Genomic DNA, 57,671 nt, shown 5'->3' with positions numbered 1-57,671 from the left:
GTTGCCGTCGGCCTGCATGGCCAGCCGCGTGCTGCGGGAGACCAGCGAGCTGCCGGAGGCGAGCACGCCGCCGGCGGTGAGCCTGCGGTCGGGCGTGGTGTCGCGCACCACCGAGGAGGTGGTCTGGCCCTTGGCGTTGGTGTAGACCGTGCCGGCCTTGCCGCCGGGGGCCGGGTTGCTGTCGGTGCGGTCCACGCCCCGGTAGGACGTCGAGGACTGCCGGACGGTGGTCGCGAACGACACCAGGCTGGTGGTCACCGGGCGGCCCTGGCCGTCGTAGCCGGTCCGGGTCACCGACGGGCCGGTGTTGTTGGTCTCGGCCCACATCGAGGTGCCGGGGTCGCGGGCCGCGTCGGTGTACGCGGCGATGGTGGCGACGTTCCAGCCGTGCGAGTCGTAGTAGTCGGAGGAGACGATCCGGCCGGCCGAGTTGTCGGCCGTGGTCGACTGGGTCTGGCGCTGCTGGAGCGTGCCGTCGTAGAAGGTGACCAGGGTGCCGTAGGAGCCGTCCTCACGCAGGCTCCTGGTGGTGACGGTGGACGGGTCGGGGTTGTCGCCGGCTCCGTGGACGGAGTAGGAGAAGATCTGCTGCGGGCTCCGGGTCGCCTTGTCGCGCCCGGGCGACCACACCTTCTCCCGCCGGCCCAGGGCGTCGTAGGTCGCGTCGGTGACGCGCTTGTTGACGTCCACGGCGTGGGTCACCGAACCGCGGCCGGGCGAGACGGTGCTACTGGCGGTCCACTGCAGCGGGTTCTTGGTGGCGACCGTGGTGGGCAGCAGTCCGGTGTCGGGGGTGTAGGTGGTGACGGTGGAGCGGCCGGCCGCGTCCGTGTTCACGGTGACCCGGCCGTACTTGTCGTACGACATCGCGCCGAGCGTCTGGTACCGGGGCTTGCCGGCGCCGTCGTAGGAGGTGACGGACTGGGTCGCGGTGACCAGGCCGAGCGAGTCGCCGCTCCCACCGATCCGGCCGAGCGTGCCCGGGTCGGTGACCGTGCCGTCGCCGTCGTAGAACACCCGCTTGTCGGAGAGGGTGGTGTCCTTGCCGGGGGCGGTGCCGCACGGGCCGGCCACGCTGATCGTCTCCTTCGGGAGGACCAGCATCATCGGGTTGGCGGCCGGGGCGTCCGCGTAGGTGGTGGTGGTGCAGGTGCGCTGCTTGGGGTCGGCGGTGTCGCCCTCGTCGTCCAGCTGCCAGATCCGGCCGAGCGCGTCGAAGACGGTGCTGGACCTGGTGGTCCGCCAGCTGTTGTCGGCCAGCAGGCCCATCGAGCGTGAGGAGCTCTTCTCCACCTGGCGCGAGGTCAGGTCGGGCAGCGTGGAGAGCTTGTCCGGGGCCGGGTCCTCGGAGGTCCAGGCCTTGCGGGAGCTGCTCGCGGTGACCTTGGAGACGGGGGGGTCGGTCAGCGTCCTGGTGACCAGGCTGCCGCCGGCCTGGGTGAAGCCCTGCGACTCGTACGGGGTGCCGGCCAGCCAGGCGCTGTCGGTGATCTTCTCGTCGAGCGAGTTCTTCCGCTCGACGGCGCGCCGGGAGCCGTCGGCCTTGTAGTCGCCGTCCATGCCCTGCAGGTAGGAGACCCGGGACTGGGTGATCGGGTCCGGCGCGGCGCCGGTGGTGGTGGTGACGGTGGCGAAGCCGCGGAAGTCGTTCCAGGTCCGGTGCTTGTCGTCGGTGAGCTCGGAGTCGTCCCGGTGCCAGGCCGCGCCGTCGCCGTAGGTGTAGTTGGTGACCTTGGCGGGCGAGCCGGCCTTGGTGCGGTCGCTGTCGGTGACCTGGGCGACCAGGGTCTTGTGGAACCAGTCCTCGATCGGCTCCACCCCGCCCGGGGTGTTCCAGAAGACGGGGTAGCAGGCCATCGTGTTGGAGTCCGCCGAGGCCGGCATGGTCTTCTTCTCGCGCGAGCACTCCGGGGCCCGGTAGGTGACCGCGACCGACTCACCGGTCTCGGTCTGCACGCTGGAGATCCGCGGGTGGTAGAGCGGCGGGGCGGCCGGACTCAGGCCGTCGACCCGGTTGTCCATCTCGATCCCGGTGAAGGTGACCGGGTCCAGGGTGATCGCCCCGCTGCCGCCGGCCGAGGTGTCCTTGCCGGTGTGCCGGACCTCGGAGAGCCACATCACCGACTGCACGGCGCCAGTGCTCTTCGGGTCCTGGGTCTTGCCGGTGACCGGGTCGTAGGTGCCGCCCGCGTCGGAGAACACCTGCTTGAGGTCGTAGCTGTCCACGTCCTGCCAGCCGGTGGCGGTACGGACCTTGGTGTCGATCGACTTCAGCCGGAAGGTCTGCCAGAAGGTGGGACCGCTGATCAGGCAGACGCCCTTGGTGTCGTCGTCCTCGACCTTGGTCTTCCAGCCGGCCGGGCAGTTCAGGTCGTAGGGCGTGTCGGGCCAGTTGGCCGCGGTGTCCGAGGAGAGGTTCGACTCCTTGCAGACGCTGTCCGACGTGGTGCAGCGCTGCGCGGTGGTGAACAGCACCTCGGCGGCCGGCTCGCGGCCGGCCCGGGCGTCCGCGAGCTGGTAGCCGTAGGAGATCCGGGTGAGGTGGCCACCACGGGTGTACTTGGTGAGGGTGCCGCCCTTGTCGTCCTTGGCGACCTGCCCGTAGCCCATGTTGTAGTAGTTGGACTCGGTCGCCCAGTCGTAGCGCTGCACGTTGCCGTGCGGGTCGACCACGAAGTCCAGGTTGAACCGGTAGCCGACCTGCTGGTCGCACTGCGAGTCGTCGCCCTTGTCGGCGTCGTGGCAGGGATCGCCCGACTTGGGGTGGTAGATCGGCACGCCCCAGGCGCTGTTGGTGGCCTCGTCGGCGGTGGTCCCCGGCGTGTGGTTCAGTCCCAGGTAGTAGGCGGTGCCGTCGGTCGTGGTGACCTTGAAGTACTCGCCCTGCCACAGGCCGTTGGTGGCACCGGTGAGCCGCTCGATCTTCGTGCCGTCGTCCGTCCCGAGGTGGTACGAGCCGTCGGAGTCGCGCAGCAGCTGGCCGTTGTGGGTGCCCAGCGAGATGGTGGCGTTCCAGCCGGCCCAGCACTCGTCGCCGGAGTCCTTGATGCCCTGGTCCTTGCAGCTCTTGTAGGAGCGCTCGACGAAGCCGGGGCTGTAGGACCAGCCGTCACCGATCCACGAGGACTGGGAGTTGCGGGCGGAGGTCTCGCCGTCCACCGACTGCGAGTCGTAGGCGAGTCCGACGGTGGGTGGGGCGCCGCCCAGCGAAGGCGGGATCACCACCGGGTACTGGTAGGTGAAGGCGCCGGAGGCCGAGGAGGACCAGGCGCCGGAGGCGGACAGCGAGGTCGCGCCGAAGTCGCCCTGCGAGCCGCTCGAACCGGCGACGGCCGCCACCGCGACGCCCGCCGTGGCCTGCACGGCGCGGGCCGCGGGAGCGGCGAACGGGTTCGCCGTCCGCGCGGGCCGGGTGAGCGCGACCGTGCCGGTGAGCTTCCTGGCCACCGGGTCGTTGCTGGACTCCACCGGGGTCCTGGTCCGGCAGGCGGCGAGCTGGGGCGTGGTCAGCGCGCAGGCCGGCATCGCCACCAGGCTCAGCCGCGAGGCCCAACCACCGCCGTACGCCTGCTCGATCGCGCCGTAGTCCAGCGAGACGGCGACCCCGCCGGCGCCCGGCCGGTCGTCGGTGCGGGCGAGGCCGACCAGCAGCCCGTCGACACCGGCGGCCTTGGTCCGGGCCCGGTCCGCCAGCTGGGCCCGCACCGCGGTGACCTGGGCGACCGGGGCCAGCGGGCTGACCAGCGAGCGCGCCCGCTCGCCGAGGGCGGCGGGCGACGCGGGGGCGAGCGAGAGCGGGGCCGAGCCGGCCCTGACCTGCCCGCCGCCCGGGGCCGCGGCCAGGCTCGCGACCACCGGGGCGGCGCCCAGGTCGACGGTCGCGGTGGAACCGGCCGGCCAGGCGGCGGGCGCGAGCACATGCGGCCGCAGTGCGCGGGCCCCCGGCGGCGGGGCCGAAGTCACCTTCGCCGCAGGGCTGTTCGCGGGGTGTCCGGGAACGGCCGGCTGCTCGGGCAGCGGATCGGCCGCCCAGATCTTCCCCGTGTAGTGATAACCGCCGACGATCGCGTCGGCGACGGCGAGCGGCGCCGTCAGTGCGAGGGCGGCGGCCGTCGCGACCGCGACCGTCCCCCGCCTCGTCCAGGCCCGTTTCCGGGCACCTTGCCACCTGCGCAGGTGTGCGCGCATGTTCATCCCCCATGAAAGTCCGGACAGGCCGAGCTGGCACAGCGTCAGCTGACGGCACATCTGACCAGCACGGAACCGTATTGCCATGGACGGTTCACAGCAATACCCTTCCCCGGCAGTCACTCTGTTCACATCTGTCACACGGGGACCGTCGAAGCTCCACAGCTGGGACGAAGGCGAACAAAAGTGGCTCGAATCCGACACGGGGCAGCACCGGGCACAACCGGCTGTGAGATGAAGCACAGCCGCGCCTGGGCGGTCCCACCTGTCCCTGAAGGGGTCATTCCATGGGGGAAGCAACCCGCGCCCGAAGCCGTCGGGCGCGAACTCTGACGCGCCGTCTGGCGCTCACCGCGGCGGTCGCGAGCCTGGTACTCGGCACCGCCGGACCGGCTCTGGCGGACGATCATCCCGTCGCACCCGCCGGCGCCACCGACACGCCGCTGCTGGCGGCCAAGGCCGAGGCCGCCCGGACCGGCCGGCCGGTGACCGTCGACGCGCTCACCACCGAGACCACCGAGACCGTCGCCAACGCCGACGGCACCTTCGCCGTCACCGAGCACCTCCAGCCCGCCCGGGTACGCAAGGACGGCGGCTGGGCGGCCGTCGACGCCGCGCTGGCCGCCAACACCGACGGCACGCTCTCGCCGCGGGCCACCCCCGCGCGGCTGGTGCTGTCCGGCGGCGGCACCGGTCCGCTGGCCACGCTCACCGATCCGGCGGGCCACCGGCTCTCGTACACCCTGCCGTTCGCCCTGCCGGCTCCCGAGGTCAGCGGCAGCACCGCCCGTTACCGGGCCGTGCTGCCGGGCGTGGACCTCCAGGTGACCAGCACCGACCAGGGCGGTTTCCACGAGGTCCTGGTGGTGCACGACGCCCGGGCCGCCGCCGACCCGGCGCTGAAGTCCCTGCGGCTGACCACCGCGACCAGTGACGGGCTGACCCTCTCGGCCGACCAGGACGGCCGGGTCACCGCGGCCACCGCGGACGGCGCCGCCGCCTTCACCTCGCCCACCCCGCTGATGTGGGACTCCGCCGGCGCCAAGGCCCCGGCCGCCGCGCCGCAGGGCAAGGCGGCCCGCGCGGCCGCCCGGGCCGCCGACGCCCCCGGCAGCACCGACGCTCCCGACACCCCCGGCACCCCGTCCACCGCGTCCCAGCCCGGCTCCGCCGCGCAGGTCCGGCGGATCGCCGTGAGCACCGAGCCGGGCGCGCTCACGCTGACCCCGGACACCGGTCTGCTGACCGGCTCCGGCACCGTCTGGCCGCTGTACATCGACCCGTACACCAGCCCGATCACCAGCAAGAAGAGCCACTTCGTCACCGTCAAGGAGGGCTGCGCCGGGCAGAGTTCGTACGACGACGCGCAGGACAACGGCGAAGGCGTCGGCTACCAGCACTGGCAGGACTGCTTCGGCCTGAACCGGGCCTACTACGAGATCAACATCGGCAACCTCACCAAGTCGATGGTGATCTCCAAGTCCGTCGTCCACCTCACCTCGACCTACGGCGCCTCCTTCGACTGCGACAACGAGACGCCCGTCAAGCTGGCCACGGTCACCGGCATCAGCGGTTCGACCACCTGGAACCACCAGCCCTCGGTCACCGGTGACGGCTACATCGGCGGCACCCAGCAGGTGAAGAGCTCCAACCCGTCCCAGGGCTGCGGCAACCACGACGCCAACTGGGACGTGACCGGGCAGATCAGGAAGCTGGCCGGCAAGGACGACAGCTGGACCTTCGGCCTGTTCGGCAACGAGTCGAAGTCCTCCGGCAACAACGACTTCATCCGGTTCGCCACCAACCCGTACCTGACCACGGTGTTCGACATCCCGCCGGCCGTGCCGGACAACCTCGGCACCACCCCGGCCAGCCAGAGTCCGGCCGGCAACGGCTGCAACGGCGCGGCGGACGGCTGGATCGGCCAGTCCGGCCTGACCGGCGGAGCCTCCGACATCACCCTCAACGCGCGGCTGAACACCGACATGAGCGGGGTCAACCTGCGTGCCCGCTACGAGGTCTGGGACACCAAGACGGCCGCGGCCGACGGCGGTTCGACCGACCGGACCAAGCCGGTCAGCGGCTGGGTCTCCGACGGCGGCACCGTCCGGACCAACATCGGCTTCGCGGTGGCGGACGGCCACCAGTACGGCTGGCACGTGAAGGCCGAGGACGCGACCCTGGCCGGTGGCTGGTCGCCGAACTGCTACTTCAAGATCGACCTGAGCGCCCCGAGCATCCCCGCCTTCACCGACTCACCGGTCTTCCCGCCGCTCGGCGGCGACCGCGCCCCCACCGGCCACGCCGGCGACACCGGGGTGAAGATCACCGTCAGCGCCAACGACCCGACCCCCACCGGCTGCACCAGGGGCGCCTGCGTCAGCAGCGGGATCGACCGGTTCGAGTACTCGCTCGACACCGGGATACCCGGCAGCGGCGCCGCCAAGGTGGACGCCACCTCGACCGGTGCGGGCAACGCCACCGCCGACGTGCCGATCACCCTGAGCGCCGCGCAGTGGGGTGCCCACACCCTGTTCGTGCGCGCCGTCGACAACGCCGGCAACACCCAGGGCACGGTCGGCCAGTACAGCTTCTTCGCCCCCTGGAACCCGAACACCAAGGTGACCGCGGGCGACCTGGACGGCGACGCGGTGCCCGATCTGGTCTCCCCCACCACCGGCGGCGACCTGGTGCTGATCCGCGGCAACGCCGACCCGGCCGGCGCCCCCGTCACCGTCTCGACCAAGGACCGCAGCCCCGACGGCACCGGCTGGGACAACTACCTGGTGGCCCACCGCGGGACGCTCACCGGCACCAACGTGGACGACCTGTTCGCGTACCAGAAGGCCACCCACGAGCTGTACCTCTACACCAACGACGCCAACACCCCCGGCGGCAGCGCCGGCCGCTTCACCCTCACCCAGAACGTGCTGCCGATCCGCAACTCGGCGAGCTGCCCGGCCAAGGGCTCCGACGGCACCTGGAACCACGTGACCTCGATCCTCGCCCCGGGCAAGCTGGCCCAGTTCGCGGACGTGCCGGATCTGATCACGGTGGACGACCAGGAGCTCTGGTACTACCCGGGCACCTTCCAGGCCGGCTGCAACCTCGGCGCCGGCGTGCGGATCGGCACCGGTGACTGGTCCGGCGTGACCCTGCTCGCCCCCGGCACCGTCGGCGGCGTACCGACCCTGTGGGCCCGCGACAACACCACCGGCGCGGTCGGCAGCTACCCGCTGACCTTCGCGAACGGCGTGCCCACCAGCCGCCTCACCGCCCCCGCCCACGCGCCGCTGGTCTCCGGCGTGCTGGACGCGAACAACAAGAACCTGTGCCTGGACATCGCCGGTTCCCACACCGCCAACGGCACGGCCGCCCAGGTCTACACCTGCAACGGCACCGACGCCCAGCAGTTCACGCTCGGCGCCGACGGCACCGTGCACGTGCTCGGCAAGTGCCTGGACGTGGCCAAGGGCGGCACCGCCAACAACACCCTGGTCCAGCTCTACCAGTGCAACAACACCGCCTCCCAGCAGTGGGTCGCCGGCCCGTACCCGGGGTCGCTGAAGAACCCGCAGTCCGGCCGCTGCCTGGCCGACCCGGCCGGCAACCGCAACCCGCGCACCCAGGTGATCATCTACGACTGCCTGAACATCGCCGACCAGAAGTGGGCCGCCACCAGCGGCAACGTGCTGCCCGCCGGGCAGCCCGTGCTGCCGGTCGGCCTGGGCGGCCGGGACTACCCGACCGTCGCCTCGCCGGGCGACGTGCAGGGCACCGGCCAGCCCGCGCTCTACGCGAGCACCGGCGCCGGCCGCACCGTCGAGTACCCGGGCGCGGCGCCGGCCGGGGGCCTGGCCCAGTTCACCGCCCCGGTGGCGATCGGCTACGTCCACCGGCCCACCGACCGGTGGCGGCTGGAGGACACCTCCGACAGCGTCCGACCGGCCAACGACCTGACGCTCTCCGGCGGCGCGGCCATCGGCACCGACCCGGCCCGGGGCAAAGCCCTGGTGTTCAACGGCAGCACGGCCTACGCCGCCACCGCCGGCCCGGTGCTGGACACCGGTGCCGGGTACACCGTGTCGGCCTGGGTCAACCTCAGCAGCCTGGCGGAGAACTCCACCTTCGTCTCGCAGTCCGGCACCAACGCCAACGGGCTCCAGCTGTACTACTCCAACTGGGCCAAGGCGTTCGCCGTCGGCCACGCCCACGAGGACGCCAAGGACGCCACGTTCAGCAGCGCCTACGGGCCGAGCACCGGCCCGCTCGCCCCCAAGGTGAACACCTGGTACCACCTGGTCGGCGTGTACGACGCGACCGCCCAGGAGCTGCGGCTGTACGTCGACGACCAGGCGGCGGGCACCGCGGACTACACCGGTACCAGCTGGAACGCGGCCGGGCCGCTGCAACTCGGCCGCCGGATCTACCAGGGCGCGTACGGCGAGTACGCGGCCGGCCGGATCGACGACGTACAGGTCTTCGCCGAGGCGCTCACCCCCGGTGCGGTCGCCTCGCTCGGCCACGACCGGCCGGTGCCGACCCAGCTCGCCTGACGTCTCCCGCCCCGGCGCGACGGCCCGCCCACCTCGCACCGGGGCGGGCGGGCCGTCGCCGTCCGGCCCTGGGCCGGCCGGGTGACTTGGTCCCGAACGTCCGGGCCGCCCGGACCGCTCCGGGGCGAGACTGACCGCAACCGACGAGGAGGTGCACGATCATGACCGACCAGACCCCCGCACCGCAGGTGTGGCCCTCGCTGCGGGCGAACGACGCCCGGGCGCTGATCCGGTTCCTGGTGGAGGCGTTCGGCTTCGAGGAGACCGTCGTCTACGGCGAGGGCGAGCGGGTGCACCACGCCCAGCTCTCCTGGCCGGAGGGCGGCGGCCTGATGCTCGGCTCGGCCCGCCCCGAGGACGAGGAGGACACGTGGCCGCTGCGCCCCGGCCACTTCGGCGCGTACGTGGTGACCGCCGACCCGGACGCGGTGCACGCCCGCGCGGTCGCCGCCGGGGCCGACATCATCACCGGGCTGCACGTGACCGACTACGGCTCCCGGGACTTCGCGGCCCGCGACCCGGAGGGCAACCACTGGTCCTTCGGCACCTACCGCGGCGAGCCCCGCAAGACACCGCCCCCGACCGGCTGAGCGGCCGTGCCCGCCACCCCGGCCGAGCGGCTGCGCGCGCTGTGCCTGGCGCTGCCCGGCTGCGAGGAGCGCCCCAGCCACGGCGAGCCGGCCTGGTTCGCCGGCGGCAGGCGGATGTTCGCCACCGTCGCCGACCACCACCACGACGACCGCACGGCCTGCTGGCTCGCCGCTCCCCCGGGCCTGCAGGAGCACCTGGTGGCCACCGATCCGGAGCGGTTCTTCCGGCCCCCCTACGTCGGCCACCGCGGCTGGCTTGGGGTCTACCTGGACGTCGCGGTGGACTGGCCGCACCTGGCGGACCTGGTCACGGCCGGCTACCGCCTGGTCGCGCCGGCCGCCCTGCGGGCGGAGCTCGACCGACGCTGACGGACCGTCCGCGCCCCGGACGGTCCGTCGGTGTTCGGTACGTGCCTCAGCCGGAGAGCGCGAAGGCCAGCAGGGCGGAGGCCGTCATGTCGAGCGCGGGCTCGCTGCTCTGCCAGGAGCGGACGTCGTCCACGTACGTGCTGCCGTGCCCGGTGAAGGCCGAGAAGGCGTCGGTACCGCCGGGCGGGCAGGCCCGCATGCCGTCCAGGTAGTCGTCCAGCCCACCGCTGAACTGCCCGCTGCCGTTGGGCCCGTTGACGATCGCGCCGAGCTGGACGCTCGACCCGCCGTTCAGGCCGCCGGCCAGGTTGGGCAGCTGCCCCGCGGTGCAGTGCGGGAAGGTGGTGCCCTCGCCGACCATCATCGAGGTGCCCCAGGCGTTGGCGCCCAGGATCCAGTCGGTCTGCTGCGCGCCGAAGCGGTTGAGCGAGGTGTCGCCGGTGAGGTTGCGGTAGAGCCGGGTGGTGGCGGCCAGGCCGAGCGCGTGCGAGTCGGCGTCGAAGTCGTTGTAGACCGCGCCCATGTGGAACGGGTCCTTGTCCGCGCGGGCCTTGGCCCCGGTGATCTGCGCCTTGAGGTCGGCCACCAGGGCGTCGTAGCCGATCGCCAGCCCACCCGGGTTCCCGGCCGCCCTGACGGCCCGGGCCAGCTCGGCCTGGGCCAGCGCGCTCGTGTTGTACATGTTGAGGGTGTCGGTGCTGCCGGTCGCCTCGTACGCCTTGGCCCAGCTCGCCGCCTGGGTGAGCCAGCCGGAGGTCCGGCCGTCGGCCAGCGCCTGCCCGGCCAGGGCGAGTTCGGCGCCGCCGAAGGCCAGGTCGTCCTTCCAGCTGTCCTCGGGGTAGTAGGCGTGCGGGACGGTGGTCACCAGGGTGCCGGGGGCGGTGTCGGCCAGGGCGTAGATCTGTGCGGCGGTGTCCAGGTACCGCTTGGCCCGCACCGGGTCGCCCACCGCGGACAGCTGGGCGCCGAGGGCGAAGTCGGCGGCGAGCCGGCCGGCCTGGTTGGGGCTGATCCGGGCCCCGGGGGCGGCGGCCCGGAACACCGGGCGGCTCTTGAGGAAGGGGTGCGCGCCGTCGGCGTCGTCCTTCTCGGGCAACCGCCAGACGTCGTGGTCGCCGACCACGCTGCCGCTGGAGGTGCCCGAGCCGAGGCCGACCTGGATGTAGAGGGTCGCGGTGTTCTCGTCCCACATCTTGTCGAGCCAGTCCAGGCCGAACCGGGCCTCGGCCCGCAGCGCGGAGCCGGGGGCCGCCCCGCTCTCTCGGGCGGCCAGTTGCAGGGTGGCGTCGGCGTAGGAGGCGGTCTCGGTGAACTTCAGGTAGTCGCCGGCGTCGAACCAGCCGCCCTCGACGTCGACCGTGCCGCCGATCTTCGTCGGGGCGGCCTTGATGGTGTCGCCGTCCGAGGAGGTGAAGGCCGGCCAGTTGTAGACGGTGGCGGCGGAGTCGGTGAGGTGGGCCGGCTTGCGGTTCAGCCGGCCCGGGATGGTGGCGCGCCCGTCGCGCTGGGATTGGAAGAAGGCGGTGGCGTCGTCGGTGAGGGCGCCGAAGAGCGGGGTGGCGCCGCCGATGGTGAAGCTGGGCGAGGAGCCGGTGGCGGCCCCGCTCACCTCGATCCGGTAGCTCCCACCGGTCTTCACCCCGGTGAAGTCGATCAGATAGACCGCCGGGTAGGCGGTGTTCCAACTGCCCAGGCTGGCACCGGTGGTGCCGCTGGCGACGGTCGCGCCGGAGGAGTCCAGCAGCTTCCAGCCGGCGCCGCTGACGGCGGCCTTCGAGAGCAGGAAGGCCTCCTTGGCGCCGCTGTCGGCGTAGCCCACCTGGTTCACCCGGACCAGGCCGGTGGTGGCGGCCTCGGCCGGGCCGGCCCAGGGGGCTTGGAGGAGGGTGGCGCCGAGCGCGAGGGTGGCCAGCAGGGCCGGCCTGCGCGCCGTCCGGCTTCCGATCAGGGTCATGCTGCCGTCTCCTACGTGGGGGAAGGGAGGAGCACACTGTTAGGAAGGTTTCCTAACGCATGGCCGCGAAGGTAGTGCCGCCCGCCCCGCCGGTCAATAGTCCGCACCAGCCCTTGACTGATCAAGTTAGGAAACTTAACTTATGGACCCTCTCCTGCTCCCGCCTCCTCTCACCCCCACGGAGTTCCCATGTCCGGGACGCTCAGCAGACGGATCGGCCTGTTCCAGGCCACCGCCATCAACATGAGCCAGATGTGCGGCATCGGTCCGTTCGTCACCATCCCCCTGATGGTCGCGGCCTTCGGTGGCCCGCAGGCCGTGATCGGCTGGATCGCCGGCGCGGTGCTCGCCCTGGTGGACGGGCTGGTCTGGGCCGAACTCGGCGCCTCCCTGCCCGGCTCCGGCGGTTCCTACGTCTACCTTCGCGAGGCCTTCCAGTACCGGACCGGACGGCTGATGCCGTTCCTGTTCGTCTGGACGGCGATGCTCTTCATCCCGCTGATCATGTCCACCGGCGTGGTCGGCTTCGTGCAGTACCTGGGCTACCTCTGGCCGTCGATGGGTCAGGGCCAGGGCGACCTGGTCGGCCTGGCCGTGGTGGGTCTGGTGGTGCTGCTGCTCTGGCGCAAGGTCGAGAACATCGCCCGGCTCACCACCGTGATGTGGGGTGTCATGATCGTCGCGGTCGGCGCGGTGATCGCCGCCTCCTACAGCGACTTCTCGCCCTCGATGGCCTTCACCTGGCCCGCGCACGCGATCGACCTCACCCACGGCCGGTTCTGGCTGGGCTTCGCCGCCGGCCTGACCATCGGCATCTACGACTACCTCGGCTACAACACCGCCGCCTACCTCGGCGCCGAGGTCAAGGAGCCCGGCCGGGTGATGCCGCGCGCGATCATCTTCTCGATCATCGGGATCATGGCGATCTACCTGCTGCTCCAGATCGGCGTGCTCGGCGTGGTCGACTGGCACGAGATGCTCGACCCGGAGTCGGTGGCCTCCAAGTCGGTCGCCTCCGCCGTGCTGGAGCGGGTCTGGGGCCACGCGGCCGCCGACGTGGTGACGGTGCTGATCCTGGTCACCGCCTTCGCCTCGGTCTTCGCCGGCCTGCTGGGCGGCTCCCGGGTGCCCTTCGACGCCGCCCGGGACAGGGTCTTCTTCCGCTCCTTCGGCAAGCTGCACAGCCGCCACCAGTTCCCCGTCCTCGGCCTGGTCGCGATGGGCGCGATGACCGCCGTCGGGTTCCTGATCGGCCGGCACACCAATCTGGCCACCCTGATCGGCCTGCTCACCACCGTCATGGTCATCGTCCAGGCGCTCGCCCAGATCCTGGCGGTCACGGTGCTGCGCCGCCGCCAGCCCGACCTGCCGCGCCCGTACCGGATGTGGCTCTACCCGGCGCCGAGCATCCTGGCCGCGGTCGGCTGGCTGGTCATCTACGGCTACGCGGACCGCAACGCGCCCGGCCTGCACCCGATCGAATGGTCGCTGGTCTGGGTGGCGGCCGGCGCGGCCGCCTTCCTGATCTGGTCCAAGGTCGAGAAGGTCTGGCCGTTCGCCCCCACCGAGATCCAGGAGGAGTACCTCCCCGCCAAGGTCTGACCCACCACCCCGGCCCGGCCCCCGTACCCGCGGGGCCGGGCCGGGGTGCGTCCACGGGCGGCGTCCGTCCGTCCCACGGTCAGCCCGCGCCGGCGGGCGCTTCGGTGGCCCCGGCGGGCGCGGGCGACCCGGCCGCCGGCGCGGCGTAGGCGGCGCCCACCGTGGCCCGGTCGAAGACCCGCCAGGTCGCGAGCGTCACCAGCACCGCGACCCCGAAACCCACCCAGTACGGCGCCGTCAGCCCGAAGGCCCCGGCCAGCACGCCCCCGAGCAGCGCCCCGAGGCAGTTGCCGCCCGCCGCCACGAACAGGTTGCTGCTGCCCACCCGACCGAGCATCTCCGGCGGGGTCAGCCGCTGGCGCAGCGAGTTCGCCACGATGCCCCACAGCGCGCCGTGCACACCGAAGGCGAACAGCGCGAAGCCGATCAGGTACGGGCTGCGCGAGGTCGCCAGCGCGAGGTGCAGCCCGGCCTCCACCAGCAGCCCGACCCGGATCGTCCAGGTGGCGGTGACCAGGGCGATCAGCCGGTCGCCGACCAATGAGCCGAGCACGCCGCCGGCCGCCATGCAGGTGAACAGCAGCCCGTAGCCGACCGAGCCGAGGTGCAGCCGCTGGGCGGCGAGCAGCACCAGCACCGCGGTCGCCGCGGTGAGCGTGACGTTCAGCAGCCCGATCAGCACCGCCATGGTGCGCAGCAACCGCTGGCGCAGCAGCCAGCGCAGCCCCTCGGCCATCTCCGCCAGGACCGAGCTCGACCGCTCCTCGGTGGGGCCGGCCGTCGGCACGGCCCGGTAGACCCCGCCGACCAGGCCGATCAGCACGGCGCTGGCCGCGTAGGTGGCAGCGTTGGCCAGGAACGGCAGGCCGGCGGCCAGGACGAACAGGAAGCCGCCCAGCGGGCCGGCGACCATCTGCTGCATCAGGGTGGTGCCGCCGAACAGCAGGCCGTTGGCCCGCTCCAGGCGCTCCCTGGGCACCACGGCGGGGAGCACCGCCTGGCTCGCCGCCCGGAACACGATCTCGCCGCAGTTGACCACGAACAGCACGGTGCACAGCAGCAGGATGCCGGCGTGCCCGGTGGCGGTCGCGGCGGCCAGCACGGCCATCGCGACGACCCGCGCCCAGTCCACCGCCACCATCAGCCGGCGCCGGTCGACCCGGTCCACCAGGACCCCGCCGGGCAGGGCGAACAGCAGCCAGGGCAGCCACCCGACGCCGGCCGCCGCGGAGACCAGCAGCGGGTCGTCGGTCCGGGCGGCGACCAGCAGCGGCGTCGCCACCATGGCCAGGCCGCTGCCGAGCGCCGAGGTCGTACTCGCGGCCCACAGCCTGACGAACCGCCCGCCGAGCGGCTCCACCCCGTTGTGCACCATGACGCGCGAACCTACCAGAGCGCACACGGACGGCCGAGGGGATTTCCGCTCAGCCCAGGCCCGCCGTGCGGCGCTCGAACACCTCCGCGCGGGCGGTGCCGAGGGCGGTGGCCAGGGCGCCCTGGAGGACGGCCTCGTCGCCGAGCAGGCTGGCGGCCAGCCGGGGGCGCAGCGGGGTGAGCCGGTGCATGGCCTGCTCCACCGGTGCGAGCAGCAGGTCGGCCCCTTGGCCGAGGCCGCCGCCGAGCACCACCAGGTCCGGATCGAGCACGGCGGAGACGATCGCGAGCGCGTAGGCCAGCTGCTCGGCCTCCCGGCCGACCGCCCGGGCAGCGCGCGGGTCGCCGGCGCGAGCGGCGGCGAAGACCTGCTTGGCCGTCAAGGGCCCGGCCAGGCCGAGCTCGCCGGCGGCGCGCACCACGGACTCCGCGGCGGCGGCCTCCTCCAGGGTGCCGCCGCCGGGCAGCGGGAGCAGGCCGATCTCGCCGGCCGCGCCGCGGGCGCCGCGCTGCAGTTCGCCGTCGGCGACCACCCCCATGCCCAGGCCGGTGCCGATCAGCAGGTAGACGAAGAGCCGGCTGCCGGCTCCGGCGCCGCGCGCGTACTCGCCGAGGGCGGCCAGGTTGGCGTCGTTGTGCACGCTGATCCGGGTGCCCAGCCCGGCCTCGATCCGTTCGAACAGGCCGCGCCGGCCCCAGCCGGGCAGGTTGGGGGCGTACTGGACGCGCTGCTCGGTCTCGTCCCAGACGCCCGGGCTGCCGATCGCGGCGTGCACCACGTCGGTGGCGCGCAGTCCGGCCTCGGCGGTGGTGGTCCGGGCGGCGGCCACCACGGAGTCGGCGACGGCGTTGGCGGTGCGGCCCCGGTTGGGGACGTCCTGGCGGCTGACGATCCGTCCGGTCAGGTCGGCGAGGGCGACCCGCAGCCGGGCCCGGCCGATGTCGATGCCCAGCACGTGGCCGGCCGCCGGGTCCGGCTCGTAGAGCACCGCGATCCGGCCGCGTTCGGGTGCCAGCAGGCCGGCCTCGCGGGCCAGGCCGGCCTGCTCCAGGGTGGCGAGCGCGGCCGAGACGGTCGGCTTGGACAGGCCCGTGTCGCGTGCCAGCTGGGCCCGGGAGGACGGGCCGCCGGTGCGCAGCCGCTCCAGCAGCAGCCACTCGTTGTTGCTGCGCAGTCGCTGTCTGCTCCACGGCTGCGCGGTGCGCGGCTGCGGCGCCGGGCCCGGCTCGGCCTCCGGGCCGTCGGCCGGCACGGGGCGGGAACTCATGCATTCCTCCGGGCGGTTGCGGTTGTCGTCCGACCGCAACTCTATGCAATCGGCCCACCGCACCAGGGCCCGGCCGGGCCCGGCCCGGTGGGCTGCCCGGGCCAGAGCCGGGTCAGCCCACCGCCACCGCGGGCCGGTCGGCCAGCAGCATCCGGGCCCGGTCGAGCGCGGTGCCCGGATCCCGCTCCCCGGTGTAGACGCAGACGGTGTAGAAGGCGTCGTCCCGGCGGCGCCGCGCCCGCTCGTCGGGGGCACCGAGGGCGGCGAGCCCGTCGAGCTCGCGGACCAGCTCGTCCAGGGCGGTGTAGTTGATCAGTGGCATGCGTCCACTCCGGTACGAAGACGGTGGGTCGCCGATCCGGCTACCCGGGTTTCCGGGCGGCAACCCCACCTGCGCCGGAGCCGACCGGATCCCATCCGAATTCGACCGCAATCGCCACAGTTCGTCCACACATGGATGCGCAGCGCAGCAGCGGCCCGGAACGCCCCGCCGGGCCGGCCGACGCCGGGTCCGGTTCGCGACGGGCCGCCGTCATCCATTGGGCGGATCCCATGATTGTTTCGAATGGCGGGATCGGGCGGCTCGCCGGACACTCGGAGTCCGGGGGGCATCTCGACATTGAGAGGCGACCCGTGAAATCACGATCCACCGGGATTGTCGTCGCTGCCGCGGCGGCTTCCCTTGCTCTCGCTCTCACCTCCTGCGGCAGCGCCAAGCAGTCGACCAGCGCCTCGTCCTCCGGTTCCGGCTCCGGGACCGGAGCGGTCAAGATCGGTCTGCTCCTCCCGGAGTCCAAGACCACCCGGTACGAGCAGTTCGACAAGCCCCTGATCGAGCAGAAGATCAAGGAGATCGCGCCGAACGCGCAGATCGACTACTACAACGCCAACCAGGACGCCACGCTCCAGCAGACGCAGGTCGACACGGCTCTCACCAAGGGGAACCAGGTCCTGATCCTGGACGCGGTGGACGCCAAGGCCATCCAGTCCTCGGTCCAGAAGGCGCACGACGCCGGCGTCAAGGTGGTCGCCTACGACCGGCTGGCCCAGGGGCCGGTCGACTCGTACGTCTCCTTCGACAACCGCAAGGTCGGCCAGCTCCAGGGCGAGGCCCTGGTGGCCGCCGTCGGCGACAAGGCCTCCGCCGGCAAGATCATCATGATCAACGGCTCGCCCACCGACCCGAACGCGGCCGACTTCAAGGCCGGCGCGCACAGTGCCATCGACGGCAAGCTCACGGTCGGCAAGGAGTACGACACCCCGAACTGGGACCCGAACAACGCCAACCAGGAGGCCGCCGCGGGCATCACCGCGATCGGCGCCCCGAACGTGGTCGGCGTCTACTCGGCCAACGACGGTATGGCGGCGGGCATCGCGACCGCGCTCAAGGCGGCCAACCTGAGCGTCCCGCTGACCGGGCAGGACGCTCAGCTGGACGCCGTCCAGCGGATCCTGGCCGGCACCCAGACGATGTCGATCTACAAGCCGTACAAGCCGGAGGCCGACACCGCCGCCCAGATGGCCGTGGCCTTCGCCCAGGGCAAGACGCTGGGCTCCGAGGTGGCGTCCGCCAAGGCCACCAGCGGCAGCGGCCAGGAGGTCCAGTCCAACCTGATCACACCGATCGTGCTCACCAAGGACAACATCAAGAGCACCGTGGTGGCCGACGGCCTCTACACCGTGCCCCAGATCTGCACCCCTGACTACGCCGCCGCCTGCGCCGCAGCCGGTCTGCAGTAACCCCACCGTCCGGAGGAGTTGATGAGCATGGCGGGTCCTCCCGTGCTGGCGTTGCGCAGCGTCTCCAAGCGGTTCGGCGCGGTGCAGGCCCTCACCGAGGTCGACCTCGAGGTCGTGGCCGGCGAGGTGATCGCCCTGGTGGGTGACAACGGCGCCGGCAAGTCCACGCTGGTGAAGGCGATCGCCGGGGTCAACCAGCCCGACGAGGGCGTGATCGAGTGGGAGGGCCGGGCGGTCACCATCCACCGGCCGCAGGACGCCCAGCACCTGGGGATCGCCACGGTCTACCAGGATCTCGCGCTCTGCGACAACCTCGACGTGGTCGGCAACCTCTTCCTCGGGCGCGAGCTGAAGCGCCTCGGGGTGCTGAACGAGGTCGCGATGGAGAAGCGCTCGCGCGAGCTGCTCAGCACGCTGTCGATCCGCATCCCCAGCGTCCGGATCCCGATCGCCTCGCTCTCCGGAGGACAGCGGCAGACCGTGGCGATCGCCCGGGCGCTGATCGGCGAGCCCAAGATCGTCATTCTGGACGAGCCCACCGCCGCCCTCGGCGTGGAGCAGACCGCCCAGGTCCTGGACCTGGTCGAGCGGCTCCGCGACCGGGGTCTCGGCGTGATCCTGGTCAGCCACAACATGGCCGACGTGATGGCCGTCGCCGACCGGGTGGCGGTGCTGCGGCTGGGCCGCAACAACGGCGTCTTCGACGTCCGCTACACCAACCAGCAGGAGATCATCTCCGCCATCACCGGCGCGACCGACAACGCCGTGACCCGGCGGCAGGCCCGCGGCCAGGAGGGGATGTCATGAACGGGGACCAGAGCGGCGGGAGCGGCCGCGACGAGGAACGCGAGCGCGGGCCGCTGCCCGAGGACGCGATGTCCAAGGACGGGGTCAACGCCCCCGTCCCGGTCGCCCACGACGCCACCCCGGCGGTGGACCCGCGGCTGATCGTCCGCCAGGAGGGCATCACCGGCTACCTGGGCGAGTTCAAACGGCGCCTCAGCAGCGGCGAGCTGGGCTCGCTGCCGGTCGTGGTGGCGCTGATCGTGATCTGGGCCGTGTTCGGCAGCCTCGACAGCAGCTTCCTGTCGGCGCAGAACCTGTCCAACCTGTCGCAGCAGATCGTCGGCACCGGCATGATCGCGATCGGCGTGGTCTTCGTGCTGCTGCTCGGCGAGATCGACCTGTCGGTCGGCTCGGTCAGCGGACTGTGCGCCGCGATCTTCGCGGTGCTGAACGTCACCCACGGGGTCAACGAGTGGGTGGCGGTGCTGTGCGCGCTGCTCGGCGGAGCGGTGGTCGGCCTGATCCAGGGCTTCTTCTTCGCCAAGGTCGGCGTCCCGGCCTTCGTGGTCACCCTGGCGGGCAACCTGGGCTGGAACGGCCTGATGCTGCAGATCCTCGGCGCCAGCGGCACGATCAACCTGTCCGGCCGGGACATCGACTCCCGGCTGTACAGCACCATCTACAGCCAGACCGTCGCCGCGTACGGGGTGGCGGCCATCGGCGTGCTGCTGTTCCTCGGCGCCTCGCTGCTGGACGCCCGCCGGCGCCAGGCGGCCGGGGTGCCCTCGCGGCCGCCGGCGGACATCGCGCTGCGCACGGTGGCGATCGGGGTGGTCGCCTTCGCGGCCGCGTACACGCTCAACCAGTACAAGGGGCTGCCACTGGCGCTGCTGATCTTCCTGATCTTCATCGTGGTGCTGGACTTCGTGCTCCGGCGGACCACCTACGGCCGGCAGATCTTCGCCCTCGGCGGCAACATCGAGGGCGCCCGGAGAGCCGGTATCAACGTGTCGTGGATCCGGATCTCGGTGTTCATGATCTGTTCCACCATGGCCGCGGTCGGCGGTCTGTTCCTGGCCGCGCAGATCCAGTCCGCCAGCCAGACCTCCGGCGGTGGCAACCTGCTGATGAACTGCATCGCGGCGGCCGTCATCGGCGGCACCAGCCTGTTCGGCGGCCGGGGCTCCACCTGGTCGGCGCTGCTCGGTGCGCTGGTGATCGGCTCGATCCAGTCCGGGATGAACATCATGGGGCTGAGCAACGCCATCCAGTTCATGGTCACCGGTGCGGTGCTGCTGGCCGCGGTCGTGATCGACTCGCTGTCCCGCCGGACCCAGAAGGCGGCCGGCCGCGCCTGACCCGGCCTCAGGCCGTGTCGGCCCTGCCACGCGCCCCCCGCGGCCCCGACCGGGCACGGGGGGCGCATCGCGCAGCGGCCGCCCGTGCGCTCCGACGATCGGTTGACGGCGGGCCCCGCTCGGCCTGTCGCGCCCGGCGCCCGGGCGGCCCGCGGCCAGGATGCGGCCATGATCCGCACACGCCGAGCCACCGCCGCCGCCCTCGCGGCCGGCACCGCCCTGCTCCTGTCCCTGGTCCCCGCGCCCGCGAGCGCCCGAGCGGCCTTCGGGGCGCCGGAGGACCGCGTCACCCGGTACCTGCACAGCATCCGGGACCGTCCGGCCGAACTCCGCGCCTTCTTCGAGGCCCTGCCCAAGGGCGGCGACCTGCACAACCACCTGAGCGGCGCCGCCTCCACCGAACTGCTGCTGCAGATCGCCGTGGACGAGGGCCTGTGCATCGACCGGGTCACCTCGACGGCCACCTTCGGCCCCTGCGCGGAGGGCAGCCGGCCGGCCTCCGACACCAGCACCGACGAGGACTTCCGGCTGCAGGTGATCCGGGCCTGGTCCATGCAGGACTTCGTCCCCGGCGCCGAGTCCGGCCACGACCACTTCTTCGCCACCTTCGGCAAGTTCGGGCCGGCCTCCTACACCCAGCCGGGCCGGCTGCTGGCCGAGGTCGCCGACTCGGCCGCGACCCAGCACCAGTCCTACCTGGAGACCATGCTGACCCCCGCCTCGGACGCGGCCTCCGCGCTCGCCGCCAAGGTCGGCTTCGACAGCGACTTCGAGCAGCTGCGGCAGAAGCTGCTCGCGGACGACGGCCTCGGCCAGGTGGTCAGGACCGCCGTCGCCGAGGCTGACGCCACCGAGGCGGAGTACCGGGCGACCTCGCAGTGCGACGGCCCGAGCCCCGCGCCGGGCTGCGCGCTGACCGTCCGGTTCATCTCGCAGGCCTCCCGCGCCTCCACCCCCGCGCGGGTCTTCACCCAGCTGCTGCTCGGCATGGAACTGGCCCGGCAGGACCCGCGGTTCGTGGCGGTCAACCTGGTCCAGCCGGAGGACGCGCCCGCCTCGCTGGAGAACTACCGGCTCCAGATGCAGATGCTGGACTACCTGCACGGCGTCTACCCCGAGGCGCACATCACCCTGCACGCCGGGGAGTTGACCCCGGGCCTGGTGAAGCCCGAGGACCTGCGCTTCCACATCCGGGAGGCGGTGGTGACCGGTCACGCCGAGCGGATCGGCCACGGCGTCGACCTGGCGTACGAGGACGACCCGCAGGGGCTGCTGCGGCTGCTGGCCGACCGGCACGTGGCCATCGAGGTGCCGCTCACCAGCAACGCGCAGATCCTCGGAGTCAGCGGGCCCGACCACCCCTTCCCCCGCTACCGGGCGGCGGGCGTCCCGGTGGCGCTGGCCACCGACGACCCCGGGGTGTCGCGCGGCGACATCAGCATGGAGTACCAGCGGGCCGCGCTGACCTACGACCTGGACTACCCGGCGCTGCGCGACCTGGCCCGCGCCTCCCTGGAGTACGCCTTCCTGCCCGGGCGCAGCCTCTGGGCCGACCGCGACGGCTACCGCCCGGTCGCCGAGTGCGCGGGGGACGAACCGGGGAGCGACCACCCGAGCGCGGGCTGCGCGGCACTGCTGGCCGGCAGCCCGAAGGCCGAGCTGGAGTGGCGGCAGGAGTGCGGGTTCCGCACCTTCGAGGCGGGGGTCCGCGACCGGCGCCCGTGACGCCGGCGCCCGGGCCATGGACGTCCGGGCCGCGGACGGTCGCTCGCACCGTCCGCGGCCCGGCCACGGCCCGGCGTACGGTCAGTGGGCCACGCCGTCGGTGAGGTAGCGCGGCCTGCCGTCCCGGCGGGCCTGCCACAGCGCCGCGAACCAGCGCCGCTGGACGGGCTGCAGGCCGCCGTGCCAGTCCCGGGGGCTGCGCCAGTCGTAGGCGTCGTGCTCCGGGCTGAGGACGGGGTGCTGCGCGGTGGTGCCGCCGTCGAAGCAGAAGTCGATGACCGGCGGCCAGCCGTCCGCGGCGCGGCGGTAGTCGACCGCGAGCAACTGCAGCGGGCCGCGCAGCCGCAGGCCGGTCTCCTCCTCGGTCTCGCGGACGGCGGTGCGGCAGGGCTGCTCACCGTGGTCGGCGAGGCCGCCGGGAATCTGCCACCAGACGGGATGACCCGGGTAGGGGCGGGCCTGGCGGAGCATCAGGACGCGGCCGTCCGGATCGGTGAGCAGCACGCCCGCGGACACCACGTGCCTGGGCAGGGCGGCGGCGAACCGGTCGGGCGGGACGGTCTCGTCGATCACTGCCGGCGGCTCCTCGCTCGTGCGCGAACTCCGCCGCCATCCTCCAGGCCCCCTCTGCCCGCGGCTACCTGACGATGCGTCAGGTTGACGGTCGTTCGAACGACCCGTGCCGACCCTCGCCCGCCGCGAAGCGCGCCGCGCCGGCCCGGGTGTCGGCCGCCAGCGAGACCTGCCCGTGGGCCCACTCCCCCGCCATCGCCGCGGCCTCGTCGAGGCCCTCCTGTTCGAGCAGCGAGAGCCGGTCCTGGCGCAGGCAGGTCTGCGGGAAGGCGGCGAGTTCGGCGGCCAGCTCGCGGGCGGCGGCGAGCTCGGTGCCGGCCGGGACGAGGCGGTCGGCCAAGCCGATCCGGTACGCCTCCTCGGCGTCCACCGGGCGGCCGGTGAGAATCAGGTCCATCGCCCGGCCGGCGCCGATCAGGCGGGGCAGCCGCACGGTGCCGCCGTCGATCAGGGGGACGCCCCAGCGGCGGCAGAAGACGCCGAAGACCGCGTCGGCGGCGGCGACCCGCAGGTCGCACCAGAGCGCGAGCTCGAGGCCGCCGGCCACCGCGTGACCGGCCACGGCGGCGATCACCGGCTTGGACAGGCGCAGCCGGGTGGGCCCCATCGGGCCGGGGCCGTCGCCGGCCAGGCGGTTGCCGCGCCCGGTGCCGATGGCCTTGAGGTCCGCACCGGCGCAGAAGGTGCCACCCTCGCCCCAGAGCACCGCGACGGCGGCGGAGTCGTCCGCCTCGAAGTCCTCGAAGGCCGCCAGCAGGGCGGCCGCGGTCGGGCCGTCGACGGCGTTGCGGGCCTGCGGGCGGGCGAGCACCACCGTCCGGACCGGGCCCGCCTGTTCGACCCTGACCGCATCCTTCGCCATGCCCGCCTCCGTCGGGATCGAAGCGGCGCCCGGATCCGACTGGGCCCGTGGCCATTCTGCCGCGCCACGGCCCCGGACGCCCGTTTTCGTCCTGTTGACGATAATGATCCGCGCCAGTTATCGTCAGTCAGACGAGAAAGGGGTCTTCCATGGCCGACATCACCCGGCGCCTCGGTTTCCGCCACCTGCGGGCCGCTCCCACCTCCCACATCCGCCACCTGCGCGGCGGCAGGCTCGCGCACGAGGGCACCGGCCTGGCCTTCTGGTTCCGGCCGCTGACCGCGGCGATCTCCGAAGTGCCCGCCGACGACCGGGAACTGGCGATGATCTGCCACGCCAGGACCGCCGACTTCCAGGACCTCACCGTCCAGGCCACCGTCACCTACCGGATCACCGACCCGGTGGTCGCCGCCACCCGGGTGGACTTCTCCCTGGACCCGGACACCGGCACCTGGCAGGCCGAGCCGCTGGACCAGCTGGGCACCCTGCTCACCGAGAGCGCCCAGCAGCACGCCCTGGAGCTGATCGCCGGCCTGACGCTCTCCCAGGCGCTCGCCGCCGGGGTGACCCCGGTGCGGCAGAAGATCGGCGACGGCCTGACCGCCGACCCCCGACTGGCCGAAACCGGTCTGGCCGTGATCGCCGTCCGGGTCACCGCGCTGCGGCCGGAGGCCGAACTCGAGCGCGCGCTGCGCACCCCGGCGCGCGAGCAGGTGCAGCAGGAGGCCGACCGGGCGACGTACGAGCGGCGCGCGGTGGCCGTCGAGCGCGAGCGGGCGATCGCCGAGAACGAGCTGGCCAGCAAGATCGAGCTGGCCCGCCGGGAGGAGGAGCTGGTCGCCCAGCAGGGTGCCAACGCCCGCCGGCAGGCCGAGCAGAACGCCGCGGCCGACCGGGTCCGGGCCGACTCCGAGGCGGCCCGGCGGACCAGGATCGCCACCGCGGAGGCCGAGGCCGCCCGGATCCTGGCCGACGCCCAGGCCGACTCCGAGCGGGTGCTCGGCGAGGCCAGGGCCGCCTCCGAGGAGGCCTGGCTGCTGGCCCACCAGCAGGCGGGGCCGGAGCTGCTGCACGCGCTGGCGCTGACCAAGCTGGCCGAGCACCTGCCGAAGATCGACAGCATCACGCTCAGCCCGGACGTCCTGACGGGCCTGCTCGCCCGGCTCGGCCAGGCCCGCACCGGCGGCGAGGGCCGATGAGCCTGGCCCCGCGCGCCGTCCTGGTCCACCGCCGCACCGAGTACGAGGAGTTGATCGACCGGCACGGCTCGCGCGGCCAGGCCGCCTTCTTCCTCTCCAGCCAGGGCCGGGCGCTGGAGGAGGTGGAGCAGCGGCACGACCTCGCGCGGGCGGCCCTGGCCGAGGTCGCCGCCGCGGTGCCGCTGGAGTGGCGGCGCAGCCGGGTCGAGCGCGCCGACCTGGACCGCTTCCTGTTCGCCCCGGAGGACGTCCTGGTGGTGGTCGGCCAGGACGGGCTGGTGGCCAACGCCGCCAAGTACCTGTCCGGGCAGCCGGTGGTGGGTATCGACACCGAGCCGGGCCGCGGGCTCGGGGTGCTGGTGCGGCACCGCCCGGCGGACGCCGCCCGGGTGCTCCGCGCGGTCGCCGCCCCGGGCGGGGAGCGACACCTGGAGGAGCGCACCATGGTCGAGGCGGTGGCCGACGACACCCAGCGGCTGCTCGCCCTGAACGAGATCTACCTCGGCCAGCACAGCCACCAGACGGCCCGCTACCGGCTCACCGCGGGCGGCGGCCGGGCGGAACCGCAGGCCTCCTCCGGGGTGTTGGTCGGCACCGGCACCGGGGCGACCGGCTGGTGCCGCTCCGCCTGGCTGGAGCGGCGCAGCACGCTCCAGCTGCCCGGGCCCACCGCCCCGGCGGTGGCCTGGTTCGTCCGCGAGGCCTGGCCGTCGCCGGTCACCGGCACGGGGCAGGTGCAGGGGCTGCTCGCGGACGGCGAGCGGCTGGAGCTGACCGTCGAGTCGGATCAACTGGTGGCTTTCGGAGACGGTGTCGAGTCCGACGCTCTGCGGCTAACCTGGGGTCAGACGGTACGGGTGGGGGTGGCGGTGGAGCGGCTCCGGCTGTTCCGTTGATCCACGGGTTCATGACACCGGCGTGCGAAGTGGCATATCCCGCGCCCAGGGTGTGATGAATTCGTGACGGTCTGCAGGCGAACCCCCGACCGGTCCCGGCCAGGTGCCACCCCCTCCGCGCCCGCCGGGCGCACCCGGGCGGGTCGGGCCCGCGCCGGGCGCTCGCACCGGGGCGCGGCCGAGCATTCGATTCCGGCCCTCTCTGCGGACCTTGGTGCCGAGCGGCGCCGCACGCAGTACCTTAGCCAGGGCGCACCCAGCGGGCGGCCAGGATCCGCTCAGTTGATGTCCAGTCAGGAAAAGTTTTCCAAAGAGGTATTAAAGTCTCCACCTTGGCGGTAGAAACGTCTTCAGAGCGTGCGGGTCCGCTGTCGCGCCCGACAGTGCGGCACCGGGGCCACCGCGACCAAGGGGTCGACCGAGCACGCGGCAGAGTTCGGAGGGGGTAAGCGTGTCGAAGCCGGACACGACCGCGCGTGCGACCGTCAGCGTGGACACCAGGCAGCCCAGTACCAGGCAGCCCAGCACCAGTTCGTCGGCGGGCACCGCGCTGCCGGCCGTCACCGCACCCGCCGACCCGGGCCCCGTGGGCGACGCCAGGCGCCGCAGGATCGACGGGCTGCTGCGCCGCTCACCGCTCCAGCCCGTGTTCCGGGCGCTCACCGCCCGCCGGCTGGCCGTCCTCGCCTACCACGGGATCGACGACCCGGCGGGCTTCGCCGCCCAGATGGAGCGACTGGTCCGCACCGCCACCCCGGTCTCGCTCGCCCGGCTCCAGAGTTGCGTGCGGGAGCGGCGCCCGCTGCCCCCGCGCAGCGTGCTGGTCACCTTCGACGACGGCGACCGGAGCGTGCTCACCCACGGCCTGCCGGTGCTCACCCGGTTGGGCATCCCCGCCGCGGCCTTCGCGGTGACCGAACTGATCGACACCGACCGGCCGTTCTGGTGGTCCGAGGCCGCCCATCTGGCCGCGCACGGCGGCACCGCCCGCGCCCTGGCCGGCTGCCCGCCGCAGGCCGTGGTGGGCCGGCTGAAGCAGATCTCCGACGCGGAGCGCCGGCGCAGCCTCCAGGAGCTGCGCGACAGCGCCCGCACCCAGGCCCCCCGCCGGCCCCAGCTGACCGCCTCCGACCTGGGCCGGCTCCGCTCGGCCGGGGTGGAGATCGGCAACCACACGCACACCCACCCCTGCCTGGACCGCTGCGCGGACTCCACCGGGCACCAGGAGGTGGCCGAGGCGCACCGGCTGCTGAGCCGCTGGCTGGGCGAGGCCCCGACCGCCTTCGCCTACCCGAACGGCAACCGGGACCAGCGCACCGAGGCGCTGCTCGGCGAACTCGGCTACCGGCTCGGCTTCCTGTTCAACCACCGGCACGACGCGCTGCTCCCGCCGGATCCACTGCGGATCAATCGGCTGCGGGTCAACTCCGACACCACCCCGGACCGCTTCGACACCATCCTGTCCGGGCTGCACCCGGCCGTGCACCGGATCCGCGGCGGCTGCTGAGCCGGCGGCGGGCCGGGCGGCGCCCGGTGCGGCGGCTCACTGCTCGATGTAGGACTCCAGGCCGCGCAGGAAGACGTCCAGTTTGAACGCGAAGCGGTCGTCGCCGCCGCCCTCGACCATCGTCGTCGCCATGCTGCTGATCAGCGGGAAGCGGTCCGCGGGGAGCTTGGAGAAGTAGTCCGTGATGCTGGTGAAGTAGGCGTCGAGGTCGGCGCCGCGCTCCAGCTTGTCGGTGTAGGTGCAGGCCTCGTAGGCGTCGGCGTCGATCAGCTGGCCCAGGCCGTCCAGCGCCCAGGTGGCCACCTTCGGCGGCACGCCGGCCTGGAGCATCACGTCCAGCATGAACTCGGCCAGCCGGAGCTGGTTGGCTCCGGTCGGGATGGCACCGAGGGACACCAGGGTGATGTCCCGGTGCCGGGTGAAGACCGCCTGGGCCTCCAGGCAGAGCTCCTTGATCTGCTCCTTCCAGCGGTCCGGCTCCGGCCGCTCCGGGAGCCGGATCTCGCCGGCGATCCGCTCCAGCATCAGGTCGCAGAGCTCGTCCTTGTTCGACACATGGGCGTACAGCGAGGCCGGGCCGGTGTCGAGCTCCTGGGCGATCCGCCGCATGGTGACGCCCCCGAGGCCCTCCGCGTCGAGGATCCGGATCCCGGCCTCGACGATCGCCTCCTGGCTCAGCGGCTGGCGGACCTCGGCCCTGCGCGCCTTGTGCCAGGGGACCGGGGGCATCTGCGAGGTCATTCGCCACCTGCTTTCGCGTCATCGGATGATCGACAAACGTTCCCCCGACGAACATCGTACTCGCAGCGAACAGCGTTCCCCAGGGTGAACCACCACGATGGGATACGAACGCCGTTCGCCAGACGAACACCGTGTTGACAGAACAGTGGTCGATCGGTAGAACAGTGTTCGTCAGGTAAGTCGTCCAAGCCACCAGGAGTTCCAGATGACCGCGACCGAGTCCCCCTACAGATGGCGATGGGCGGCCCTGTTCGTCATCCTCGCCGCGGAGGTCATGGACCTCCTGGACTCCCTGGTCACCAATATCGCGGCTCCCTCGATCCGGGCCGACATCGGGGGCGGTGAGACCACCATCCAGTGGCTCGGAGCCGCCTACACCCTCGCCATGGCGCTCGGCCTGATCACCGGCGGGCGGCTCGGCGACATCTTCGGGCGCCGGCGGATGTACCTGATCGGCGCTGTCGGTTTCACCCTGGGCTCGGTCGCCTGCGGCCTGGCCCAGGAGCCCGGCCAGCTGGTCGCGGCCCGGGTCTTCCAGGGCCTGCTGGGCGCCGTGATGCTGCCGCAGGGCCTCGGCATCCTCAAGGAGATCTTCTCGGAGAAGGAGCAGGCCACCGCGTTCGGCCTGTTCGGTCCGGTGATGGGCCTGTCCACGGTCGGCGGCCCGATCCTGGCCGGCTGGCTGGTCGACGCCGACCTGTGGGGCACCGGCTGGCGGATGATCTTCCTGATCAACATCCCGCTCGGCCTGTTCGCGATCGCCGGCGGCCTGGCCTTCCTGCCCGAGTGGAAGAGCGCCCGGACGGTCCGGCTGGACCTGGCCGGGGCGCTGCTGGCCGCACTCGGCTCGGCCCTGATCGTCTTCCCGCTGGTCCAGGGCCGCGAGCACGACTGGCCGGCCTGGGCGTTCGCACTGATCGGGCTGTCGATCGCGGTGTTCGCCTTCTTCGCCTGGTTCGAGAACCGCAAGAGCAACCGCGGCGGCGACCCCCTGGTCGAGCCGAGCCTGTTCCGCAAGCGCGGCTTCAGCGGCGGCATGGTGCTCGGCCTCGCCTTCTTCTCGGCGATGACCGGCTTCTGGCTCACCTTCAGCCTGTACACCCAGATCGGCCTGCACTACTCGCCGTTCAAGGCGGGCCTGGCCGGCATCCCGTCCTCGATCGGCATGGTGGTCGCCTTCGTCAGCTCGCAGGCGCTGCTGAAGTTCGGGCGCAAGGTGATGCACGGCGGGCTGATCGTGATGGCCCTGGGCGTCGGCGCCGTCATCCTCACCCTCCAGCTGGCCGGCATCGACGTGACGCCCTGGCAGCTGGCCCCGGCGCTCGCGGTCACCGGCCTGGGCATGGGCTTCGTGATGGCGCCGTTCTTCGACACCGTGCTCGCCTCGGTCGAGCCGCACGAGACCGGCTCCGCCTCGGGCACCCTCACCTCGGTGCAGCAGCTGGGCGCCGCGCTCGGCACCGCGATCCTCGGCACGGTCTTCTTCGAGCAGATCAAGACCAACAGCTTCGTGCACGCCGAGCAGATCACCCTCGGGGTGGAGATCGCCATGCTGGCCGTGGTGTTCGGCGCGATCTTCCTGCTGCCCAAGCACGCCCGGCCGCACTCCGAGGCCGGCCCCGACGCGCCGGCCGAGGACGGCACCGGCCAGGAGGCCAAGGTCGCCGCCTGAGGCACTCGCGTACCGACCTGACCGTCGCGGCCCGTGCGGCCCTCCCGAACCGGAGGGCCGCACGGGCCGTTTGCCGGCCTTCGCACAGGTCGGCAGGGTAGGTAGGACGATCCGTCAACTCCCTGCGTAGTCCGGGCTATTGCCAGGTGGTCTAGGCCAATCGTACCCTCATGCCCAGGCTGCGCGCCGGGTCCGCGCCCCGCCTTGCCCTGGGGTCGCTCCCCCGGGCTCCGGGCAGACGTGCCCGTCCCCCACAGCAGGCCCGAAGTACCGTCGAGGAGATCCCCCATGTCCGTAACCCGCCGCCTCCTGGCCTCGGGTGTGGTCGGCGCCGCCGTGCTGTTGACGGCCGCCGCCACCTCCGGCACCGCAAGCGCCCACGGTTCGCTCTACGGCCCCGTCAGCCGGGTGGCCTCCTGCTACGCCGAGGGCCCCGAGAACCCGAAGTCCCAGGTGTGCAAGGACCTCGTCGCGCTGAGCGGCACCCAGCCGCTGTACGACTGGAACGAGGTCAACATCGCCAACGCGAACGGCCAGAGCCAGCAGATCATCCCGGACGGGAAGCTCTGCTCCGCCAACCGCGACAAGTACAAGGCCCTCGACCTGGCCCGCACCGACTGGCCGGCCACCACCGTCGCCACGGGCGCGTTCAGCTTCAACTTCCGGGTGACCGCCCCGCACCAGGGCGTGATGACCCTCTACATCACCAAGGCCGGCTTCGACCCCACCAAGCCGCTCAGGTGGTCGGACCTCGACCTGGCCAACCCGGTCGCCAGCTACCCGACCGGCCGCTCGGCACCCAGCGGCTACTACACCTTCAGCGGCAACCTGCCCAGCCGCACCGGCCGCCAGCTGCTCTACCTGGTCTGGCAGCGCACCGACAGCCCCGAGGCCTTCTACGGCTGCTCCGACCTGCAGTTCGGCACCACCGCCGTGGCCGGCGCCCAAGCGCTCGCCGCACCGCAGGCCCCGACCGAGCAGCAGATCGCCGCGGGCTACACCCGCTCGACCGTCGACCACCAGGGCCACGGCGGTGACCACCAGGCCGCCGCCGGACCGCAGGGCGGCGCGGCCGCGGCCTCGCTCTCCGGCGGGTCGGCCGGCTCGCTGGTGCTCGGCGGCTCCGCTGTGCTCTCGGTGGCCGCCTCCGCGGTGTTCGTCTACCGGCGGCGTCCCGGCACCCTCGCACAGAGCGCCTGACCGCCCGCCGCACCGGAGCGGTCGCCGGGAGACGCCCCATCGTGCCCCGGCGGCCGCTCCACCAGGACAGCACTGCGGCACCGTTTCGACCCGCCGGGAACTCCTCCCCCGATCCCAACGACTACCTGGTCCCGGGGCCACTGCAACGGCCCCGTCCTTCCCGGAGATCAGGAGAGTCCCCATGCGTTCTCGCGTCCTGCGCGGCCTCGCGGCAGCCGCCGCGCTGCTCGCCACCACCGCCTGCTCGACCGACGGGGGCGGCAGCGGCAGCGGGCCCGCACCCGAGGCGACCGGCGCCGGGGCGACCGCCTTCCCCGTCAAGATCGCCGACTGTACGGGCCACGAGACCGCGTTCGCCGGCCCGGCCGCCCGGATCGTCACCAGCAACGGCTCCGCGCTGGAGATGCTGCTCCAGCTCGGCGCCGGCGACCGGGTGATCGGCACCGGCTTCCCGCCCGGCCCCGGCACCCTGCCGCCCGCGATCGCCGCCCAGGGCGCCAAGGTGCCCGTGCTCGGCGAGACGGGGATCGCCAGGGAGAAGCTGCTCGGCTCGGGCGCGGACACCTACGTCGACGCCTTCGGCGCGATGGACCTGATGGGTGGCGCCGGCGACGCCCCCACCGAGGCGGAGTTCACGGCCGCCGGGATCAGGCACGTCTTCCTGCTCTCCACCGCCTGCGCGGCCACCGCCAAGGGCCCGCGGACCGACCTCGCCGAGGTCGAGCAGGACATCCGCCGGCTCGGCGCCGTCACCGGCACCTCACCCAAGGCCGCCGAGCTGGTGGCCGCGATGGACGCCAGGACCAAGGCCGTCGGCACGGCCCTGGGGGGCCTGCCCGCCGACCGCCGGCCCGGCTACTTCTTCTTCGACTTCGACGCCGGCACCAAGCAGCCGGTGGCGCTCTGCAACCGCCAGGTGGGCAACGCGGTGATGGCCCTGGCCGGTGCGCGCAACGTCTTCGCCGACTGCGACGCCGACTTCAGGCCGGTCGGCTGGGAGGACGTGGTGGCCAGGAACCCGGACTGGATCCAGCTGGCGGTCCGCGACCGCGGCAGCGAGGCGGAGAACACCAAGGCGTACGACGAGGCGGAGCGGTTCCTGCGCGAGTTCCCCGCCATCAAGGGCCTGGCCGCCGTCCAGCAGGGCCACCTGCTGCGGATCGGCTCCGAGGTCACCACCATCGCCGGCACCCGCAACGCCGACACCGTGCGGCGGATCGCCGCCGCGCTCCACCCCGAGCTGGTCGGAAGCGGCAGCTGAATGGCCGCCACCACCGCCCCGCACCATGCCCCGCAGGCCGGCCCCGGGCACCGCTCCCGCCGGATCCCGGCCGGCTGGGCCGCCGCCGGGCTCGGCATCGCCCTGGTCGGCGCGCTCACCGCGGCGGTCTCGCTCGGCTCGGTGGACCTGCCGCCGGCCGAGGTCTGGTCGGTGGTCGCCCGCCGGCTCACCGGGCGCCCGCCGCTGCCCGGCACCAGGGATCTGATCGTCTGGCAACTGCGCGTCCCGCGCGCGCTGCTGGCCGCTCTGGTCGGCGCTGGGCTCGGCCTGGTCGGCGCCGCCGTCCAGGCCCTGGTCCGCAACCCGCTCGCCGACCCGTACCTGCTGGGCATCTCCTCCGGCGCCTCGCTCGGCGCGGTCGCCGTCATCGTGCTCGGGACGACCGGCGGCGCCCTGGCCGGCCTCGGCATCTCCGCGGCCGCCTTCCTCGGCGCGCTGGGCGCCTTCGCCCTGGTCTGGGCGATGGCCCGGCGCGGCGGAGGCTTCTCCCCCCTGCGGCTGGTGCTGGCCGGCGTGGGGATCGGCCAGTTCCTGGCCGGCTTCACCAGCTACCTGGTGCTCCGGGCCGGGGACGAGCGGCAGACCCGCGGCGTGCTGTTCTGGCTGATGGGCAGCCTGGGCGGCGCCACCTGGAGCGGGCTCGCCGTCCCCGCGGCGGCCGTCCTGCTCGGGCTGGTCGCGCTGCTCGCCCGGGCCCGCGGCCTGAACGCGCTGCTGGTGGGCGACGAGACCGCGGCCAGTGTCGGGGTGCCGGTCGCCCGGCTGCGCCGCGAACTCTTCGTCGTCACCAGCGTGCTGACCGGTGTGCTGGTGGCGGTCTCGGGCGCGATCGGCTTCGTCGGGCTGATGGTGCCGCACGTCTGCCGGCTGCTGTGCGGCGGCGACCACCGCCGGCTGCTGCCGCTGTCCGCGCTCACCGGCGCCGTCCTGCTGGTGGTGGTCGACACCGTGGCCCGCACCGCCCTGGACACCCAGGAGCTGCCGATCGGCGTGGTCACCGCGCTGATCGGCGCGCCCGCCCTGCTCTACCTGCTGGACCGACGACTGGAGCGCAGTTGAGGATCGCCCTGGAAGACCTGCACGTCGCCCTGGCCGGGCGCACCGTGGTGGCCGGCGTTCACCTGGTCGCCGAGAAGGGCGAGATCGCCGGCCTGGTCGGCCCGAACGGCAGCGGCAAGTCCTCCCTGCTGCGCACCGTCTACCGGCACCTGGCGCCGCGCGCCGGGCGGGTGCTGCTGGACGGCCGGGACCTCGTCGGGTACTCCCCCGCCGAGTCCGCCCGGCACGTCGCGGCGCTGCCGCAGGAGCGCGGCGGGGACTTCGAGCTGACGGTCGGCCAGGTGGTGGAGCTCGGCCGGCTCCCGTACCAGCGCGCGTTCGCCGCCCGGAGTGCCGCGGACCGGGCGGCGGTGACCGCGGCCCTGGCCCGGGTCGGCCTGCTGGAGCACGCGCACCGCCCGTTCGCCCAGCTCTCCGGTGGGGAGCGGCAACGGGCGCTGCTGGCCAGGGCGCTGGCCCAGGAGCCGGACGTGCTGGTCCTGGACGAACCGACCAACCACCTGGACGTCCGGCACCAGGTGGAGCTGCTCGCCCTGCTCCGCGCCCAGGGCCGCACCACCCTGGTGGCGCTGCACGACCTGAACGCGGCCGCCTCGGTCTGCGACCGGCTGCACGTGCTGCACGCGGGCGCGCTGGTGGCCTCCGGGCCGCCGCGCGAGGTGCTGACCCCGGAGCTGCTCGCCACGGTGTTCGGGGTCCGGGCGGCGGTGGTGGACCATCCGCTCACCGGCGATCCGCTGATCGCCTTCGACCACCGCGGCCCGGCCGACCGCGACCCCGACCCCGACCCTGGGCCCGCCCGGGGCGCCGCCGCCGTCGAGCGGTGAGCCGTGGGGGGCGGGCGCCGCCGGGCCCCGCCCCCACGCGCGCTACCCCCCGGCCGCCTCGAAGTGGCTGGGCCGCCCCTCGCGGTGGACCAGGGCGCCGAGCCGCTCGGCCTGCGCGCGGTGCATCAACTCCCACTCACCGTCGGCCCGGTGCAGGACGACGGCGTGCCAGGGGGTGGCCCAGACGTCGCGGTGGTCGAGCAGCCGGATGCCGAACTTGGCGGCGCCGACCGGCTGCGGGTGGATGGACAGCCGCACGGCGTCGGGGTACCGCTCGGCGATCAGCGCGCCCCAGGCGCGGCTGCGCTGGATCACCCCGTACGCCCGGCGGCGGCACTCGCGCTGGAGCGCCGACCCGGTGCCGCCGAAGTCGGCCGTGTCGTCCACCAGGAAGCGGGTGATGCCCCGGTAGAGCCCGTTGGTCTCCTGGTCGGAGCGCACCTCGGCGCGCAACTCCTCCAGGGTGGGCGCGTACCGGGCGTGCACCAGCGCGCGCTTGTCCTGGTGCGGCAGGTCGCCGAGCACCTGGCGCAGGTCGAAGGTGGCCAGGTGGTGCAGGCCCGCGCGGCGGATCATCGCGGTGAGTTCGTCGGAGTAGGCGTCGATGTGCTCGTCGGGCACCCGGATCAGGTCGCCGAAGACATGGCCGTCCGAGCAGATCAGGATCCGGGCACCGGGCGAGTACACCTCGGCGATCCGCCGGCACAGCCGGTTCAGGAAGCCGAGCGCCAACCGCTCGCCCTCGTCGGGCAGATGGCCGAGCACCTTGCGGGTGTTGGGTGATTTGCAGGGGAAGCCGGGCAGGGTGAGCAGCACCGGCTCGCCGGCCGCGACGAAGGCGGCAATCTGCCGCAGCTGCACCGGGAAGGCCTCGGCCGGAGCGGGTCGGTCCGGATCAACGGCCCGGCGGTGCGGGATCAGCAGGTCGAGGATCTCGACGCTGACCCGCTCGACCGCGGGGTGGGTGGTCGGGAGTGCGGCCATGGCGGCACTGGACGGCATGCGGTCCTCCACGAGGGCATGGCGGGAGGGCGCCTCGGCGCGGGAGCGCCGGGCGCGGGAGACGGACGGGTGGGCGGGCGGGCCGCAGGTCGGCGGGTCGGTCAGCCGGTCAGCCGGTCAGCTGGTCGGCCGGTCAGCTGGTCGGCCGGTCAGCCGCGGCGGTCGTAGTGGATTGGCAGCCGGTCGACACCCCGGGCCAGCACGGCCGGGATCCAGGAGAGTTCGTGGTCCTCGACCGCGGGCCGCAGCCCGGGCAGCCGGGCGAGCAGGGTGCCGAGCGCGATCTGGAGCTCGGCACGGGCCAGCGCGGCCCCGGGGCAGAAGTGGATCCCGTGGCCGAAGGCCAGGTGGGGGTTGGGTGAGCGGTCGAAGTCCAGGGCATCGGCCGCGGGGAACTGCTCCGGATCCCGGTTGGCCGCGCAGAGCGAGACGATCACCGAGTCGCCGGCCGGGATCCTGGTCCCGTACAGGTCGCTGTCCTCGGCGAAGAAGCGCCAGGTGGTCAGCTCGAACGAGCTGTCGTGACGCAGGAGTTCCTCGACCGCCCGGGGCAGCAGCGCGGGCTCGTCGCGCAGCCGGGCGAGCTGCTCGGGGTGGCGCAGCAGGGTGATCAGCATGGTGCTGATCTGGTTGGTCACGGGCTCCTGGCCGGCGACCAGCAGCTGGAAGATCATCGAATCCAGCTCCTCCTTGCCGAGCCGCCCGTCGTCCTGGGCGGCCACCAGCCGGCCGAGCAGGTCCTCCGCGGGCTCGGCCCGCTTGTGGGCGACCACGTCGGCGATGTAGGTCTGGAGTCCGCGCAGCCGGCCCTCGTAGGCGGGCCGGCCCGGGTCCCGGGGGCCGACGGGCTGCACCACCTTGCCCCAGTCACGGTCGAACCGGCCGGCCAACTCCGCAGGCAGGCCGATGACTTCGGCCAGTACCCGGAAGGGGTAGTGGGCCGCGAAGCCCTGCACCAGGTCGGCGCCACCGGTGGCGGGCAGCGCGTCCACCAGCGCGTCGGCGATCGCCTGGAAGCGCGGGCGCAGCTCCTCGATCCGGCGCGGGGCGAAGCCGTCCAGGACGAGCCGGCGCATGTCGGTGTGCTTGGGCGGGTCCTGGTGCAGCAGGTGCACCTGGAGCTGGGAGTGCTGCGGCTCGGGCATGATCGACGCCAGTCGGCGCCAACCCTCGTTGCCCAGGCGGTGGTTCTTGCCGAGCCGGGGGTCGTTGAGGGTGCGGTGGGCGGCCTGGTAGCCGGTGACCAGCCAGGCGGCGATGCCGCTGGGGAAGCGCACCCGGTGCACCGGGCCGGCCTCGCGCAGCTCGCGGTAGAGCGGGTAGGGGTCGCGCTTGTACTCCCGGCCGAACAGCGGCACGGGCTCGGCCGATACGGCGGACGGTTCGGCGCCGGGGGTCGGCGGGGTGTCATGGCCGTACGGGCAGCCGCCCGTCGGCACGGTGGGGTCGATCATGACTGTGGCTCCCGAAGGGGTCAGAACGTCAGGTGGGGGTTGTGGTGGTCGAGCCACAGGGCGAGGTCGACCACGCGCTCCAGGCGCAGCCGGTGGCCCCAGGTGAGCCGGTCCGGCGGGGTGTCCAGGGTGGCCTTGACGACGCTCTCGTCGGCGATCTCGCGGACCCGGCCGTGGTGGGCGTCCAGCGCGTCGCGGGCCATCGCCTGCAGGCCGCTGTTGTAGTCGGGGTGGTGGGTGGCCGGGTAGTGGTTCTTCGGCCGCCGCAGCACGGAGTCGGGGGCGAGGCCGGTGGCGGCGGCGCGCAGCAGGCTCTTCTCCCGGCCGTCGAAGCTCTTCAGTGCCCAGGGGGTGTTGAAGGCGTACTCGACCAGCCGGTGGTCGCAGTACGGGACGCGCACCTCCAGGCCCTGAGCCATGCTCAACCTGTCCTTGCGGTGCAGGAGTTGGCGCAGCCAGCGGGTCAGCGAGAGGTGCTGGAGCTCGCGTTGGCGGTGCTCGGTCGGGCTCTCGCCGGGCAGGTGCGGGACGGCGGCCAGCGCGTCCCGGTAGGTGTCCGCGCGGAACTCGGCGATCCGCAGGGTGGCGGCGAGATCGGGGTTGAGCGGCATCGCGGCCTCGTCGCCGGTGACCAGCAGCCAGGGGAAGGTCTGCGCCTGCACGGCCTTCGGGGTGTGGAACCAGGGGTAGCCGGCGAAGATCTCGTCCGCCGCCTCGCCGGAGAGCGCCACCGTGGAGTGCTCGCGGATCCGGCCGAACAGCAGGTAGAGCGAGGTGTCCATGTCGCCGACGCCGATCGGCGAGTCCCGGCACTCCACCACGGCGCGGCGGTGTTCCGGGTCGAGCAGGCGGCGCGGGTCGAGCACCACCGTGGCGTGGTCGGTGCCGATGTACGCGCCGGCCTCGGCGGCGAACGGGGTGTCGTGGCCGGTGCGCAGCACGTCGCCGGTGAACTGCTCGGCCTGGTCGCTGTAGTCGACGGCGTACGAGCGCAGCCGGGCGCCGGGGCCCTCGGAGAGCCGTAGTTCGTCGGCGGCCAGGGCGGTGATCACGGTGGAGTCGATGCCGCCGGAGAGCAGGCTGCAGAGCGGGACGTCGGCCTCCAGCTGGGCCCGGGCGGTCCGGTTGACCAGCGAGCGGACCCGCTCCACGGTGGCCTCGCGGCCGTCGGTGTGCGGCCGCGCGGTCAGCTGCCAGTACAGCTGCTCGCGCAGGCCGGCGCGGTCGAGGGTGAGCAGGCCGCCGGGCGGGAGTTCGCGGACCCCCGCCCAGAGCGTGGGGCCGGTGTTGAAGAGCAGGCTGTAGGCCTCGCGCAGCCCGTCGGCGTCGACCCGCGGGGTGACCTCGGGGTGGGCGAACAGGGCCTTGGGCTCCGAGCCGAAGACCAGCCCGCCGTCGACCTCGGCCCAGTACAGCGGCTTGACGCCGAGCCGGTCGCGGACCAGCAGCAGCCGCTCGCGGTGGGCGTCCCAGATCGCGAAGGCGTACATCCCCTCCAGCCGGTCGACCACCGACTCGCCCCACTGCAGGTAGCCGCGCAGCACCGTCTCGGTGTCGCTACGGGTGCGGAACTCGTGTCCGAGGCGCCGGAGTTCGGCGCGCAGCTGGTGGTGGTTGTAGACCTCGCCGCTGTAGCTGAGGACGGCGGTCGGCTGCTCCGGTCGGTCGGCCATCGGCTGGACGCCGCCGGCCGGGTCGATCACGGCCAGCCGGCGGTGGCCGAGCGCCGCGTGCGGGGCGAGCCAGCAGCCGCCGGCGTCGGGGCCGCGGCGGGCCAGGGTGGCGGTCATCGCCTCGATGACGGCGGCCTGGGGGGTGAGGTCCTGGTGGAAGGACACCCAGCCGGTGATTCCGCACATGCGGAGGTTCCCTTCTGCGGGGGAAGGCGGACGGGGAGCGGGGAGGGGCGGGGCGGGAGGGGCGGAGGAGTTCGGCGGGGGAACTCAGCGGCCGGCGGGTCTTCTGCCGCCGAGTGCCAGCAGCGGCACGGCGAGGCAGCCGGTCAGCGCGGCTGCGGCCAGGCCGGCGTGCACGCCGCCCTCGCCGCGCCCGGCCAGCCCCCAGACGGCCGTGGCCAGCGCCGGCCCGAGCGCGAAGCCCAGCGAGCGGGCGAGCTGGACGGTGGAGCCCGCGGTGGCCAGCCGGCCGGGCGGGGCGCAGGACATCACCAGGGCCTGTCCGGGTCCGCCGTACAGGCCCATGCCGAGACCGGCCAGGGCGAGGCGCCAGACGATCGAGGCGGTCGGCCAGGTGTCGCCGAGCGGGACGAGCAGCAGCAGGCCGAGGGCGGTGAGGGCGGCGCCCGCCGCCGCGGTGGGGCGGGCGCCGAAGCGGTCGGCGAGCCGTCCGCCGAGCGGTCCGGCCAGACCCATGGCCGCCGGGAAGGCGAGCACGGTGAGGCCGGTCGCGGTGGCGCCTGCCCCCTCCTCGCGCTGCAGGTGCAGGGAGAGCAGGTAGTGCATCGCGGCGAAGCCCGCGGCGATCGCCAGGACGGCGGCGTTGACCGCCGAACTGCCCGAGTCGCGCAGCACCGACACCACCGTGCGCCCGCCGGGGCCGCGCAGCCAGAGCGCCGCGCACGGCCCGGCCGCCAGGACGAGCAGCAGCCAGGCGGGGCTGTCCGGCGCCAGGGTGAGGGCCAGCAGGACGGCGCCCACGGCGGCGCCGACCAGGGCGGCGTCGGCCAGCGCCCGGCGGTCGGGGCGGTGCAGCCGGCCGCCGGGCACCAGGTGGCGGTGCGCGAGCACCAACGCGACCAGGCAGAGCGGCAGTTTGACCAGGAAGACCGCGCGCCAGCCGAGGTGGTCGAGCAGCAGGCCGCCGACGGCGGGGCCGGTGACGGCGCCGAGCGGGCCCAGGGTGGCCGGCACGCTCATCGCGCGGGCCCGCAGTTCGGGCCGTACCGCGGTGGCGGCCAGCACCGGCATCAGCACGAACAGCACCACGGCGAAGCAGCCCTGGGCGATCCGTGCACCGATCAGCCAGCCCGCGCCGGGTGCGCCGGCGGCCGCGGCGGAGCAGAGCGCGAAGCCGGTCAGCGAGCCGAGCAGCGCGGGCCGTACCGCTCCGCCGTCGAGCCAGCGCCCGGCCGGCAGCAGCAGGGCCACGACCGCCAGTTGGTAGCCGAGGCCGGCCCACTGCGCGGTCTCGGGCGGCACGTCGAGCCCCTCCGCGATGCTCGGCACGGCCACCGTGACGATGTTCAGGTCGAGCATCGCGAGGAACGCGAGCAGGCCGGCCAGGCCCACCAGCGGCCACCGGTCGAGCCGGGCCCCCGCGGGGGCGGGCGCGGTCCGCTCGGTGGTCATGACACTCCGCCGCGTGTCGGCATGGACCGCCCTCCCCGTAGTGACGGGTGCCGCGGATCCGCGGCACCCGTCCCACCAGTCGTCCGCCGGGGCGGGAGAGTTCCGAACAGGTGGCGGATTTCTTCCGGAACTCCGGGTACCGCTCGGAATCGGCCGCTCAGCCTCCCGCGAGCAGGCCGGAGAGCTGCTGCGCGGTCACCGCGACGGCCGTCACCCGGAGGTCCCCGCCGCGCCGGAAGTGCAGCACGAACTCCACCCGCTGCCCCTCGGTCAGCCGCTCCGGCCGGACCAGCACCAGGTCCGCGCCCATCAGGTCCATCGCCAGCTCGCCGCGCGCCGGGACGGTCAGCGCGTCGGCTTCGGCCGGGCGGGCGCCGCCGCCCCGGTGGACGTGCCGGCTGAGCGTCACCCGCTCGGCCACCGAGGTGCTCGCCCCGGTCAGCCGGTCGGGCACGTCGCCGGGGTTGCGGACGGTGAAGAAGGCCGAGGTGGCCGCCGGGTTCGCACCGGTGCCGATCAGCACCCAGCCGGGCGCGGCCCGCACCGGCCGGGCCCGGCCCGCACCGCCGAGGCCGACCCAGCCGCCGAGGACCACCAGGGTGAGGGCCGCGGCGCCGATCGGTGCCAGTCGCTCCCTGGGCATCCTCATCGGCCCGCCCCCGCCCGGGTGGGGCGGCCCGGCCCGGGCCGCCAGGTGCGCAGCCGCAGGCTGTTGCCCACCACCAGCACCGAGCTGGCCGACATCGCCAGGCCCGCCAGCATCGGGTTCAGCAGCCCGAGGGCGGCGAGCGGGATCAGCACCACGTTGTAGCCGAAGGCCCAGCACAGGTTGGCCCGGACGGTGGCGAGCGTACGGCGGGCCAGCAGGACGGCGTCCACCACCGACTCGATCCCGCCGCCGGCCAGGGTCAGCCCGGCGGCACCGATCGCGGCATCGGTGCCCGAGCCGAGCGCCACCCCCAGGTCCGCCCCGGCGAGCGCCACCGCGTCGTTCACCCCGTCGCCGACCACCGCCACCGTCCGCCCGGCCGCGCGCAGTTCGGCGACCAGCTCGGCCTTGCGCTCGGGCGAGGCGCCGGAGTGCACCTCGGCGATGCCCAGGTGCTCGGCCACCGCCCGGGCGGCGCCCGGCCCGTCACCGGTGGCCAGCACCGGGGTGAGACCGAGAGCGCGCAGCCGGTGGACGGTGCGGTAGCTGCCCGGTCGGAGGCTGTCGCCGACCACCAGCAGCGCGGCCGGCACCCCGGCCAGTTCGACCACGACCGCGGTACGGCCGTCGGCCTCGGCCCGTGCCAGCGCCCCGGCCAGGGCGGCCGGCAGCACGGCGACCGCGCTCGTCCGCACCACCCGCACCGCGACACCCTCCACCTCGCCGCGCACCCCGGTGCCGGTCTCGGCGGCGAAGCCGTGCACCGGCGGCAGGCCGTCGCCGCAGCGGCGCCGGGCCGCCGCGGCGACCGCCCGGCCGATCGGGTGCTCGGAGTGGCTCTCCAGCGCGCCGGCCCGCCGGAACACCACGTCCAGGTCGGCGCCGGGCGCGGCCACCGCCTCCAGCAGCTCCATCCGGCCGCTGGTCAGCGTGCCGGTCTTGTCCAGCACCACGGTGTCGATCCGCCGCAGGCTCTCCAGCACCTCGGGCCCGCGGACCAGGACGCCCAGTTCCGCGCCGCGTCCGGTGGCCGCCAGCAGCGCCGTCGGGGTCGCCAGGCCGAGCGCGCACGGGCAGGCCACCACCAGCACCGCGACGGCCGCGGTCATGGCGGCGGCCGGGTCGGCCCCGGCCCCCAGCCAGAAGCCCAGCACGCTGACCGCGATCGCCAGCGCGCACGGCACGAAGACGCCGGCGACCGCGTCGGCCAGCCGCTGGGCCTTCGCCTTGCCGGTCTGGGCCTCGGCCACCAGGGCGGTGATCCGGGCGAGCCGGGTGTCCCGGCCGACCTCGGTGGCCCGGACCAGCAGCCGGCCGCCGACGTTCAGGGTGGCGCCCGAGACCCGGTCGCCCGGGCCGACCTCGACCGGCATGCTCTCGCCGGTCAGCAGCGACAGGTCGAGCGCGGAGCCGCCCTCGACCACCACCCCGTCGGTCGCCACCTTCTCGCCCGGCCGGACCACGAACTCCTGCCCGGGCAGCAGCTGTTCGACCGGGATCCGGCGCTCGGCGCCGCCCTCCAGCACGCAGACGTCCTTGGCCCCGAGTTCGGCCAGCGCCCGCAGCGCCGACCCGGTGCGGTCCCGGACCCTGCCCTCCAGCCAGCGCCCGCACAGCACGAACAGCGGCACCCCGACCGCCGCCTCCAGGTAGATGTGCGCCTCACCGGCCCGCGCGGTCAGCGAGAACGGCATCCGCATCCCCAACTCGCCGGCGCCGCCGAACAGCAGGGCGTACGCCGACCAGCCGGCCGACGCCAGCACGCCGAGGCTGACCAGGCTGTCCATCGTCCCGGTGGCATGCCGCAGACCCTGCCAGGCCCGCCGGTGGAAGGCCGCCGAGCCCCAGGTCACCACCGGCACGGCGAGCGCCACGCTGACCCACTGCCAGCCCCGGAACTGGAGCCAGGGCACCATCGCCAGCAGGATCACGGGTACGGCCAGGGCCGCGACCACCGCCAACTGCCAGGCGGGCACCAGGTCCTGGTGCGGCGCCGGGCGCGGGTCCGGGCCGGCCGGCAGCTCGGCCCGGTACCCGGCCGCCTCGACGGCCGCCACCAGCTGCTCGGGCCCGACCGAACCGGGGTGCACCACCCGGGCCCGCCCGGTGGCCAGGTTGACACCGGCGCTCACGCCCGGCAGCCGGGTCAGCCGCTTCTCCACCCGGGCCACGCACGCTCCGCAGGTCATTCCGTCCACCACCAGGTCGGTGGTCACCAACTCGTCGGGATCCGCCGCCCGCGGGGCCGCGGATCCGGCCACGCCGCCGTTCACCGGGCCGCCTGCGGCGCGACCTCGGACGGGGCCGGCGCGCCCATCGTCATACCGTGGCCGTCGTCGGCCGGGTCGCCGCCGGGGCCGGGCCCGGCCGGAGCCAGGCCGGGAGCGACCGGGCCCACCACACTGCCCAGGCCGTAGGAGACCCCGAACACCAGGGCCAGCAGCAGCGCGAAGCCGGCCAGCACCCGGGCGGGGCCGAACCGTTCGATCCTCGTATCGCTCATTCGAACTCTCCAGCAAGGAGTCGGCCGCCCAGGCGGCCGGAAGGGACCCGTGCCGGGGCAGCCGCGAGCAGCGCCCGGCGCCGTCCGGCACGGGGAGAAGGGAGATCCAGGAGGGCCGGCGGGCCTCAGGCCGCCGGGGCGAGGACCGGCGGGGCCCGGCCGGCCAGCGAGTGCCGCAGCAGCGGCGGCCGGTACGGCGCCGGGTCGCGTTCCACCGTCCGCCCGGCCCGCGGCGGCACCGGGCCGCGGCCGGCCGCGGCCAGCAGCAGCGCGGGCAGCCGCAGCCGGCCGGCCGTGCGCAGGCCGGGCAGCACCCGGAAGAACACGGCCTCACCCCGCCGCAGCCACCAGGCGCAGGCCAGCGCGGCGAGCAGGTGGGCCGCCGTGGTCCGCCAGTCCGACGGGTGGTGGCCGATCGCGATCGGCCCGAGCCGGTCGGGGTCGAGGCCGGCCGCCCGCAGCAGTTCGGGCACCTGCTCGGCCGGGACGCTCAGGTGCGCCCCCGCCGGGCAGAGCAGCCGGTCGAGCAGCAGCCGGGCCGGATCCGTCGGGGCGGTCGGCGGTGTCCAGGCGGCGAACCACAGGTGCAGCCCGAGCTGCGAGGCCAGCACCCCGGCCGTGACGGCCAGCGGCCCGCGCTCGCGCCCGGCGGCGGCCAGGGCGGCGCCGAAGGCCAGTACCCCGCCCGTCAGCACCGCCGCCCACGGCGCCCGCCCGCCACCGGCCATGGCATGCCCGAGGGCACCGAGAGTCGTGCAGACCCCGGAGAACAGGAGGGCGCGCAGCAGGCGCAGCCGCGTCGACGGGCACATGGCGGGCCCATCATGACACGGCCGCACGGACCCGTCCGGCAGCGGCCTGACGGGCCGTGAGGTCCGGGCGCTTGACACCCGGCGGTGCGCCGATTTCACTGCACGGGTGCCGCCACGGGGCCCTCGCCCGTCCGGTACCTCCCCGGCGAAAGGCGCTCGCACGTGCCCGCTCGACCTCGACACCCGCACCGCCGTCCGCACGCCCCCCGGCGCGGCCCGCTGCTGGCGGGCGCCGCCACCCTGTGCGTGGCAGCCGGCCTGGCGGTCGTCCTGACCAGGCCGCCGGAGCACCCGCCGGAGCCCGTGGCCGACCCCGCGCCCGCCACGGCCCCACCGGCCGCCGCCGCACCGGCCCCGGCCGCCGCAGCCACCACTTCCACCACCGCCGCCACCACCACTCCGGCGGGCCCCGACCCGGCACCGACGGCGAGCCCCGCCGCCGGGGGCGCCGCCGACCTGGGCGGCTGCCCGGTCGCCCCCGCCGACAGCATCTGGCGCACGCCCGTCGACCGGCTCCCGGCCGCACCGCGCTCCGCCGCGTACGTGGCCGCCATCGGCGTGGACAAGCACCTCAAGGCCGACTTCGGTGCCGGCACCTGGGAGGGCGCGCCGTTCGGCATCCCGATCACCGTGGTACCGGCCGGGACGCCCGGCGCGAAGATCACCTTCGACTACGCCGACGAGAGCGACCGCGGCCCGTACCCGATCCCGGCGGGAGCCCTGGTCGAGGGCGGGCCGAACGCCGACGGGGACCGCCACGTCATCGCGCTGGACAAGACGGGCTGCCGGGTCTACGAGCTGTACGACGCACATCCGCAGGGCGGCGGCTCCTGGCGGGCCGGCTCGGGGGCCGTCTTCGACCTCCGGTCGAACGCGCTGCGCCCGGCCGGCTGGACCTCGGCCGACGCTGCGGGTCTGCCCGTCCTGCCGGGCCTGGCCCGCTACGAGGAGGCGGCCGGCGGCCGGATCGACCACGCCCTGCGGATCACCGTCCCGCGCAGCCAGCAGGCCGCCCTGTGGCCCGCCCGCCACCAGGCCGGCAGCAGCACCGACTCCGCTCTGCCCCCGATGGGCCTGCGGCTGCGGTTGAAGGCCGGGGCGGACATCTCCGGCCTCCCGCCCCAGGCCCGGGCCGTCGCCCAGGCGTTGAAGACCTACGGCGCGATCGTCGCGGACAACGGCTCCGCCTGGTACATCAGCGGCACCCAGGACGACCGCTGGGACAACCGGGCCCTGGCCGGGCTCGGCGCCTTCACCGGCGCCGACTTCGAGGCGGTGGACGTCTCCGCACTCCGGCAGTCCCCCGACTCGGGCGCGGCCCGCCGGCCCTGATCACCGGCCCGGGCCGCCGGCCCGAACCGCCGGCCCGACCACCGCCGCGCCGGGCTGTGCCACCATGGCGTCCGTGCATGGACCGGCCGGCCTCCCCGCGTCCGAGGTGCTCCGCCGGGTCGGAGCCGTCGGACCGTACTTCCACGTCGACGTCGCCGAGCGCCCGCCGGACGGCTTCCGCCCGCTCGGCGAGCTCCACCGGCCCGGGCCGGACACCGACCTGGCCCGCCGGATCCACCACGCCGCCGCCCAACTGCGCACCACCGAGTCGAGGGTGGCCGCTTCGGTGGTCCATCTCGGCCTGGCGGCCCGGTTCTGGTCGGTGGCGCTCGGCGTGGCGGCGTTCGGCCACATCGCGGACCTCGATCCGGACCGGGCGCACTTCCGGCTGCCTCCCGGCGGACCGCTGGACCTCTGGCTCCCCGGGCCCGGCGCGAGCCCCGTCACCGGCGATCCGGTGGACGCCCTGCACCGCTCCACCGTGCTGGGCGTCCTGGCCCCGCTGGGCGAGGCCGTGCGATCCGTGGCACCGGTCGCCGAGCGGCTGCTGTGGGGCAACGCGGCCTCCGCCCTGGTGGGCTCCCACCGGATCCTGCTCGGCAGCCTGACGGATCGTCACGTATCGTCACGGGCAACCGACCTGATGGCTCGACAGCTCCATCGATCCCCCTTGGTGGACACCTGGTCGGCCACCCCCGGCTTCCGCCGGGCCACCTGCTGCCTCTACTACCGGGTGCCGGGCGGCGGCCTCTGCGGGGACTGCGCACTCGACCGGGCCCCCGCACCCCGCCGATCCGCCGCCCGCTGAGCCTCCCGGACCGGGCGGACCCGCACCCGACGCACCTCGGCACCGAAGCCGCCACCGGGCGGCGCCGTACCGCACACGACCGGAGCCTCAACCAGGCCCGCGGCCCCGGGTGGCGCCGCGCCGCGTTCGAAAGCTGTCCGCCGGAGCCCCTACGATGACCGCCATGACTACAGGGGGGCCAGGCGCCCAGCTCATCGACGGCCGCTTCGAGTTGCTGGAGCGGCTCGGCGGCGGCGGCATGGGTCTGGTCTGGCGGGCCCGGGACACCCTGCTGCAGCGCGAGGTGGCGCTCAAGGAGGTCCGCCCGCCGGACCCGGCGATGCTCGCCGCCGACCCCGCCGCCGCCTTCGAGCTGCGCGAGCGGGTGCTGCGCGAGGCCCAGGCGCTGGCCCGGCTCCAGCACCCCAACGTGGTGATCATCTACCACATCGTGGACACGGCCGAGCTCCCCCACCCCTGGCTGGTGATGGAGCTGGTGACCGGCGGCTCGCTGCACGACCGGATCAACCAGGGCGCGCTCTCGCCCCAGGAGGCCGCCCGGATCGGCCGCGGCGTGCTCTCCGCGCTGCGCGCCGCGCACGCCGCCGGCATCCAGCACCGCGACGTCAAGCCGGCCAACGTGCTGCTGCGCACGGACGGCACCCCGGTGCTCACCGACTTCGGCATCGCCGCGCTGAGCGAGTCGACCAGCCTGACCGCGACCGGCTCGCTGATCGGCTCGCCCGAGTTCATCGCCCCCGAACGGATCCGCGGCCAGGAGGGCAACCCCTCCTCCGACCTCTGGTCGCTCGGCATGATGCTCTACGTCGCCGTGGAGGGCCACCACCCGCTGCGCCGCGCCACCAGCATCGCGACCCTGGCCGCCGTGCTGGACGAGCCGCTCCCGCCGCCGGTGCGCTCCGGCCCGCTCGGCCCCACGCTGGCCGCCCTGCTGGCCCGCGATCCGGCCGTCCGGCCCGACGCCGCCCAGCTCGACCGGCTGTTCGCCGCCGCCGAGCAGGGCATCGACGGCACCCTCGGCAACGGATCACCGTTCTCGCCGACCCAGCTGAACCAGGCCGCCCCGTACGCACCCACCCAGCTCAACGACGCCGTGCCCTACCCCACCGGCCCCACCGGCCCGATGCCCGGGTACGGCACCGGGCCACTTCCCGGGTACGGCACCGGCCCGATGCCCGGCCACGGCACCGGCCAGCAGCCGTGGGCCCAGCACGGGCAGACCCAGCCCTGGCAGCCCGGACAGCCGCCGGCCCGCCGCCGGACCGGCCCGGTGCTGGCGGCCGCGGTGGCCGGTGTGGCGGTGGTCGGCCTGCTGGGCTGGTCACTCAGCAGCGGGCTGCTGAAGTCCGGCAACCACGCCGCCGGCGGCTCCTCGCCACAGGTCACCACCAGCAGCGCGGGCACCGGCAGCACCGGCAGGACCACCGGCACCACCGGCTCGACCCCCGCCAGCACCGGCAGCACCCCGAAGACAGCACCCTCCGCCGCCGGCAAGAACCTGCTCACCCCGGACGGCGCCCGCAGCCTGGTCGACGCGATCCGCTCGGCCACCGGCAGCACCACGATCACCGATCTGACGATCTACCCGGACTTCGCCAGTGCCAAGGTGGTGAACAAGGACAACCCCAAGCACTACGACGATGTCAACTACCGCGGCGGCAAGGCGACCAGCGAACCCGGTGGGGCGATCACCAGCAGTGACCGGACGGTCGACCTCACCAAGATCGACTGGAACCAGATCCCGACCGTGATGGCCACCGCCGAGACCGAGCTCGGCGTCTCCAACCCCAAGTCGCGCTACCTGATCGTGGACTACGGCTGGTTCGCCGACGAGATCACCATCCGCTACTACCTGTCGGCCGACTACGACGCCGGCGGCTACCTCACCGCGGGCGCCTCCGGCAAGGTGCTCAAGGTCGTCAAGACCGGCTGACCACCACCGCGACCGGAGCGCGCGCTCAGGCCGCGGCGCCCGGCGCCACCGGCAGCATCGGCAGCGCGGTCTCGTGCAGCCAGGCCTCCAGCAGCCCGTCCACCGGCCGGGTGGCGTAGCGGCGGACGTGCGCGGTGAAGTCGGCGGTGCCGACCACGCCGTGCCGGTTCAGCCCGACCCAGTCCTTGACCATCCGGAAGAAGGCCTCGTCGCCGAGGGCGCAGCGCAGCGCGTGCACGGTCAGCCCGCCGCGCTCGTACAGCCGGTCGTCGAACATCCGGGGCATGCCCGGGTCCGCCAGCCGCAGGTCCTGCGGGAGGGCCGCCAGCATCGCGTGCGCAACGGCCGCGTGGGTGGCGGCGGGGCGGCCGCCGGAGCGCTCGGACCAGAGCCACTCGGCGTACTTGGCGAAGCCCTCGTTGAGCCATATGTGCCGCCAGTCGGCGATCGTGACGCTGTTGCCGAACCACTGGTGCGCCAGCTCGTGCGCGACCAGCCGCTCCGAGCCGCGGACGCCGTCCACGTGGTTGGTGCCGAAGGTGGCGACACCCTGCGCCTCGACCGGGACGTCCAGCTCCTCGTCCGCGACCACCACGGCGTACGAGTTGAACGGGTACGGGCCGAACAGCTCCTCGAACAGCCGCATCATCTCGCCCTGCCGCCCGAAGTCGTGGGCGGCCTGCGGCACCAGCCGGGCCGGCACGTGGGCCTGCTGCGGCACCCCGCCGGCCGCCGGGTCGCCGAGCCGCAGCGCCTCGTACTGGCCGATCGAGACGGACACCAGGTAGCTGGAGGTGGGCGCGGGCTGCTCGTACACCCAGGTGGTGGTGCCCGCCCGGGTGGTGCGGGTGAGCAGCCGGCCGCCGACCAGCACGGTGTACGGGGACGGCGTGGTGATCGAGACCTGGTACGAGGCCTTGTCGGCCGGCCGGTCGTTGCACGGGTACCAGGAGGGCGCGCCGATCGGCTGGCTGGCCACCAGCGCGCCGTCGGTCAGCTCCTCCCAGCCCAGGCCGCCCCACGGGCTGCGGACGGGCTTGGGGTTGCCGGTGTAGTGCACGTCGACGGTGAACGCCGCGCCGGCGGCCAGCGCCTTGGCCGGCCGGATCCGCAGCTTGCCGGCCCGGTGGGTGTAGTGGGCGGCGCGCCCGTCCACCAGCACCCGGCCGATCCGGAACTCGGCCAGGTCGAGCGCGAACTCGCGCAGCGGCTCGGCACCGGCCACCGCGCTCAGCCGGGCTGTGCCGCCCAGCCGGTTGGGGCCCGGCTTGTAGTCCAGAGCGAGTTCGTACCGGTGGACCCGGTACCGGATGTCACCGTGCGTGGGGAAGTACGGGTCGACACCGAGGTGCGACGCCTGCTTGGGGCTCAACGGTGCGAACTCTCCCTGCCGTCTTACGAACTGCGCTGTGCGGTGTGCATCGAGCCGTCAAGCCTGCCAGGCCTCGATCGGATTGCCCAGCCAGCGGGTGTCCGCGGGGACGGACTCCGCGCGCATCACCAGCGAGGCAGGTCCGAGCGTACTGCGGGCCCCGACGGTGCTGCCGGGCAGCACGATTCCGCCCGGGCCGAGTGTGGCGCCCTCGCGGAGGACCACAGTATCCATCCGCATGATCCGGTCGTGGAAGAGGTGGGTCTGCAGGACGCAGCCGCGGTTGATGCTCACCCCGTCACCCAGGGTGACCAGGTCGGCCTCCGGGAGCCAGTAGCTCTCGCACCACACGCCCCGGCCGACCTTGGCGCCGAGCCCGCGCAGCCAGAGGTTGAGCGCCGGGGTGCCGGGCACCGCCCCGATCAGCCACGGCACGGCGAGCACCTCGACGAAGGTGTCGGCCAGCTCGTTGCGCCACACGAAGCCGCTCCACAGCGGGTGCTCCACCGCGCGGAAGCGCCCGACCAGCAGCCATTTGGCGGCGATCGACACCAGGCAGGCGAGCACGCCGGCGCCCAGCAGCACCGCGCCGGACAGCAGTGCGGCCAGCAGCACGGAGCCGGGCGCGGCCAGCCAGGCCAGCGCGGCCACGGTGAGCACGCCGAGCGCGGCCGAGGCCAGCACCGGCACGATCCGGCAGACCTCGGTGAGCCCGCGCGCCCAGAGCAGCCGGGCCGGCGGGTCGTAGGTGCGGCTCTGGTCGCCGGAGTCGGCCGAGCGCGGCAGCCGCATCGGCGGCATGCCCAGGTACGAGCTGCCCTTCTTGGCCTTCTTCGGGGCGGCGGACAGCACGCCCACCAGCCCGCGGGCGGGCACGGCCCGGCCCGGCGCGGTCATCCCGGAGTTGCCGAGGAAGGCCCGCTCGCCGATCTCCGCCTCGCCCAGCCGCAGCCACCCGCCACCCAGCTCGTACGGGGCGATCAGGGTGTCGTCGGCCAGGAAGGCGCCGTCGCCCACGGTGGTCAGGCTGGGCAGGGCCAGCACGGTGGAGACCTCGGCCCGGCTGCCGACCTTCATGCCGAGCGCGCGCAGCCAGACCGGGGTGATCAGGCCGGCGTACAGCGGGAACAGCGTCTCGCGGGCCAGGTCCATCAGCTGGCTGACCGTCCAGGCCTGCCAGCCGATCCGGCCGTGCAGCGGGTGGTAGCCGGGCCGCAGGCCGATGCTGAGCAGCCGCACGGCGGCCACCAGCAGCACGGCGTAGGTCAGGCCGAAGGCGAGGGTGGCGGGCACCACCGCGGCCAGCGCGGCCGTGAGGGCGGCGCCGAGCTGGTCACCGGGCTGGACGAAGCGGCTGAGCACGGCCAGCGCGGCCAGGCCGGAGATCACCGGCAGCAGGCTCAGGCCGAGCCCGCTCGCGCCGTACAGCGCCGCCCAGTGGACCCGGCGCGCGGGGCGCCGGGCGGGGCGGTCGCGATGGGCCTTGCCGAGCTTGACCGCGGGCGCGCCGGCCCAGCGCTGGCCGGTCGGGATCTGGCCGGTGACCCCGGAGCCGGGCGCCACCTGGGCGCGCTTGCCGATCCGGGAGCCGGGGAAGAGCGTGCTGCGGGTGCCGACCACCGCGCCGGAGCCGACCCGGATCTGGCCGACCTCCAGGCGGTCGCCGTCCAGCCAGTAGCCGGAGAGGTCGACCTCGGCCTCGATCGCGCAGCCGCGGCCCAGCCGGAGCATCCCGGTGACCGGGGGCAGCGAGTGCAGGTCGACCTCGGGCCCGATCCGGGCGCCGAGCGCCCGGCCGTAGCGGACCAGCCAGGCGCCGGACAGCTCGGTCGCGCCGCTCAGCTCGGCGAGCCGCTCGGCGGCCCACAACCGCAGGTGGACACCGCCGCCGCGGGGGTAGCTGCCGGGCCGCAGCCCGCGCAGCAGCAGCCGGGCGCCGCCGGCCCCGATGGCCAGCCGGCCGGGCGGGCTGAACAGCAGCGCCCCGACGGGCAGCACCGCCCACCAGGAGGCGGTCGGCGCCCAGGGGTAGTCGCCGAACCAGGCCAGCGCGTTGCCGAGGGCCAGCAGGCCGACCGTCCAGCGCAGCCCGACCAGGGTGAACAGCGGCAGCAGCAGGAGCAGCTGGATCACCTTGGCCCGGGCCGGCACGGGCTCGATCGTCCGGGCCGCGCCGTCGCCCTGGGCGGAGCGCTCGAGGTGGCGGGCCAGCTTGCGCAGCACCGGCTGCTGGTAGATGTCCAGCACGGCGGCGGCGGGGTAGCGGGCGCGCAGCAGGGTGGTGAGCTGCGCGGCGGCCAGGCTGCCGCCGCCGATCGCGAAGAAGTCGTCCTGGGCGCCGGAGACCGGCACCCCGAGGATCTCGCTCCACTGCTCGGCGAGCCAGGCCTCGGTGCCGTAGAGCTGCTCGCTCGGGCCGGCGGTCTCCAGCTCCGGCAGCGGCCAGGGCAGCGCGGCCCGGTCGACCTTGCCGGAGGTGCGGGTGGGCAGCGCCTCGACCGGGGCGAGCAGCGGGACCAGGGCGGCCGGCAGCTCGGCGCGCAGCCGCTCGACGGCCGCGGCGTGGTCCCAGCCCTCCTGGGTGACCAGGTAGCCGACCAGCAGCTGGTTGCCGCCCCGGGCGGTGCGGACGGCCGCCGCGGCGCCCTGCACGCCCGGCAGGGCCTGCAGGGCCGCGTCGACCTCGCCGAGCTCGATCCGGCGGCCGCCGAGCTTGATCTGCTCGTCGGCGCGGCCGAGGAACAGCAGGCCCTCGGGCTCGGCCTTCACCAGGTCGCCGCTGCGGTAGGCGCGCTCCCAGCCGAGCGACTTCAGCGGCGCGTACTTCTCGGCGTCCTTCTCGGGGTCGAGGTAGCGGGCCAGGCCGACGCCGCCGATCACCAGCTCGCCGCTGCCGCCCATCGGCACCGGGTCACCGGCCTCGTCGACCACGGCCAGCTCCCAGCCGTCCAGCGGCAGGCCGATCCGGACCGGGCCCTCGCCGGTGAGCAGCGAGCCGCAGGCGACCACGGTGGCCTCGGTCGGGCCGTAGGTGTTCCACACCTCGCGGCCCTCGGTGACCAGGCGCTGCACCAGCTCGGGCGGGCAGGCCTCGCCGCCGAAGATCAGCAGCCGGACCTCGATCAGGGCCTCGGCCGGCCAGAGCGCGGCCAGCGTGGGCACGGTGGAGACCACGGTGATCTCCTGCTCGGCGAGCCAGGGGCCGAGGTCGGCGCCGCTGCGCACCTGGGAGCGCGGGACGGGCACCAGGCAGGCGCCGTAGCGCCAGGCCAGCCACATCTCCTCGCAGGAGGCGTCGAAGGCGACCGAGAGCCCGGCCATCACCCGGTCACCGGGGCCGATCGGCTCCTCCTGGAGGAAGAGCGCGGCCTCGGCGTCGACGAAGGCGGCGGCGTTGCGGTGGGTGACGGCGACACCCTTGGGCTTGCCGGTGGAGCCGGAGGTGAAGATGATCCAGGCGTCGTCGTCCGGGGTGGGCCGGCCGGGCTCGCGGGCGGGGCGGTCGCCGGCGGTCACGCTCAGGGCGCGGTCGGCGCCGAGCACGGCGGCCACCTGCGCCTCGCCGAAGACCAGCTCGGCGCGCTCGTCCGGGTCCTCGGCGTCGACCGGGACGTAGGCGGCGCCGGCGGCCAGCACGGCCAGGATGCAGACGTAGAGGTCGTTGGTGCCGGAGGGCACCCGGATGCCGACCCGGTCGCCGGTGCCGATGCCGGCGGCGGCCAGCCGGCGGCGCTGGGCCTCGACCTCGGCGGCCAGTGCGGCGTAGCTGAGCACGACCCGGCCGTCGTCCAGGGCGGGCTCGTGGGGGTGCGCGCGCACGGTGGCCGCCAGCAGCTCGACCAGGGTGCGCGGCGCGGGCGCCGGGCGGCCCGGGAGGACAGCGCCGGGCACGGCGGCCGGCGGCGTCGTCCCGGGCTGCTGATCCTGCAGTGTGCTGCTCAGCATGGTCACAGTCGTACGCTCCTCGTCCTCGTCCCCGTCCACTCGCTTCGGGCCGAAAGCGGACAACCCGTCGATGGTAGCCAAGTCCCGATCGCAACGGCTGATCGCAGCTCAGCCCAACTGGCCCTGATCTCAGTTTTCCTGACGTTCAGTCAGCTTCCACACCCACGCCCTGGCAACGGATATGACGATACGTCAGGCGATCTGACGGGCCGTCAGTCCGGTGGGTGAAATGTGACCCACGACACACCGGATCGGGGCTACGTCACGATTCCCAGCTCGTGCGGGGTGTTGTTGAGCCGTCGGCCGCCGGTCGCGGTGACGGTGACGATGTCCTCGATCCGCACCCCGAACCGCCCGGGCAGGTAGATCCCGGGCTCGATCGAGAAGCACATCCCGGGCACCAGCCGGGCCCGCTCGCCCTCCACCAGGTACGGCGGCTCGTGCGTGGTCAGCCCGATGCCGTGCCCGGTGCGGTGGATGAAGTACTCCCCGTAACCGGCCTCGGTGATCACCCGGCGGGCGACCCGGTCGATCTCCTGGCACTCCACCCCCGGCCTGACCGCCTCGAAGGCGGCCTGCTGGGCCAGCCGGACCACCTCGTGGACGGCCCGCACCTCGGCCGGGGCGTCGGGCCCGACGTACACCGTCCGGGTGGTGTCGGAGCCGTAGCCGTCCCGCAGCCCGCCGAAGTCCAGCACCACCGTGTCGCCCGGCTCGATCACCCGCTCCCCCGCCTCGTGGTGCGGATCGGCGCCGTTCGGCCCGGAGCCGACCACGGTGAAGTCGACCTGGCTGTGCCCGTAGTGCAGCAGCAGCTCGGCCAGGTCCGCCGCGACCTCGCTCTCCCGCCGACCGGCGAAGCGCACCTCCAGGATCGAGCGGTACGCGGCGTCGGCCGCACCCCCGGCCCCGCCGAGCCGCTCCAGCTCGTCGGCGTCCTTCACCGCCCGCAGCATCGGCAGCGAGCGGGTGAGCGAGCTGTACGAGCTGCCCGGCAGCGCCTCCTGGAGGCCGAGCAGGTGCATCGCCCAGGCCGCGTCGGAGATCCCGTAATGCCCGCGCTGCTCCAGCAGCGGTGCCACCACGGCGTACGGGTCGGCGCCGTCCGCCCAGTCGGCGAGCCGCAGCGTCGCCGCCGCCGGGCAGCCGGCGGCCCCGGGCCGTTCCAGCTTCGGCACCACCAGGGTCGGCTCGCGCCCCGGGGCCAGCAGCAGCGCGGTCAGCCGCTCGGTGATCGCCACCGGCTGGTAGCCGGTGAGGTACAGCAGGTCCGGCCCCGGTGTCACCACCAGGCCGGCCAGCCCGGCGGCCGCCGCCGCGTCGGCGGCCCGGCTCATCCTCGCGGCGAAGTCCTGCGGCCGGAAGGGCCGCGTACTGCTCCCGTTCGACATCTGCTTCCCTGCTCTCTGGGCTGCCGCGGCCGGCTCAGCGCCGGGCCGCGGTCTCGGCGTAGTGGCGCAGGAAGAGCGCCTCGACCCGGGCCATCTGCTCGATCTCGGCCGGATCGACGCTCTCGTTCGGCGCGTGGATCAGGCAGCGCGGTTCCTCGACGCCCATCAGGATGATCTCCGCCTCGGGGTAGGCCCCGGCGAGGACGTTGCAGAGCGGGATCGAGCCACCCTGCCCCAGGTAGGAGATCTCCCGGCCGTACACCTCCCGCGCGGCCCGGTCCAGCGCGGCGTACGCCTTGCCGTCGGTGGCCGCGCGGAACGGCGCGCCGGTGCCCTCCGGTTCGACCTCCACCCTTGCACCCCAGGGCGCCGCCGCCAAAAGGTGCGCCGTCAGCGCGTCCAGCGCGGCGCCCGGATCGGTGCCCGGCGGCACCCGGAGGCTGACCCGGGCCCGGGCGGTGGACGGGATCGCCGCGGCCGAGCCGACCACCCGGGCGCAGTCGATGCCGAGCACGGTGACCGCCGGCCGGGCCCAGAGCCGGTCGGCCACCTCCCCCGTCCCGGTGAGGCCGACGCCGTCCAGCACCCCGGCGTCGGCCCGGAACCGCTGCTCCGGGTAGCCGACCCCGTCCCACACCCCGTCCGCGTCCAGCCCCCGGATCCGGGTGCCGCCGTCGGCGTCCCGCAGCGAGTCCAGGATCCGGATCAGTGCGGCGAGCGCGTCCGGGGCGGGGCCGCCGAACATCCCGGAGTGCAGGTCGCCCTGGAGCGTGGAGACGGTGACCACCAGGTTGGCCAGCCCCCGCAGGCTGGTGGTGGCGGTGGGCACCCCGACGGCCGCGTTGCCGGTGTCGCAGACCAGCAGCGCGTCCGCGTGCAACTCGTCGACATGGCCCTTGACGTACTCCTCCAGCCCCCCGGTGCCCTGCTCCTCCGAGCCCTCGGCGACGAACTTCACCCCGACCGGGAGCTCGTCGCCGAGCGCCCGCAGCGCGGTGAGGTGCATGACGATGTTGCCCTTGCAGTCCGCGCTGCCCCGCCCGTACCAGCGGCCGTCCCGCTCGGTCAGTTCGAACGGCGGGGAGGTCCAGGCCGCCTCGTCCAGCGGCGGCTGGACGTCGTAGTGGCAGTACAGCAGCACGGTCGGCGCCCCGGGTGGGGGCGGGCGGTGGCCGAGCACCGCGTGGCTGCCGTCCGGCGTCTCGACCAGGTGGACGTCGCGCAGCCCGGCCTCGGCGAACGCGCCGACCAGCCACTCGGCCGCCTCGCGGCACCGCTCCGGCGGGTAGAGCCGCGGATCGGCGACGGACGGGATGGCGACCAGTTCGGCCAGGTCGGCCTTGGCCCGGGGCATCAGCTCGGCGATCCGGCGGGCGAGCCCGTCGTCCGCTGCGTCCTCGTTCATGGCGGTGCTGCTCCTCCCGGCCTCGGGCGCGGTCGGCCCTCGGCGATGGACTGCTCGGTGCTCGGCGGCCCGCTCAGTTCTTGACGGTCCGCGCGGTCGTGATGTCCTCGGAGATGCTCTGCAGCCAGAGCGCGTTCTTGAGCGCGCTGGCCGGCTGCTTGCAGACCGCGCCGCCGTCCGTCCCGGGGGTGGCGACGATCTGGTCCTGGTCCGGCACCGGGCAGCGGGCCGCCGAGAGCTGCCCGGCGAGCTCCTGGGCCTTCTTGTTGGCCTGGACGTTCTGGTGCTGCTGGTCAACGAGGATGCCGGTGATCAGCATGCCGACCAGCACCGCGACCGCGCCGACGTAGATCCAGCGGTGCTGGGAGGCGAACCGGGTCGGGCTCACGCGGCACCCCCCGTGGCCGGCCGCGCGTCGTCCGCGACCCCGGCCATCCGCCAGCCGGGCTTGCGGAACTTCAGGAAGCAGGACGGGATGATCACCCCGAGCAGCAGCAGACCGCTGCCGAACAGCAGCACGTACGACCACACGCTGCTGCCGAGCTGCGAGGACGGCACGAAGCCGATCACCATCGCCGCCGCCGAGGCCAGCAGGCCGCCGGTCCAGTGCAGCACCATGATCACGATCGCGGTGCAGAGCCCGTTACCGGGCGGCGCCGGATCGATCACGTACCCGATGGTGCTTGCCACGTACGCCAGCAGGCTCGGGCAGTGGAAGACCGTCATCGCGAACTGGCACCACACCGTCAGGAAGCCCATCGGCTTGGACAGCCCCTGCGACACCCAGTTGGAGACCCCGCCCTCCCAGCCGGAGGCCAGTTCGGCCGAGACCAGGGCGGTCGGCAGCAGGAAGACGACGGCCGGGACGATGGAGCGCAGGACGCAGGCCAGGCCGTGGACCGCCATGGTCGGTGCGGCGCGCAGGCTGGCGACCGAGCTGGTCGTCATCAGCGCGAGGGTCAGCCAGGTCGGCCGCGGTGCGGAGACGGCCGGCACCGCCCGGTCCTTGACCTCCGTCCGTGTGCCGGGACCGTCGGCCGGCAGGTCCATCGCACACACGGGCACTCCTCGGGGCCGACGATCTGCAAGGGTCGTCACCCACGCCATCACGGTGGCCCCGGTCGCGCGCCCGTAGCGGGGCCGTCCGGGTGATCACCGGCAGCGCCCGGACCCGGCGGTGCTACCTGCGGCGGAGCCAGTGCCGGATGCCGTGCACCGTGGCGACCACCAGGGAGGCCAGCGCCACCGCGACCAGCCCGGCCGCGAGCTTGCTGCCGACCAGGCGGACGTCGGTGACCAGCACCACCAGCAGGGCGAAGGTCGGCACCAGGGTCGCCACCAGGGTCCGGGCCAGCACCAGCACGCCCGCGGGCCGCCAGCCGCCGCCCCCGGCCGGCGGCCCGACCGGCGCGCCGCCGCTGCGCGACCCGTAGAACTCGGCGGCCCGCAGGCCCAGCCGGCTGGTCCCGCGCTGGTAGGCGACCCACATCGCGGGGACCCACACCAGCGGGAAGAAGAAGCCGACGACCACCAGGGCGGCCACCGCGAGCCGGCCGGCCGCCTGCCGGATCCGGCCCGGCCGCCGGCCGCCCGGGTCGATCAGACCGAGCAGGTAGGCCATCTCGCGCAGCATCCGGGTGCGGGTGCCGCGCGGCAGCCGGCCCTCCGCCGGCACCGCCGGCCGGTCCGCCACCTCCGCGAGCGCCTGCCGGGCCTGCGGCACGGTCGGGTACGCCCCCTGCACCACCAGCAGCTCGGCGGCCCGCTCCCGGACCACCGGGTCATGACCGGCCAGCGCCGCCAGCTCCAGCACCATCCGCAGCTGGGCCAGCAGCGCGGCGCAGAAGGCCACCGGCACCAGCAGCATGAACGGGCCGCCGACCGCGCCGCCCTCCACCACGGTCAGCCGGGTGCCGCGCTCGATCACCAGCCGGCCGAGCTCCACCGGCCCGGCCCCGGGCTTGGTCCGCCGCAGCTTGGCCACCGCCGCCCGCGCCCGGTGCCCCTCCAGCTGGACGGCCAGCAGGGCCAGCTGCTCCGGCAGGTGCTGCGGATCGGCCAGCCCGGCGCGGAGCAGCGTACGGGCGGATCTGGCCGACACCTCGGCCGAGGACTCCGACGTGCTCACCCTTCGGAGGCTACCGCCGAGCGGCCGGTGTGACCTGGGCCATCCGTGGCGGGTGTCCGGGGGGTCGGGGTGGGTGCCGGGGGTCGGGGGTGGGTCACGCTGTGTCGACAATGTGGGCGGGCTCACCCGGTACGGACGGTGACCGCGACCACATCCGGCGCCGCCGGGCGGGCGCCCGCCGCTCAACCACGGGCCCCGCGCGGCGGCCGTACCCCCGGTAACGGGCCGGTGAGCTGGCACTTCGCCGGAATCCTTGAAGCCCGGGGCGGGCCTGCGTAGCTTCGAAACCAGTGCGGCGGGC

42 protein-coding genes (1 of these 42 running past the window's edge) are annotated in these 57,671 nt (G+C 74.2%); 19 read left to right on the top strand and 23 right to left on the bottom strand.

Going from position 1 to position 57,671, the window contains the following annotated elements:
* Positions 1 to 4,248, bottom strand: the 5' portion of a protein-coding gene (locus tag AB0K43_RS23690; protein WP_363642887.1) for an RHS repeat-associated core domain-containing protein. Its footprint begins 3,135 nt before the window's first position; only the first 4,248 of its 7,383 coding nucleotides appear in the window; it begins with the start codon at positions 4,246 to 4,248; the stop codon falls past the left edge of the window.
* A 227-nt stretch (positions 4,249 to 4,475) separates the two neighbouring features.
* Here AB0K43_RS23690 and AB0K43_RS23685 point away from each other — a divergent pair, with 227 nt between their 5' ends.
* The 3 genes from AB0K43_RS23685 to AB0K43_RS23675 all read left to right on the top strand — a co-directional run bounded on the left by AB0K43_RS23685 (position 4,476) and on the right by AB0K43_RS23675 (position 9,703).
* On the top strand, positions 4,476 to 8,744 hold the full coding sequence (locus AB0K43_RS23685; RefSeq protein WP_363642885.1) for a ricin-type beta-trefoil lectin domain protein: 4,269 nt from the start codon (positions 4,476 to 4,478) through the stop codon (positions 8,742 to 8,744).
* 161 nt (positions 8,745 to 8,905) lie between these two features.
* Positions 8,906 to 9,334 carry a VOC family protein gene (locus AB0K43_RS23680; protein WP_363642883.1) on the top strand — a complete coding sequence of 143 codons (429 nt, stop codon included), beginning with the start codon at positions 8,906 to 8,908 and terminating at the stop codon, positions 9,332 to 9,334.
* Between the two features lie 6 nt (positions 9,335 to 9,340).
* Complete coding sequence (locus tag AB0K43_RS23675; protein WP_363642881.1) at positions 9,341 to 9,703, top strand: MmcQ/YjbR family DNA-binding protein; 363 nt, start codon at positions 9,341 to 9,343, stop codon at positions 9,701 to 9,703.
* Between the two features lie 46 nt (positions 9,704 to 9,749).
* Here AB0K43_RS23675 and AB0K43_RS23670 read toward each other — a convergent pair whose 3' ends face one another.
* Positions 9,750 to 11,657, bottom strand: coding sequence for a glycoside hydrolase family 9 protein (locus tag AB0K43_RS23670; RefSeq protein ID WP_363642879.1), 1,908 nt, complete (start codon positions 11,655 to 11,657; stop codon positions 9,750 to 9,752).
* 189 nt (positions 11,658 to 11,846) lie between these two features.
* Here AB0K43_RS23670 and AB0K43_RS23665 point away from each other — a divergent pair, with 189 nt between their 5' ends.
* A complete protein-coding gene (locus AB0K43_RS23665) occupies positions 11,847 to 13,259 on the top strand; it encodes an APC family permease (RefSeq protein WP_363642877.1) in 1,413 nt (470 codons plus the stop codon).
* Between the two features lie 79 nt (positions 13,260 to 13,338).
* Here the strand turns inward: AB0K43_RS23665 and AB0K43_RS23660 are convergent, their stop codons facing one another.
* From AB0K43_RS23660 to AB0K43_RS23650, 3 genes are all read right to left on the bottom strand, one after another.
* The gene (locus tag AB0K43_RS23660) at positions 13,339 to 14,634 is read right to left on the bottom strand and encodes an MFS transporter (protein ID WP_363642875.1); all 1,296 of its coding nucleotides are present in this window, start codon (positions 14,632 to 14,634) and stop codon (positions 13,339 to 13,341) included.
* Between the two features lie 49 nt (positions 14,635 to 14,683).
* A complete protein-coding gene (locus tag AB0K43_RS23655; RefSeq protein WP_363642873.1) occupies positions 14,684 to 15,901 on the bottom strand; it encodes an ROK family transcriptional regulator in 1,218 nt (405 codons plus the stop codon).
* Positions 15,902 to 16,013: 112 nt separating this feature from the next.
* Positions 16,014 to 16,223 carry a DUF5133 domain-containing protein gene (locus AB0K43_RS23650; protein ID WP_363642871.1) on the bottom strand — a complete coding sequence of 70 codons (210 nt, stop codon included), beginning with the start codon at positions 16,221 to 16,223 and terminating at the stop codon, positions 16,014 to 16,016.
* Between the two features lie 311 nt (positions 16,224 to 16,534).
* Between AB0K43_RS23650 and AB0K43_RS23645 the strand changes: the two genes are divergently transcribed.
* From AB0K43_RS23645 to AB0K43_RS23630, 4 genes are all read left to right on the top strand, one after another.
* On the top strand, positions 16,535 to 17,641 hold the full coding sequence (locus tag AB0K43_RS23645; protein WP_363642869.1) for a substrate-binding domain-containing protein: 1,107 nt from the start codon (positions 16,535 to 16,537) through the stop codon (positions 17,639 to 17,641).
* A 27-nt stretch (positions 17,642 to 17,668) separates the two neighbouring features.
* Positions 17,669 to 18,448 carry an ATP-binding cassette domain-containing protein gene (locus AB0K43_RS23640; RefSeq protein WP_363642867.1) on the top strand — a complete coding sequence of 260 codons (780 nt, stop codon included), beginning with the start codon at positions 17,669 to 17,671 and terminating at the stop codon, positions 18,446 to 18,448.
* Between the two features lie 68 nt (positions 18,449 to 18,516).
* On the top strand, positions 18,517 to 19,785 hold the full coding sequence (locus AB0K43_RS23635; RefSeq protein ID WP_363642919.1) for a sugar ABC transporter permease: 1,269 nt from the start codon (positions 18,517 to 18,519) through the stop codon (positions 19,783 to 19,785).
* Positions 19,786 to 19,953: 168 nt separating this feature from the next.
* Positions 19,954 to 21,510 (top strand): adenosine deaminase, encoded by a 1,557-nt coding sequence (locus AB0K43_RS23630; protein WP_363642865.1) that lies wholly within the window; start codon positions 19,954 to 19,956, stop codon positions 21,508 to 21,510.
* 81 nt (positions 21,511 to 21,591) lie between these two features.
* Here AB0K43_RS23630 and AB0K43_RS23625 read toward each other — a convergent pair whose 3' ends face one another.
* Together AB0K43_RS23625 and AB0K43_RS23620 are read right to left on the bottom strand one after the other, a co-directional pair.
* Positions 21,592 to 22,083, bottom strand: coding sequence for an NUDIX hydrolase (locus tag AB0K43_RS23625; protein WP_363642863.1), 492 nt, complete (start codon positions 22,081 to 22,083; stop codon positions 21,592 to 21,594).
* A gap of 79 nt (positions 22,084 to 22,162) precedes the next feature.
* Positions 22,163 to 22,945 (bottom strand): crotonase/enoyl-CoA hydratase family protein, encoded by a 783-nt coding sequence (locus AB0K43_RS23620; protein ID WP_363642861.1) that lies wholly within the window; start codon positions 22,943 to 22,945, stop codon positions 22,163 to 22,165.
* 149 nt (positions 22,946 to 23,094) lie between these two features.
* On the opposite strand from AB0K43_RS23620, the gene AB0K43_RS23615 reads away from it, so the two are divergent.
* The 3 genes from AB0K43_RS23615 to AB0K43_RS23605 all read left to right on the top strand — a co-directional run bounded on the left by AB0K43_RS23615 (position 23,095) and on the right by AB0K43_RS23605 (position 26,547).
* The gene (locus AB0K43_RS23615) at positions 23,095 to 24,144 is read left to right on the top strand and encodes an SPFH domain-containing protein (RefSeq protein WP_363642859.1); all 1,050 of its coding nucleotides are present in this window, start codon (positions 23,095 to 23,097) and stop codon (positions 24,142 to 24,144) included.
* Complete coding sequence (locus AB0K43_RS23610; protein WP_363642857.1) at positions 24,141 to 25,040, top strand: hypothetical protein; 900 nt, start codon at positions 24,141 to 24,143, stop codon at positions 25,038 to 25,040. Before AB0K43_RS23615 ends, AB0K43_RS23610 begins: the two co-directional genes overlap by 4 nt.
* Positions 25,041 to 25,491: 451 nt before the next feature.
* Positions 25,492 to 26,547 (top strand): polysaccharide deacetylase family protein, encoded by a 1,056-nt coding sequence (locus AB0K43_RS23605; RefSeq protein WP_363642855.1) that lies wholly within the window; start codon positions 25,492 to 25,494, stop codon positions 26,545 to 26,547.
* 36 nt (positions 26,548 to 26,583) lie between these two features.
* On the opposite strand, the gene AB0K43_RS23600 is transcribed toward AB0K43_RS23605, so the two are convergent.
* Positions 26,584 to 27,288 (bottom strand): TetR/AcrR family transcriptional regulator C-terminal domain-containing protein, encoded by a 705-nt coding sequence (locus AB0K43_RS23600; protein WP_363642853.1) that lies wholly within the window; start codon positions 27,286 to 27,288, stop codon positions 26,584 to 26,586.
* A gap of 205 nt (positions 27,289 to 27,493) precedes the next feature.
* Between AB0K43_RS23600 and AB0K43_RS23595 the strand changes: the two genes are divergently transcribed.
* The 5 genes from AB0K43_RS23595 (at position 27,494) to AB0K43_RS23575 (ending at position 33,328) form a co-directional block, all read left to right on the top strand.
* A complete protein-coding gene (locus tag AB0K43_RS23595) occupies positions 27,494 to 28,960 on the top strand; it encodes an MFS transporter (RefSeq protein WP_363642851.1) in 1,467 nt (488 codons plus the stop codon).
* 288 nt (positions 28,961 to 29,248) lie between these two features.
* Positions 29,249 to 30,160: a lytic polysaccharide monooxygenase gene (locus AB0K43_RS23590; protein WP_363642849.1), complete on the top strand. Its 912-nt coding sequence runs from the start codon at positions 29,249 to 29,251 to the stop codon at positions 30,158 to 30,160.
* Positions 30,161 to 30,341: 181 nt separating this feature from the next.
* Positions 30,342 to 31,421, top strand: a complete 1,080-nt coding sequence (locus AB0K43_RS23585) for an ABC transporter substrate-binding protein (protein WP_363642847.1) — start codon at positions 30,342 to 30,344, stop codon at positions 31,419 to 31,421.
* Entirely contained in the window at positions 31,422 to 32,501 is a 1,080-nt protein-coding gene (locus AB0K43_RS23580; protein WP_363642845.1) for an iron ABC transporter permease, read from the top strand. It abuts the gene before it with no gap.
* Complete coding sequence (locus AB0K43_RS23575; RefSeq protein WP_363642843.1) at positions 32,498 to 33,328, top strand: ABC transporter ATP-binding protein; 831 nt, start codon at positions 32,498 to 32,500, stop codon at positions 33,326 to 33,328. The genes AB0K43_RS23580 and AB0K43_RS23575 overlap by 4 nt, the downstream gene beginning before the upstream one ends.
* A gap of 42 nt (positions 33,329 to 33,370) precedes the next feature.
* Here AB0K43_RS23575 and AB0K43_RS23570 read toward each other — a convergent pair whose 3' ends face one another.
* The 8 genes from AB0K43_RS23570 to AB0K43_RS23535 all read right to left on the bottom strand — a co-directional run bounded on the left by AB0K43_RS23570 (position 33,371) and on the right by AB0K43_RS23535 (position 43,056).
* Positions 33,371 to 34,312, bottom strand: a complete 942-nt coding sequence (locus AB0K43_RS23570) for an isocyanide synthase family protein (protein ID WP_363642917.1) — start codon at positions 34,310 to 34,312, stop codon at positions 33,371 to 33,373.
* A 167-nt stretch (positions 34,313 to 34,479) separates the two neighbouring features.
* Complete coding sequence (locus AB0K43_RS23565) at positions 34,480 to 35,784, bottom strand: cytochrome P450 (RefSeq protein WP_363642841.1); 1,305 nt, start codon at positions 35,782 to 35,784, stop codon at positions 34,480 to 34,482.
* Between the two features lie 20 nt (positions 35,785 to 35,804).
* Positions 35,805 to 37,643 (bottom strand): asparagine synthase (glutamine-hydrolyzing), encoded by a 1,839-nt coding sequence (gene asnB / locus AB0K43_RS23560; RefSeq protein ID WP_363642839.1) that lies wholly within the window; start codon positions 37,641 to 37,643, stop codon positions 35,805 to 35,807.
* 84 nt (positions 37,644 to 37,727) lie between these two features.
* On the bottom strand, positions 37,728 to 39,092 hold the full coding sequence (locus tag AB0K43_RS23555; RefSeq protein WP_363642837.1) for an MFS transporter: 1,365 nt from the start codon (positions 39,090 to 39,092) through the stop codon (positions 37,728 to 37,730).
* A 157-nt stretch (positions 39,093 to 39,249) separates the two neighbouring features.
* Positions 39,250 to 39,741: a copper chaperone PCu(A)C gene (locus tag AB0K43_RS23550; protein ID WP_363642835.1), complete on the bottom strand. Its 492-nt coding sequence runs from the start codon at positions 39,739 to 39,741 to the stop codon at positions 39,250 to 39,252.
* Positions 39,738 to 41,930, bottom strand: coding sequence for a heavy metal translocating P-type ATPase (locus tag AB0K43_RS23545; protein ID WP_363642915.1), 2,193 nt, complete (start codon positions 41,928 to 41,930; stop codon positions 39,738 to 39,740). The genes AB0K43_RS23550 and AB0K43_RS23545 overlap by 4 nt, the downstream gene beginning before the upstream one ends.
* 80 nt (positions 41,931 to 42,010) lie before the next feature.
* The gene (locus AB0K43_RS23540; RefSeq protein WP_363642833.1) at positions 42,011 to 42,244 is read right to left on the bottom strand and encodes a hypothetical protein; all 234 of its coding nucleotides are present in this window, start codon (positions 42,242 to 42,244) and stop codon (positions 42,011 to 42,013) included.
* A gap of 125 nt (positions 42,245 to 42,369) precedes the next feature.
* Positions 42,370 to 43,056, bottom strand: coding sequence for a hypothetical protein (locus AB0K43_RS23535; protein WP_363642831.1), 687 nt, complete (start codon positions 43,054 to 43,056; stop codon positions 42,370 to 42,372).
* A gap of 162 nt (positions 43,057 to 43,218) precedes the next feature.
* Here AB0K43_RS23535 and AB0K43_RS23530 point away from each other — a divergent pair, with 162 nt between their 5' ends.
* The 3 genes from AB0K43_RS23530 (at position 43,219) to AB0K43_RS23520 (ending at position 47,129) form a co-directional block, all read left to right on the top strand.
* Positions 43,219 to 44,388 (top strand): hypothetical protein, encoded by a 1,170-nt coding sequence (locus AB0K43_RS23530; protein WP_363642829.1) that lies wholly within the window; start codon positions 43,219 to 43,221, stop codon positions 44,386 to 44,388.
* A gap of 73 nt (positions 44,389 to 44,461) precedes the next feature.
* Positions 44,462 to 45,196, top strand: a complete 735-nt coding sequence (locus AB0K43_RS23525) for a (2Fe-2S)-binding protein (protein ID WP_363642827.1) — start codon at positions 44,462 to 44,464, stop codon at positions 45,194 to 45,196.
* A gap of 163 nt (positions 45,197 to 45,359) precedes the next feature.
* Positions 45,360 to 47,129 (top strand): protein kinase, encoded by a 1,770-nt coding sequence (locus AB0K43_RS23520; protein WP_363642824.1) that lies wholly within the window; start codon positions 45,360 to 45,362, stop codon positions 47,127 to 47,129.
* A gap of 25 nt (positions 47,130 to 47,154) precedes the next feature.
* Here the strand turns inward: AB0K43_RS23520 and AB0K43_RS23515 are convergent, their stop codons facing one another.
* From AB0K43_RS23515 to AB0K43_RS23485, 7 genes are all read right to left on the bottom strand, one after another.
* Positions 47,155 to 48,501 carry a M1 family metallopeptidase gene (locus AB0K43_RS23515; RefSeq protein ID WP_363642822.1) on the bottom strand — a complete coding sequence of 449 codons (1,347 nt, stop codon included), beginning with the start codon at positions 48,499 to 48,501 and terminating at the stop codon, positions 47,155 to 47,157.
* A 57-nt stretch (positions 48,502 to 48,558) separates the two neighbouring features.
* Positions 48,559 to 52,446, bottom strand: a complete 3,888-nt coding sequence (locus AB0K43_RS23510) for a Pls/PosA family non-ribosomal peptide synthetase (RefSeq protein ID WP_363642820.1) — start codon at positions 52,444 to 52,446, stop codon at positions 48,559 to 48,561.
* A 257-nt stretch (positions 52,447 to 52,703) separates the two neighbouring features.
* On the bottom strand, positions 52,704 to 53,837 hold the full coding sequence (locus AB0K43_RS23505) for an aminopeptidase P family protein (RefSeq protein WP_363642818.1): 1,134 nt from the start codon (positions 53,835 to 53,837) through the stop codon (positions 52,704 to 52,706).
* Positions 53,838 to 53,871: 34 nt separating this feature from the next.
* Positions 53,872 to 55,242: a dipeptidase gene (locus tag AB0K43_RS23500; protein WP_363642816.1), complete on the bottom strand. Its 1,371-nt coding sequence runs from the start codon at positions 55,240 to 55,242 to the stop codon at positions 53,872 to 53,874.
* Between the two features lie 73 nt (positions 55,243 to 55,315).
* Positions 55,316 to 55,630 (bottom strand): hypothetical protein, encoded by a 315-nt coding sequence (locus AB0K43_RS23495; RefSeq protein ID WP_363642814.1) that lies wholly within the window; start codon positions 55,628 to 55,630, stop codon positions 55,316 to 55,318.
* On the bottom strand, positions 55,627 to 56,301 hold the full coding sequence (locus AB0K43_RS23490) for an amino acid permease (RefSeq protein ID WP_363642812.1): 675 nt from the start codon (positions 56,299 to 56,301) through the stop codon (positions 55,627 to 55,629). Before AB0K43_RS23490 ends, AB0K43_RS23495 begins: the two co-directional genes overlap by 4 nt.
* A 121-nt stretch (positions 56,302 to 56,422) precedes the next feature.
* A complete protein-coding gene (locus AB0K43_RS23485; protein ID WP_363642810.1) occupies positions 56,423 to 57,370 on the bottom strand; it encodes a hypothetical protein in 948 nt (315 codons plus the stop codon).
* Between the last annotated feature and the right edge of the window lie 301 nt (positions 57,371 to 57,671).

Source organism: Kitasatospora sp. NPDC049258 (assembly GCF_040678895.1).
Taxonomy (GTDB): Bacteria; Actinomycetota; Actinomycetes; order Streptomycetales; family Streptomycetaceae; genus Kitasatospora.
This window is presented reverse-complemented; position numbering and strand designations above follow the sequence as displayed.

Coding starts and splice junctions, on each gene's coding strand:
- AB0K43_RS23685 (WP_363642885.1), top strand. CDS start 4,476: ATGGGGGAAGCAACCCGCGCCCGAAGCCGTCGGGCGCGAACTCTGACG.
- AB0K43_RS23680 (WP_363642883.1), top strand. CDS start 8,906: ATGACCGACCAGACCCCCGCACCGCAGGTGTGGCCCTCGCTGCGGGCG.
- AB0K43_RS23670 (WP_363642879.1), bottom strand. CDS start 11,657: ATGACCCTGATCGGAAGCCGGACGGCGCGCAGGCCGGCCCTGCTGGCC.
- AB0K43_RS23665 (WP_363642877.1), top strand. CDS start 11,847: ATGTCCGGGACGCTCAGCAGACGGATCGGCCTGTTCCAGGCCACCGCC.
- AB0K43_RS23660 (WP_363642875.1), bottom strand. CDS start 14,634: ATGGTGCACAACGGGGTGGAGCCGCTCGGCGGGCGGTTCGTCAGGCTG.
- AB0K43_RS23655 (WP_363642873.1), bottom strand. CDS start 15,901: ATGAGTTCCCGCCCCGTGCCGGCCGACGGCCCGGAGGCCGAGCCGGGC.
- AB0K43_RS23650 (WP_363642871.1), bottom strand. CDS start 16,223: ATGCCACTGATCAACTACACCGCCCTGGACGAGCTGGTCCGCGAGCTC.
- AB0K43_RS23640 (WP_363642867.1), top strand. CDS start 17,669: ATGGCGGGTCCTCCCGTGCTGGCGTTGCGCAGCGTCTCCAAGCGGTTC.
- AB0K43_RS23635 (WP_363642919.1), top strand. CDS start 18,517: ATGTCCAAGGACGGGGTCAACGCCCCCGTCCCGGTCGCCCACGACGCC.
- AB0K43_RS23630 (WP_363642865.1), top strand. CDS start 19,954: ATGATCCGCACACGCCGAGCCACCGCCGCCGCCCTCGCGGCCGGCACC.
- AB0K43_RS23620 (WP_363642861.1), bottom strand. CDS start 22,945: ATGGCGAAGGATGCGGTCAGGGTCGAACAGGCGGGCCCGGTCCGGACG.
- AB0K43_RS23615 (WP_363642859.1), top strand. CDS start 23,095: ATGGCCGACATCACCCGGCGCCTCGGTTTCCGCCACCTGCGGGCCGCT.
- AB0K43_RS23610 (WP_363642857.1), top strand. CDS start 24,141: ATGAGCCTGGCCCCGCGCGCCGTCCTGGTCCACCGCCGCACCGAGTAC.
- AB0K43_RS23600 (WP_363642853.1), bottom strand. CDS start 27,288: ATGACCTCGCAGATGCCCCCGGTCCCCTGGCACAAGGCGCGCAGGGCC.
- AB0K43_RS23595 (WP_363642851.1), top strand. CDS start 27,494: ATGACCGCGACCGAGTCCCCCTACAGATGGCGATGGGCGGCCCTGTTC.
- AB0K43_RS23590 (WP_363642849.1), top strand. CDS start 29,249: ATGTCCGTAACCCGCCGCCTCCTGGCCTCGGGTGTGGTCGGCGCCGCC.
- AB0K43_RS23585 (WP_363642847.1), top strand. CDS start 30,342: ATGCGTTCTCGCGTCCTGCGCGGCCTCGCGGCAGCCGCCGCGCTGCTC.
- AB0K43_RS23580 (WP_363642845.1), top strand. CDS start 31,422: ATGGCCGCCACCACCGCCCCGCACCATGCCCCGCAGGCCGGCCCCGGG.
- AB0K43_RS23570 (WP_363642917.1), bottom strand. CDS start 34,312: ATGGCCGCACTCCCGACCACCCACCCCGCGGTCGAGCGGGTCAGCGTC.
- AB0K43_RS23565 (WP_363642841.1), bottom strand. CDS start 35,784: ATGATCGACCCCACCGTGCCGACGGGCGGCTGCCCGTACGGCCATGAC.
- asnB (WP_363642839.1), bottom strand. CDS start 37,643: ATGTGCGGAATCACCGGCTGGGTGTCCTTCCACCAGGACCTCACCCCC.
- AB0K43_RS23555 (WP_363642837.1), bottom strand. CDS start 39,092: ATGACCACCGAGCGGACCGCGCCCGCCCCCGCGGGGGCCCGGCTCGAC.
- AB0K43_RS23550 (WP_363642835.1), bottom strand. CDS start 39,741: ATGAGGATGCCCAGGGAGCGACTGGCACCGATCGGCGCCGCGGCCCTC.
- AB0K43_RS23545 (WP_363642915.1), bottom strand. CDS start 41,930: ATGACCTGCGGAGCGTGCGTGGCCCGGGTGGAGAAGCGGCTGACCCGG.
- AB0K43_RS23540 (WP_363642833.1), bottom strand. CDS start 42,244: ATGAGCGATACGAGGATCGAACGGTTCGGCCCCGCCCGGGTGCTGGCC.
- AB0K43_RS23535 (WP_363642831.1), bottom strand. CDS start 43,056: ATGTGCCCGTCGACGCGGCTGCGCCTGCTGCGCGCCCTCCTGTTCTCC.
- AB0K43_RS23520 (WP_363642824.1), top strand. CDS start 45,360: ATGACTACAGGGGGGCCAGGCGCCCAGCTCATCGACGGCCGCTTCGAG.
- AB0K43_RS23510 (WP_363642820.1), bottom strand. CDS start 52,446: ATGCTGAGCAGCACACTGCAGGATCAGCAGCCCGGGACGACGCCGCCG.
- AB0K43_RS23505 (WP_363642818.1), bottom strand. CDS start 53,837: ATGTCGAACGGGAGCAGTACGCGGCCCTTCCGGCCGCAGGACTTCGCC.
- AB0K43_RS23500 (WP_363642816.1), bottom strand. CDS start 55,242: ATGAACGAGGACGCAGCGGACGACGGGCTCGCCCGCCGGATCGCCGAG.